The sequence below is a fragment of the Rhodothermales bacterium genome, assembly GCA_041391505.1.
GTDB lineage: Bacteria > Bacteroidota > Rhodothermia > Rhodothermales > JAHQVL01 > JAWKNW01.
Window position 1 is genome coordinate 1 of sequence record JAWKNW010000036.1, and the last position, 42627, is coordinate 42627.

General features: G+C 64.8%; 27 protein-coding genes. 17 read left to right on the forward strand and 10 right to left on the reverse strand.

Going from position 1 to position 42627, the window contains the following annotated elements:
- Nucleotides 1-2230 (reverse strand): triple tyrosine motif-containing protein (locus R2834_22385; GenBank protein MEZ4703092.1); only part of this gene is annotated, 2230 nt, incomplete at its 3' end.
- A 417-nt stretch (nucleotides 2231-2647) separates the two neighbouring features.
- Nucleotides 2648-3556 (reverse strand): DUF4097 family beta strand repeat-containing protein, encoded by a 909-nt coding sequence (locus R2834_22390; protein MEZ4703093.1) that lies wholly within the window; start codon nucleotides 3554-3556, stop codon nucleotides 2648-2650.
- 176 nt (nucleotides 3557-3732) lie between these two features.
- Here R2834_22390 and R2834_22395 point away from each other — a divergent pair, with 176 nt between their 5' ends.
- Together R2834_22395 and R2834_22400 are read left to right on the forward strand one after the other, a co-directional pair.
- Nucleotides 3733-4773, forward strand: a complete 1041-nt coding sequence (locus tag R2834_22395) for a DUF3500 domain-containing protein (GenBank protein MEZ4703094.1) — start codon at nucleotides 3733-3735, stop codon at nucleotides 4771-4773.
- Nucleotides 4774-4809: 36 nt separating this feature from the next.
- Nucleotides 4810-5664: an SDR family oxidoreductase gene (locus R2834_22400; protein MEZ4703095.1), complete on the forward strand. Its 855-nt coding sequence runs from the start codon at nucleotides 4810-4812 to the stop codon at nucleotides 5662-5664.
- A gap of 11 nt (nucleotides 5665-5675) precedes the next feature.
- Here R2834_22400 and R2834_22405 read toward each other — a convergent pair whose 3' ends face one another.
- From R2834_22405 to R2834_22415, 3 genes are all read right to left on the reverse strand, one after another.
- Complete coding sequence (locus R2834_22405) at nucleotides 5676-6533, reverse strand: SDR family oxidoreductase (protein ID MEZ4703096.1); 858 nt, start codon at nucleotides 6531-6533, stop codon at nucleotides 5676-5678.
- A gap of 5 nt (nucleotides 6534-6538) precedes the next feature.
- A complete protein-coding gene (locus R2834_22410) occupies nucleotides 6539-7459 on the reverse strand; it encodes a sugar phosphate isomerase/epimerase family protein (GenBank protein MEZ4703097.1) in 921 nt (306 codons plus the stop codon).
- Nucleotides 7460-7562: 103 nt separating this feature from the next.
- A complete protein-coding gene (locus R2834_22415) occupies nucleotides 7563-8708 on the reverse strand; it encodes a Gfo/Idh/MocA family oxidoreductase (GenBank protein ID MEZ4703098.1) in 1146 nt (381 codons plus the stop codon).
- A 545-nt stretch (nucleotides 8709-9253) separates the two neighbouring features.
- Between R2834_22415 and R2834_22420 the strand changes: the two genes are divergently transcribed.
- On the forward strand, nucleotides 9254-10525 hold the full coding sequence (locus R2834_22420) for a hypothetical protein (protein MEZ4703099.1): 1272 nt from the start codon (nucleotides 9254-9256) through the stop codon (nucleotides 10523-10525).
- Nucleotides 10526-10534: 9 nt separating this feature from the next.
- Here the strand turns inward: R2834_22420 and R2834_22425 are convergent, their stop codons facing one another.
- From R2834_22425 to R2834_22435, 3 genes are all read right to left on the reverse strand, one after another.
- Complete coding sequence (locus R2834_22425; protein MEZ4703100.1) at nucleotides 10535-11527, reverse strand: Gfo/Idh/MocA family oxidoreductase; 993 nt, start codon at nucleotides 11525-11527, stop codon at nucleotides 10535-10537.
- Nucleotides 11528-11862: 335 nt separating this feature from the next.
- The gene (locus tag R2834_22430; protein MEZ4703101.1) at nucleotides 11863-14064 is read right to left on the reverse strand and encodes a patatin-like phospholipase family protein; all 2202 of its coding nucleotides are present in this window, start codon (nucleotides 14062-14064) and stop codon (nucleotides 11863-11865) included.
- A complete protein-coding gene (locus R2834_22435) occupies nucleotides 14051-15451 on the reverse strand; it encodes an MBL fold metallo-hydrolase (protein MEZ4703102.1) in 1401 nt (466 codons plus the stop codon). The genes R2834_22430 and R2834_22435 overlap by 14 nt, the downstream gene beginning before the upstream one ends.
- Nucleotides 15452-16016: 565 nt before the next feature.
- Between R2834_22435 and R2834_22440 the strand changes: the two genes are divergently transcribed.
- The 7 genes from R2834_22440 to R2834_22470 all read left to right on the forward strand — a co-directional run bounded on the left by R2834_22440 (nucleotide 16017) and on the right by R2834_22470 (nucleotide 24361).
- Nucleotides 16017-16571 carry an SLBB domain-containing protein gene (locus R2834_22440; GenBank protein ID MEZ4703103.1) on the forward strand — a complete coding sequence of 185 codons (555 nt, stop codon included), beginning with the start codon at nucleotides 16017-16019 and terminating at the stop codon, nucleotides 16569-16571.
- Between the two features lie 37 nt (nucleotides 16572-16608).
- Nucleotides 16609-19218: a polysaccharide biosynthesis tyrosine autokinase gene (locus R2834_22445; GenBank protein ID MEZ4703104.1), complete on the forward strand. Its 2610-nt coding sequence runs from the start codon at nucleotides 16609-16611 to the stop codon at nucleotides 19216-19218.
- A 188-nt stretch (nucleotides 19219-19406) separates the two neighbouring features.
- Complete coding sequence (locus tag R2834_22450; GenBank protein ID MEZ4703105.1) at nucleotides 19407-20144, forward strand: sugar transferase; 738 nt, start codon at nucleotides 19407-19409, stop codon at nucleotides 20142-20144.
- 192 nt (nucleotides 20145-20336) lie between these two features.
- The gene (locus R2834_22455; GenBank protein MEZ4703106.1) at nucleotides 20337-21380 is read left to right on the forward strand and encodes a Gfo/Idh/MocA family oxidoreductase; all 1044 of its coding nucleotides are present in this window, start codon (nucleotides 20337-20339) and stop codon (nucleotides 21378-21380) included.
- A 13-nt stretch (nucleotides 21381-21393) separates the two neighbouring features.
- Nucleotides 21394-21864: a DapH/DapD/GlmU-related protein gene (locus R2834_22460; protein MEZ4703107.1), complete on the forward strand. Its 471-nt coding sequence runs from the start codon at nucleotides 21394-21396 to the stop codon at nucleotides 21862-21864.
- Nucleotides 21865-22031: 167 nt separating this feature from the next.
- Entirely contained in the window at nucleotides 22032-23216 is a 1185-nt protein-coding gene (locus tag R2834_22465; GenBank protein ID MEZ4703108.1) for a DegT/DnrJ/EryC1/StrS family aminotransferase, read from the forward strand.
- A gap of 188 nt (nucleotides 23217-23404) precedes the next feature.
- Nucleotides 23405-24361, forward strand: a complete 957-nt coding sequence (locus R2834_22470) for a hypothetical protein (GenBank protein MEZ4703109.1) — start codon at nucleotides 23405-23407, stop codon at nucleotides 24359-24361.
- On the opposite strand, the gene R2834_22475 is transcribed toward R2834_22470, so the two are convergent.
- Nucleotides 24342-25463, reverse strand: coding sequence for a hypothetical protein (locus R2834_22475; protein MEZ4703110.1), 1122 nt, complete (start codon nucleotides 25461-25463; stop codon nucleotides 24342-24344). The genes R2834_22470 and R2834_22475 overlap by 20 nt on opposite strands.
- A gap of 254 nt (nucleotides 25464-25717) precedes the next feature.
- Between R2834_22475 and R2834_22480 the strand changes: the two genes are divergently transcribed.
- From R2834_22480 to R2834_22510, 7 genes are all read left to right on the forward strand, one after another.
- Complete coding sequence (locus R2834_22480; protein MEZ4703111.1) at nucleotides 25718-27535, forward strand: carbamoyltransferase; 1818 nt, start codon at nucleotides 25718-25720, stop codon at nucleotides 27533-27535.
- Nucleotides 27536-27540: 5 nt separating this feature from the next.
- On the forward strand, nucleotides 27541-27939 hold the full coding sequence (locus tag R2834_22485) for an SxtJ family membrane protein (protein MEZ4703112.1): 399 nt from the start codon (nucleotides 27541-27543) through the stop codon (nucleotides 27937-27939).
- A 67-nt stretch (nucleotides 27940-28006) separates the two neighbouring features.
- Entirely contained in the window at nucleotides 28007-28165 is a 159-nt protein-coding gene (locus R2834_22490; GenBank protein MEZ4703113.1) for a DUF5989 family protein, read from the forward strand.
- A gap of 456 nt (nucleotides 28166-28621) precedes the next feature.
- On the forward strand, nucleotides 28622-30808 hold the full coding sequence (locus R2834_22495; protein ID MEZ4703114.1) for an HAD-IIIC family phosphatase: 2187 nt from the start codon (nucleotides 28622-28624) through the stop codon (nucleotides 30806-30808).
- Nucleotides 30805-33717 (forward strand): type I polyketide synthase, encoded by a 2913-nt coding sequence (locus tag R2834_22500; GenBank protein ID MEZ4703115.1) that lies wholly within the window; start codon nucleotides 30805-30807, stop codon nucleotides 33715-33717. The genes R2834_22495 and R2834_22500 overlap by 4 nt, the downstream gene beginning before the upstream one ends.
- A gap of 67 nt (nucleotides 33718-33784) precedes the next feature.
- Nucleotides 33785-39187, forward strand: coding sequence for an amino acid adenylation domain-containing protein (locus tag R2834_22505; protein ID MEZ4703116.1), 5403 nt, complete (start codon nucleotides 33785-33787; stop codon nucleotides 39185-39187).
- Nucleotides 39188-39324: 137 nt separating this feature from the next.
- Nucleotides 39325-42042 (forward strand): condensation domain-containing protein, encoded by a 2718-nt coding sequence (locus R2834_22510; protein ID MEZ4703117.1) that lies wholly within the window; start codon nucleotides 39325-39327, stop codon nucleotides 42040-42042.
- A gap of 396 nt (nucleotides 42043-42438) precedes the next feature.
- Here the strand turns inward: R2834_22510 and R2834_22515 are convergent.
- Nucleotides 42439-42627 (reverse strand): hypothetical protein (locus R2834_22515; protein ID MEZ4703118.1); only part of this gene is annotated, 189 nt, incomplete at its 5' end.

Here is a 42627-nt window from a genome sequence, read left to right on the forward strand (position 1 = left end):
GCGGCCGCACCGTGATGCGAGCCGATGCCACGTCGCTCACGACGCCGGCCTGATTTCGCGCCTGCACATGAAAGGTGTACGTCCCGTTGGACAAGCCGGTATATTCTTTCCGGGTCTCCGGGGTCCATTTGAGCCAACCGGCATCGAAGCCTTCGAGCCAGACACGATACCGGACCTTATCCGGTGCATCGTAGACTTGCGCGGCGTAATCAAACGCGAGCGTACCCCGTTCGTAGGGGATGTCAAGCACGGCTTGCCTCGATGCGGTGCCGTCGAACAGCAGGGAATCGACGGTGCTGCTCCTGATTTTCGAAATCAACACAGACGGCGCCGGTGGCGGGCCTTCAGACGGGGCCGTAACGACCCGCGCGATCCCACGCGCATGATTCAACCACAGCGCGCCGTCGGGGTCTTCGTACAGTTCCGCGCCGGGCAGCGTAGTGCTCCTGGCCGTAGTGCCTGTTACCGTCAGGGCAAAACCGCCCTCGGGGTCGCGCCTCATAAGGCGTGTGGTGTCCTCGACAACGATCCATGTTGCGCCGTCACGGGTTTGTCCGACAAAATCGACGGCACGAGCTCCGATGCGATCCTCCAGAACGAACGTCGGAGGGTCGGCCACCGGCGATTGAAGCCGGAACAGCCCCGCATCGGTCGCAATGCGCAGCGTGTCGTTGAAAAAAAAGATCTCTTCCGCCCGCGCCTTGAATTGCGTCTCCCCGTCGAAGCGCAGCACACGCCAGGGAGATCCATCGTGCGGAACGTCGATACGAACGAGTTGATCGGGGTGCGCCGTCGCCCAGAGGCGCGTCGTGGCGGAATCCGGCTGTTCGGGGTCTGCCCGTATATCGAAGAAAAGGGGAGATATCTCTTCGGTGTGAAGGACTTCGGCAGATCCCGCGTTCCAGCGCATTTGAGAAATCGTTCCTTCTCCGGTGAGATAAAACACTGACGGCTGTACGGGATCGACGAGCAGCCTGTCGTAGGTATCCTGATCCAGCACAGAGGAAACCGAGGCCCGTTTACCCGGCTCGGCAACAATCCGAGCGAGGCCACCGCTGCATGCCGCCAGCGCATAGGCTTCGGTGGTGATCAGGTCCATGCAGAACGGGAACTGTTCGCTACTGATTTTTTCGAATCGGGCCGGCACGGTGCCGTGCCCGGGTACCAGCTCATAGATCCCGAGCATCGTGGTCGCTAACAGCCGGCCTTTCCAACGCGCGACGTGCGTAATAATACTCGGAAGTCCTTCCGATCGGCTGAAAACGGTCCACGTCATGCGGGGCTCGACGCGCGCGAGGCCATCGTACAGGGCAAGCCAGAGCCCACCCTGGCTGTCGGGATAGATGCCCATGACCTCCAGATTCATGAGGCCATCCCGCTCGTCGACGAGCCGCGCTATCCGATACGTTGAATCCAGCAGCGCGAGGCCCCGGCCGTCGAAGCCGATGGCCAGATCACCATCGGGTAATCGTTTCAGGGTGTATGGACGGCCCTGTAGCAACAGGTCATCGATGTCGGTGGGTTGCCTGAGGCATGTAGACGTGGATTCGGTATCAATGGCACACCGGAATAGTCCGCTTCCCATGGTTACCACCAGCACATGATCCGGCCCATCGGAAGCAAGATCAAAATTGTCCCTGAGTGCATCGCCTTGCAAGGCCATAGGAACCAGTTGCTCCCCTTCGTCCAGCGTCCAGAGCCCGCCTCGCGACATGATGACGAGGCGGTTGCCCATGGCCTCCATGCTCTGGAAGGCCTCTTCGGCACGCCATACCTGCATGGTGTCGTTCGCCCAGCGAAACAGGTAGTGCAGCGTGAGGAAGTAAACGCTATCGCCAATCGGCACAACGTCTTTTACATAGGTAAAATCCCTGTTTTCGGGGGGGACGTTGTCGATCAGGGAGTAGAAAGCCGGCATGCCGGCGGAGTCGGCGGCCATGAAGCCGAACTGGCCGTAGCTGCCGACATACATCGTCCCGTCATCCCCCTGGGCCAGGCGATGGACAATGTTGCCCCCGGGAATAGAAATCAGTTCCCAGTTCACTCCGTCGTGGATCAGTAAGCCGCCCTGGGTGCCAACATAGAGAAGGCCCCGGTCGTCCATCGTCACCGAATAGGTCGCCGAAGACGCGCCAAATACCGTCGTGTCGAAATAACGTAGCGGGAGTCGCCCTGCTTCGGTCCAGTCTGCTCGCTGCTGCCCCATGAGCCGGGGCGCCCCGACGTGCATGACCAAGCCGATAATAAACAATACCCTTAGCCCAAAGCCGCTACGTCCTGGATAAGCTATCAAGACCATCCTCCGATCATCGGGGTGTTATTCACAGATGCGGGTGCTGGAATGCATGGTGCAGGATATGCCCTTAAAAATCATGTTCCTGACAGGTCATACCGTACCCTGCATCGTCTCATCGGTGCACCCTGGTGCGCACGGTCCGCATCTCCCTGCAGAGCAAGGATCCCGCCAAGCGCGGCTTCCTGCCCGACGCCGCTGGAGCGTGCCGAGGGCCGAATCCATGGAGTGGGGATTGACCTCGCGCGGAAACGCCCTGGCGCCGCCTCTCCCCCCGGTGTGCTTCATCTACACAAAAAAAGGGCTGCCCTCTATGAGAGCAGCCCTGGATATGCTACCGATAGAACAGGAAATCTACCGTCGCCGCAGCGACACATTGCCCACGCCGGCGCGCATGAAGAGGTCCGGGCCGCCGCCGTTGATCTCGCCTTCGAACGACTTCGTCATCCATTTGCCTTTCACCTCGAGCGAGAAATCGCAACTGGCCGAGCCCATGCTCGCGACGGCATCGACATACACGCCCGCGCCGTTGTCGAGATAAACCGTCACATTCCCCGCGCCCGTTTCGAGCCGCGAATCGTCTTCCGGCTGGCGAACGATGTAGGCCGTGATGTTGCCGGCCCCGGTGTTGGCGCGCACCGATCCTTCGACATCGCGCAATTCGACGTTGCCTGCACCCGTATTAACCTCAACCTGGCTGCTTCCACCCTCGATATTGATGTTTCCGGCACCCGTCGTGATGTCCACCGCACCCATCACCCGCTCCATGTCGATGTTGCCGGCGCCCGTCTTACCCGACACATCACCTTCGAGACGCGTCACGGCGACATTGCCGGCGCCCGACTCGAAATCGACGTTATAATCGAACGGCACCTCCACCTTGACGCGGATCTTGAGGTTATTCTTGTTGTTGCCGCCCCAGCGGGAGCCCCGCCCCTGATATTTAGAGACGACGGTCACATCGCCCCCATCCTGTTCGATCGAATACTCGTGATACCGCTCGAGCAGCTCACGCGCCTCGTCTTCATCGTTCACCCGCACCGTGCGCTCCAACTCCACAACGACGCGATCCCCCGAACTGGTCACAACCTCGATGTTGCCATAGTCCAGCTCGAGGTAGAGCGTACCGCCCGGGCGCACCTTGAAGGTCTCCTTGACGGTATCGGTGATGTCCTTTCCTTCACGGACAGACGCCGCGTCGCGGGGCGACAGCGGGCCGGCCACGAAAAGAAGACCGAGAACGAGGTATCCGATGATGGTCATGGCATTTCGGTTTTAACGGATTGAATGCTCCTGCCGGATACGCGGTATGCCGAGCGGTGGTTACGTACGGCGTCAAAATAATGCCGCGTGCAAAGCCAAACCGGCAGAATTCACAACACGACACGCCAGAATCACCGATTTTGGACCGTTTCGCTCACGACATCCCTCGAAAAACCGTGAAAATCTCCCTCGTACCGATAGCGGCGCTGGCCGCCGCCCTGTTCGTCGCGCCGGCCGGCTTCGGGCAGGCGCTGCCGGCATCCCCGGAAACCGCCCCGGCGATGCGCGAGGCCGCCGTGCAGCTGCTCGCGACGCTGGATGCGAGCCAGCGTGAGCGCGCATCGTTCCCCTTCGCCGATGCCGAACGGGAGAACTGGTTCTTCGTCCCCATCCCGGGGCAGCGCAAGGGGTTGCCCATCAAGGAGATGACCGCGGATCAGCGGAAAGCGGCGCAAGCGCTGCTGCGGAGCGCCCTGAGCCATCCCGGCTACCTCCGCGCCACCGGCGTGCGCGTCCTGGAGGGGATTCTCGGCCAGATCGAAAACAACCCGGTCTATCGCGATCCCGAGCTGTATTACGTCACCCTCTTCGGCGATCCCGCGGGGGCCGCGCCGTGGGGATGGCGTTTCGAGGGCCATCATCTGTCGCTCAACTTTTCCTCGGTATCCGGCGCCGTGGCGATCACGCCGGCCTTTTTCGGATCCAACCCCGCGCAGGTCCTCGAAGGCCCCTTCGCCGGCTTCCGGCTCCACGCCGATGAGGAAGACCTGGCGCGCGCCCTGCTCGAGTCGCTCGCGACCGACCAGCGCGCGCTGGCGATCATCGACGCCGTGGCGCCGCGCGACATCATTTCGGGCAACAAACGCGACGCCTCGCTCGAACGCTTCGAGGGCATCCCCCTCACCCGCCTGAACGCCGAGCAGCGCGCCATGCTCTGGCGGCTGATCGAGATCTACGCCGGCAACGCGCGCGCCGACGAGGCCGCACACACCATGGAACGCTTCCGGTCCGCCCCGGCCGACAGCCTGTTTTTCGCCTGGGCCGGCTCCGGCGCGGTCGGCGATCCGCATTATTACCGGATCCATACGCCGACCATGCTGATTGAATACGACAACACGCAGAACGACGGCAACCACGTGCACAGCGTGCTCCGCGACCTCACGAACGACTTCGCCGGCGACCTGCTGCGCCGGCATTACGAACAGGCCAACCACTGACCCGCCACCCCTGAACGCCAAGCCTTACCCCGTTACATGCCCGACCATCCCTACACCGTCCCCAACGAGATGCCTCCCGCCCCGATCCATCGGGTGCTGACCGGCCAGAATGCCCTCATCACCGGCGCCAGCAAGGGGCTGGGCGCGGCGATCGCCATAGGGTTCGCCCAGGCGGGGGCGAATGTCGTCGTCAACTACCACTCTGACGAGGCCGGCGCGCGCGAAGTGGCCAAGCAGATCGAGGCCGCCGGCCAGAAAGCCCTCGTCTTCAAAGCCGACGTGGGGAAAGAGGATCAGGTGATCGCCATGTTCGAGGCGATGCGGGAGACTTTCGGCCGCATCGACATCGTGGTCCCCAACTCGGGCTTCCAGCTCAACGCGCCGACGGACGAGATGACGCTCGACCAGTGGCAGCGGGTGATCGACACGAACCTGACTGGCCAGTTCCTCTGCGCCCGCGAAGCCATCCGGGCGTTCAAGCGCCAGGGCATCGACCGCAGCGTCTCGTACGCGATGGGCAAGATTATTCACATGAGTTCGGTGCACGACATCATACCGTGGGAAGGCCACGTCAACTACGCGGCCGCCAAAGGCGGGGTGATGCTGCTGATGAAAAGCATCGCGCAGGAAGTCGCCCACCTCCGGATCCGCGTGAACGCGATCTCGCCCGGCGCCATCCGCACCCCCATGAACGTCGAGAAGTTTACGTCACACGAGATCTACGAGGACCAGCTCCTGCGTCTGATCCCCTCCAAACGCATCGGAGAGCCCGAGGATATCGCCCGCGCGACGGTCTGGCTGGCCTCCGACGAGTCGGACTACGTGCACGGCACCACGCTCTACATCGACGGCGGGATGACGCTGTATCCGGGGTTTATCGGGGGAGGATAACAGGAGGGGGGTCAGATCGAGTACGAGGAGAACCCGCCGTCGATCGGGACGACGTTGCCGGTCACGAAGCGGGAGGCGTCGGAGAGGAGGTAGATGACGGTGCCGACGAGTTCTTCGGGTTCGCCGTAGCGGCCCATCGGGGTATGCGCGAGCACCTTTTGCGCGCGGGGCGTGTATTCGCCGGTCTCCTGGTCGATGTGGAGGAAGCGGAGCTGCTCGGTCATGAAGAACCCCGGCGCCAGGGCGTTGACGCGGACGCCCGTGTGGGCGAAGTGGACGGAGAGCCAGCGGGTGAAGTTGGCGACGGCGGCCTTGGCGGCGGAGTAGGCCGACACCTTGGTGAGCGGCGCGAGGGCGCTCATCGAGGAGATGTTCACGATGGAGCCCCGGCCGGCCTTCACCATGCTTTTCGCGAAGACCTTGGTGGGCAGGAACGTCCCCATAAAATTGAGCCCGAAAACGAACTGGAAGCCGGCGTATTCGAGATCGAAGAATCCGGTGATGCCCTCCTTGTCGATTTCATCCAGCTCCAGAAATTCCTCCGTCGTCGTTCCCCGCGGGTCGTTGCCGCCGGCGCCGTTGATCAGGATGTGGGGCGTTCCCCACAGCGTCTCGATGCGCTCGCGGCAGATATGCAGTTGCTCCTCGTTCATGACGTCGCAGGCGAACGGGGCCGCGTCGCCGCCGGCCCGCTCGATATCGTCCGATACCCGCCTCGCCTGATCGAGGTTGATGTCCAGCACGGCCACCTTGACCCCCACGGCCGCCAGCGACCGCGCCAGCGTGCCGCACAGCGCGCCGCCGGCCCCGGTGATGACCGCCACCTTGCCGTCGAGGTCGAACTGCTGCATGATGTGTTGTTTGTCCATCGCCCTCACCACTTCGGAATAAATTGACGCAGGTAGGCATGGCTCTGACGCAGCGCCGCCTTGCGGGCCTCGAGCGAACCCTCGAAGGCCCGGTCTTCGACCTCGACACACACGGCGCCGCGGTAGCCGGTATCGCCGAGGGTGGCGACGAATTGGCCCCAGTCGACGTCGCCGAGACCGGGCAGTTTCGGGGTATGAAACTGGTTCGGAAACGCAAAAACCCCCACATCGTCCAGCCGGTGGCGATCGATGCGGGCGTCCTTGGCATGGATGTGAAAGAGCTTGCCGGCAAACTCGCGCATGGGCTTCAGGTAGTCCATGTGCTGCAAGATCATGTGGGACGGGTCGTAGTTGAGCCCGAAGGAGTCGCTCGAAATATCGTCGAACATACGGCGCCAGATGGCCGGCGAGTGGGCCAGGTTTTTACCGCCGGGCCATTCGTCCCGGGTGAACGACATCGGGCAGTTTTCGATGGCGACGCGCACGCCCCGTTTTTCGGCGTGTTTGATGAGGGGCTTCCACACCTTCTTGAAACGCGGCCAGTTTTCGTCGACCGTCTTCGTCCAGTCCCGCCCGATGAACGTGTTCGCCACGCCGATCTCGAGACGGGCCGAAGCATCGATCACCTTCTTGATGTGTTCGGCATAGACGCTGCCTTCGTCCTCGTCCGGACACAGCGGATTCGGGTAATAGCCCAGTCCACTGATCGTCACGCCGGTGTCGGCGACGAGCTGCTGGACGGCTTTCGCCTCTTTTTTGCCGAACGCCGTGACGTCGATGTGCGTCACGCCGGCGTAGCGCCGCTCGGCCTTGCCGGCCGGCCAGCACATGACTTCCACGCAATCGTACCCTTCCTGCGCGGCAAACGTGAGGACGTCCTTGAGGCTGAGCTCCGGCAGGATGGCGCTGACGAATCCTAGTTTCATGGCTGAACGGGTTTAAAGTTCAAGGTTTATGGTTTAAGGTATGATGAACGTTTAGCAGGTCCGAAGATCATCTCGTTGAACCTTGAACGTCGAACCTTAAACCTCAGACGCTCACCCAACGCTGTTCGCGGTTGCTCTGTACGATGGCGTCGCAAATAACGATCTCCTTATGGCCGTCGGCAAAGGTGGGGTACAGGGCTTTTTCGGCGGGGATGCCGTCGCGGATGGCATCGTAGAAGGCCCGGAAGCACTGCTTGAAGGTGTCAGGAAAGCCCTCGTTGTGACCGCCGGGATAGTTGGCGAACGGACGGACGAGGTCGTTCATCAGGGCCGGGTCCTTGATGAGGGTTTCATTGGGCTGGTTGCGGTGGCCGACCCACAGTTCGTTCGGGGTTTCGCTGCTCCAGCCGAGGGCGCCTTTGGTCCCGGAAATTTCGTATCGGAGGCTGTTTTTCCGGCCGGCGGTCACCTGCGAGACCCACAACACGCCGCGCCCGCCCTGCTTGAACCGCAGCAGCACCGCGCCGCAGTCGTCGGTCGTGATCTCCACGGGCTCCGTTTCCATCTGGGCGCTCATCTTGCCCGTAAAGGTGGCGATCTCGCCTTTCGGCCGCTTGCGCACCGGATGCACGGTCTTCAGGTCGGCGAAGACGGCCTCGACCTCCAACCGGGCGACGGACGACACGAGGTCCATCCAGTGCGTCCCGATGTCCGACACCGCGCGAAGCGCCCCGCCCTGGTCGGCCAGGACCCGCCAGTTGTAGTCGGTGTCGTAGAGGAGCCAGTCCTGCACGTAGTGCCCCACCACGGAGATCACGTCCCCGCAGGCGCCGGACTCGATGCGTGCGCGGGCTTCGAGGTTCAGCGGGTAGAAGCGGATGTTGTAGCACACGCCGGCGGCCAGCCCCGAGGCGGCGGCCTGCTCGACGAGCTTCGCCGACTCCTTCGCCGTCATCGCCAGCGGCTTCTCGCACATGACGTGTTTGCCGGCGGCCAGCGCGCGGCTCGCCATGTCATAGTGGAGCACGTTGGGGACGGCGAGATGGATGGATTGCACCGCATCGTCGCGCAACACCTCCTCGAAAGAACCATACGCGGTTTTTAGCCCGAGCGCATCGCAGGCCGATCTGGATTTAGCCGGCGTGCTGCCCAGGATGCCCGTGACACGGACGCCAAGCCGCGTCAGGGCCTCGGCATGAACGGGCCCGATGAACCCCGTGCCGACGACGGCGACACCGATATCATACATGGCGGGTGGGAGTTGGTGAGGGATAACGCGAGGAACGTACTAAAAAAACCCCATCGGATCCAATACAGGGCCATCGCATTCTCTTCAAACGTGAGCATCTCCCGGTATGGAAGTGTGGGGGTATGGGAGGTTTTGCGGTAAAAAAGCCCCCATGCACCCAAACGCCCATACGCTTCTCACGGCCACGGCAAGCATGCGATGGCCCTGTCCTGCCGCCGCACCCGGTTGCATTCCGGACGGCTCCTGCACTATCTATGCTGGATGGGAGCTTGGGTTGGTTGCTCGGGATGCTAGAAGGTGGAGGGTAGCCTCGGTTGGTTGCGAGGGGATGCAGGATGCAAGATGCAGGATCCCCGGCATCCAACATCCTGCATCCAACATCCTGCATCCCGCACCCAACATCCCGCACCCAACATCCTGCATCCAACATCCTGCATCCCGCATCCAACATCCCGCATCCAACATCCCGCACCCAACACCCCGCACCCAACATCCTGCATCCAACATCCTGCATCCCACAACCCGCATCCCACAACCCGCATCCCATGCCCCGCATCGCGACGACCAACGCCAACTTCGAACGCGCCCCGCTGGCGCGCCCGTTCGGTTTTAAAGGAGGATACGTTTCCGAACTCTGGCAATCCGTCGTCCGGTTGACGGACGACGACGGGCGGTCCGGGGTGGGCCTGGGCACGCAGAGCGTGTTGTGGTCGGACGCCCGCGTGTTCGCCGCGCACTCGGAAGCCGGCGGCAACGCGCTGATGTTCGCGCTGACCGAAAGGGCCCTGGCGCTGGCCCGCGGCGAGGCGTTCACCGATCCGCTCGCCCTGCAGGACGCGCTGTTCGAGCCGGTGCTCGACTATGCGCGCCTCCTCACCGGGCGCGCCGACCTCCGCGCCACGTTCGCACTGAATGCGCTCGTCGCGGTCGATTTCGCCGCCTGGGCGCTGTATGCCCGCCAGCACGGCATCCGGCGGTTCGATGGCCTGGTGCCGGCGTTTGCCCGGCCGGCGCTGGCGGCGCACCATCCCCGCGTCGCCGTCGTCCCGATCGTCACCTACACGACGACGGACGCGGAAATCGAAAGCATGCTCGACGCGGGGTATTTCATCTTCAAGGTCAAGCTGGGCGCCCCCGGTACGCAGCGCGAGATGCTGGCGAGCGACCGGGAGCGGATGACGCAGCTGCACCGCCTGCTCGCCCACCGCGAAACCCCGCATACGCCCACGGGCCGCATCCCCTACTACCTCGACGCCAACGCCCGGTACGAAGACAAGGCCACGATGCACGCGCTGCTCGACCACATCGACGGACTCGGCGCGCTGGATCGGGTCATCCTCCTCGAAGAGCCGTTCCCGGAAGACAACGAATCCGACGTGAGCGACCTCGGCGTCTGCGTCGCGGCGGACGAAAGCGCGCACACCGATGCGGACGCGCGCCGGCGGATGGACCTGGGCTACGGCGCCATCGCGCTCAAGCCGATCGCCAAGACGCTGAGTATGACGCTGCGCATCGCCCGCTCGGCCCACGAGCGTGGCATTCCCTGCTTCTGCGCCGATCTCACGGTGAACCCGTCCCTGCTGGAATGGAACAAGGCCGTCGCCGCGCGACTTGCCCCCTTCCCCGGGCTCGGGTTGCCGCTCATCGAGACCAACGGCCACCAGAACTACCGCGACTGGCCGGCGATGCAGGCGCGCGTGCCACACGCCGGCGCGCCGTGGACGCGCATCGACCGGGGCCTGTTCACCCTGGACGCAGCGTACTACGAGACCGACGACCTCCTCGATGCCGGCCCGGCGTGGGAACAGCTCGTCTAGCGCGCGGGCCTACCGGCGCGCCTCGGCCTTCGCCCTGTCGTAGACCTCCGCCATCGTAACCGGGACGCCGCCGCGCCGCTTGCTCTCGTCGGCCGCTTCCATAAACGTGTAGATTTCGAGGGTCTCCTCGGCCGTCACGGGCGCGGCGCCGGTGCGGAAGAACCGCACGATCTCCACCACCAGCGGCCGGTAGCCGTCGTAGGGTCCCAGCTCCTGGATGCCCGTCTCGCCGAAGGCCGTGCCGCCATAGTTCTTGTGGCCGGCGCGGAGCCCCCTGAAGGTGCCGATGCGTCCGTCCGCCCAGGTGCCGACGACGACGTCCGTGTCCCGGGTCGAAACCCGCACCACGCGCTCGCACCCGACGCCCATGGCCGTAAAGAGGGTTTCGACGCCGTGGATGCCGTACCAGAACAGATCCGGATGCGTCGGCTCCAGGGTCGCCGGGCTGTACGCCTCCGCGCCCAGCACCTTCCCCACCGACCCGTTGCGCACCGCCTGCGCGTTGGCGCTGTAGCGCAGCGATGACGACGAGAACACCGGCACGCCGTACTGTTTCGCCGCATCGAAAATCCGGATGGCATCCGCCAGCGTGCCGGCCACGGGTTTATCGATAAACACCGGCTTGCCGGCTTTCAGCACGGGGAGCACCTGTTCGTAGTGCGGCCGGCCGTCGTTGGTCTCGAGCAGCACGACATCCACCATCGTCAGCAGCCGCTCGATCGAGTCGACGATCTCGACGCCCATGGCGCGCATCTCCTCCGTATATCCCGGCACCCGGCTGACGCTCGACTCGATATCCGGACTGCCCTTGGGATACGCCGCCACGACGCGGAAGCCGGCGACATCCGGCTCGGCCGCCTCATCGTTGAGCACTTTGGTGAACGCCGTGCTGTGCGACGTATCGAGTCCGATCATCCCGACACGAACAAACGAGGCGCCCGATTGCGCGTAGACGCCGGCGACGAAGCCGGCCAGGACGAAGAGCAGGAAAATCGTTTTCATGGAGGCCAGGGTGGTTAGGATGAAACGTTGTGCAGTTGGTTGGGGATTGGATGGAGGGGATTGGATGCAGGATGCGGGATGCAAGATGCGGTGGTCTGGATGCAGGATGCAAGATGCGGTGGTCTGGATGCAGGATGCAAGATGCAGGATGCTGGGGAATAGATGCAGGATGCGGGATGCAGGATGTCGGTCGCGGTTATGGGATGCAGGATACGCTTTCATCGCTGCAGATTCTGCATCTAACATCCCGCATCCTGCATCCTGCATCTAAAATCCCGCATCCTGCATCCTGCATCCCGCATCTAACATCCCGCATCCTGCTTCCCCCATCCCCCTCAAAACACATAACCAATATTCAGCTGCGTGGTGTAGGGACCGCTCAGGGTATGCCCCATGAAGGCCAGTTCGACGGGGCCTATGGGAGAGAGCAGACCGAGCGTCAGTCCGTAGCCGAAGCGGAAATCCGTCGCGACGACGCGCCAGGTCCATTCTTCGCGCAGCCGGGCGCCGTTCCAGTCGGCGGACAGGTACCAGTCGCGCGCGATATTGACCTGGGCGCCGACCGAGAAGGCGTGCATGCTCTGGCCGGTCAACTCCTGCAGGGCGAATCCGGCGAGCGGAAACTGGCGGGTATCCAGGTTGCGGAAGGCGCTGGCGCCTCCCATGTAAAACCGGTAATGCAGCGGCACCGTACGCCCCTTGACATGACCGAGCAGGATACGGGAGGTGAACGAGATGTGGTCGGAGAGCGGCCGGCGCGTCTGCCAGTCGAACAGGTAGTGCGTGAACGCCTGCCGCACGAGACCGGGCGGGGCGTATTCGGCGCGCAGATGGAACAGGAAGCCCGAACGCGGGAAGGCGGTGCGGTCGAAGGTCTCCAGAAAGTAGCGGGCGTTGCCGGTGAGGATGGCGCCATGATCCTGCAAAAAATCGCCGGCGCCCACATCCTGCCCGTAATCGTACAGCTCATACCGCACGCCGATCGATCCGAGGCTGTTTGTAAAGAGGATGCGGGAGAGATCGGCCGCGAGGTCGCCGACGCGCACCTTGATCGACGATTCGCGGACGCCGTTCTCGAACAGGGCAAGCGGCTCGCGCGTGAGCCGGCCCCAGATGTGCAGGTCGGATCGCGGCTTGGTCGCCAGCGGGATGCGGTAGTGCGAGGTGCCCTGGAGCGTCTCGCCGAACCGGAGGTCGCCCTGCAGCTCGGTGCCGGGCCCGCCGATGCGGCCGCGCGAGATGGCGCTCAGGAGCAGCGAGGCCTTGTATTCGGAATGGTAGCGCACGCCGATCCGCAGACGCTCCTGCGGGCGCACCCGGGTCCGGATCGAGATGATGTTGGCGTCGGGTTCGGTGCCCGGGATCAGGCGGTACCAGATAGTGTCGAAGAGGTCGGCGTAAAACGTGCGGTTGAGGGCCAGTTCGAGGTCGTCGTAATCGATCCACGCCGGCGTTTTGAGCCCCAGGTTCAGCTCGAGCTGGCGGAGATACGGCTGGACGAGGCCCTCGACTTCGATGTTCTCGATATAGATCGAATCGGGGATGGAGACGCTCGGGCGCACGCGGGCTTCGGTGGTCTGCGAGCCGGCCAGCGTTTGCAGCTGCGGCAGGATGGCCCGCGCCGCCGTCTCGCCGCGGGTGATGAGTTCGCGGGCCTCCCCGAAGCTCAGCGCCGAGAGCCCCGTCAGATCCGGCGTGATGAGGATGTCGGCCAGGGCCCGCTGCCGGTCGGTCGAGCTCACCTTGCGGAAGCTGGCCACCTGATCCATGACCTCGACCAGCGAGGTGAGGCTGTCCGCCGGCATCAGCCCGCTGCCCACGTCCACCCCGATGACGAAGGTGGCGCCGAGCGCGAAGGCATCCTCGACCGGCAGGTTGCGCGAGGCGTCGCCGTCGACGTAGTAGGCATCGCCGACGCGCGCCGGCAGCAGGACGCTCGGAACCGACATGCTCGCGCGGAGGGCTTCGGGGAGATAGCCGTGTTCGAAGCGCGTCGCCTCGCCCGTGGCGAGGTTGGTGGCGACGCAGGCGAACGGGATGGGGAAGCGCGTGAAGTCGGGCTGGTCGTGCACCGCGTGTGTCATGCGGTTGAGCATCACCACCACCCGGTGCCCGCTGATGAGCCCCGCCGGAAGCGCTACCCGCGCGCCGCGCAGGGGCAGCGAGACGAGGTAGCGATCCTGTTCGAGCCGGCGTTCGAACGAGATGGCGTTGCGCGGCGGCCGCTCGTCGAACAGGTCGGACCACGCCTGCGACACGGCCAGCGTGTCCAGCATGGCCGGCGTATACCCGATGGCGTACAGCGCCCCCACGATCGACCCCATGCTGGTGCCGGTGACGACATCCACGTGCACGCCGGCCTCCTCGAGCACCTTGAGCACGCCGATATGCGCCAGCCCCTTCGCCCCGCCCCCGCTCAGCGCGAGCCCTACTTTGAGCGTCTCGCGCGGCCCGAAAGACCCGGGCTGGGCCACCGCCGGGCCGGCGAAGGCCGCGAGCAGCGTCAGCAGCAGGACGGCGCGATCAACCGATTTCAAACGATTCGCCATGTTCTGGGATAACCACGTCCCGATATCCGTTGCGCTCCAGCGTCGCCTTGAACGCATCCTGCCGCTCGGGGGCCCCGTGGACGAGGAAGATCTTTCGGAGCTGGCTTTTGTCCAGCGTCCCGATCACGGACAGGAGCCCGGGTTCGTCGGCGTGCGCCGAGTAGCTGTTCATCACCACGACTTCGGCGCGCAGCGGATGCGTTTCGCCGAAGATGCGCACTTCGGGCAGCTTGTCGATCAGCTTTTTGCCCAGCGTGTGTTCGGCGCAGAAGCCGACCATGATCACCGTGGCCCGCGGGTCCTCGATGTTGTTGCGCAGATGGTGGAGCACGCGGCCGGCCTCGCACATGCCCGAGGCGGAGATGATGACCATCGGCATGCGGCTGTCGTTCAGCTTTTTCGAATCCTGGACATCGCGGATGTAGGTGAGTTTCTCAAAGCCGAAAGGGTTGGGGTCCGAGCGCATGTACTGGAGCAAATTCCTGTCGAAACACTCCGGATGCGCCATGAAGACGCCCGTCGCGTTGACGGCGAGGGGGCTGTCGACGTACATCGGAATCGGCGGGAGGCGATCCTCGTTCTGCAGCTGATCCAGCGCGTAGACGATCTCCTGCGTCCGCCCGACGGCGAAGGCCGGGATGATCACCTTGCCGCCGCGGGCGCTGGTGCGTTCGACGACTTCGGCCAGCCGGTTTTTGGCCTGGTCCGCCGGCTCGTGGACCTTGCCGCCGTAGGTCGACTCCGAGATGAGGTAGTCGCAGGCATCCATCGGCTGCGGATCGCGCAGGATGGGCCGGCCCGGGGACCCGACGTCGCCCGTGAACCCGAGGCGGATCGTCCGGCCGCGTTCCTGGATCGTCAGCACCATGGTGGCCGAGCCGAGGATATGGCCGGCGTCGCGGTAGACCACACTGACGCCTTCGACCGGGCTGAACGGGTCGCCGTAGCTGACGCTCACGAAGCGGTTGAGGATGCCCTCGACATCGTCATCGTCGTACAGCGCCTCGACGGGCTCCTTGTCCTTGCGTTTCCGGATGCGGTTGACGCACTCGACGTCCTTTTCCTGGATGTGGGCGCTGTCGTACAGGAGCAGGCTGGCCAGGTCGTAGGTGGCGTGGGTGGCGTAGACCCGTCCGCGGAAACCCTCCTTGTAGAGTTTGGGGAGGAGGCCGGCGTGATCGATGTGCGCGTGGGAGAGCAGCACGACGTCGATCGAGCTCGCCTCGAACCCGAAATTGCGGTTGATATGCTCCGCCTCCGCGCGCCGGCCCTGATACAGGCCGCAATCGAGCAGCAGGCGTTTGCCGTTTTCCAGTTCGAGCAGGTGTTTGGAGCCGGTCACGGTGCGCGCCGCGCCCCAGAAAGTCAATTTCATGCCGTAATCAGATCGAGTAGGAAGACCGTGAAGCGAGTGGGCCTGCAAAAACGCACACCAGTATAGGAAAACGATCCATGGGATTCGAGCATAAAAACATGCGCACTTGGGAGGTTTGGCGCATAGCTATGTAGACAAAAACCCCCTCTCCACCCCGGGCAGCGTGGCTATCTTGCCATTGACTACGCGCATCCGTCTGCATACGACGCTTTGCCATGCTCGTGTGCGCGCCGGACCCGGCCTGCGTGTAGTTCGCCGTCCGAGACAGATGGCTGTCCGCTTCGGCACCTGACCCACATCTCAGAAGACGCTACATCCTGGCGCAACGTAATTCGCTGCAGACCGCGACCGATCGGTGCGCACGGTATCCCCGGCGCGACGACTGCACGTCGCGATCTGTCGGCTTTGTGAACGACGCCTCCTGACAGGTCTCGCTGTTCGATGCGCTGCCCGCGTATCCCCCACTGAGATTCTGATACGAAAACCCGAAATGATCATGTATCGTGCGGTTGCTCTCCTTGTAGTTATGTTTTTGATGGCGGCCCCCCGGACCGCAAACGTAGTGATGGCCCAGGAAATGCGCCTCGGCGACGGCGTCCGCGTCACCATTTTCAACGTCGACGACGACGTCAGCGGGGATTATTTCGTGATGACGGACTGGACGATGCAGTTGCCCTACATCGGCATGGTGAGTGTGAACGAGCGGCCTTTCGACGCCGTCCGCAGCGAGATCATGGAACGCTACCGCCAGATCTATCGCGACCCCGAGCTGTCCGTCCAGCCGCTGTTTCGCGTCAGCGTGCTCGGCGAAGTGCGCGATCCGGGGATTTATTTCGTGACCGGTTACGAGCGGTTGACCGATCTGATGGCGATGGCCGGCGGCGAGACGCTCGACGCCGATCTGGACCAGCTCTACCTCCTGCGCGAGGGCGACAAGATCAACATCAACGCCAAGGAAATCCTCAAGCGGGGCGACACCCTCTCGGATTTCGGCCTCATGTCCGGCGACCAGCTGTACGTCTCGCGGGTCGGCCTCGTCAGTTACCGCAACGCCTCTTTGCTCATTTCCGGCGTGGGAGTGATCGCCACCGTCGCCGCCATCTTTATCGCTCGACGTTAACCGCGCACCACATCTTCCCCATCCAAACCATCCGACCATGGGCACTCCACTCCTAGAAAGCGGAAACAACTACAATCCCTTCACCCAGGGACCGAAAAAAGACCCGCTTCTGACGTTCGGCGACCTCATCCAGATCGTGTACCGGCACAAGCATGTGCTCATCATCACGACGATCCTCTTCGCCGCGCTCGCCGTCGCCTACACGATGGTCACCAAGCCCGTCTACCAGGCCAATGTGACGCTCAAAAAAGAGCAGAATACCGCCAAAGGAGGGCCCGTAGACGATTTCAGCCGCATCCTGTTCGCGCAGCAGGCGATGGACCAGATCGACACCGAGGCCCAGCTGCTCACGTCGCGCCAGGTGCTGGAGAGCGTCGTGCTCGAACTCGACCTGCTGGTGACGGTTGGCCAGTTCCAGGTGCCGGACTTGATCGATTACGCGTTCGACATGTCGCTGGCCGAATATCAGCACGAGCTGGATCAGCACCCCGAGAGCGGCGTGCCGCGCATCAAGATCGACGAATACAACGTCAAGCCCGGCTTTCGCACGGTCCCGGGCGGCTCGTACCGGCTGCGCGTCAACGAGCGCGGCCTGCTCGAATTGCACGACATGGAGGTGGACAGCCTGCTCGCGATGGCGTCGTCCACCCGCGAGGCCGTGTTTACGCTCCCGCACTTCACCATGCGGGTGGATTGGCCGAATCCGGTGGCTGGCAGCGAACTGCGGTTCGAGACGGGCACCCCGGAACGCGTCGTGGGCGACCTCGGGGACCAGATCGATGTCGAGAATCCGCCGAACACCACCCTGCTCCGCGCCACGGTGCGTTCGAACTCGCCGTACATGGCGCAGCTGATCGCCAACACCCTCGCGACGTCGTTTCAGGCCTCCCGCTTCGAGCACAAACGGGAAGCCATCCGCTATTCGTCCAAGTTTATCGACGACCAGCTGACCGAGATCACGACCAACCTGCGGCGTTCCGAGGACAGCCTGAGCACCTTCCGGGGGCGCAATCGGATCACGAGCATCGACGAAGGGACGCGCGAGACGATCGAGTTCATCACCCAGCTCGAGTCTGAAAAGGTGCAGACCGAACTCGAACTGGCGCAGTACGAAAGCCGGTACGAGACGCTCAAGGGGCAGTTCAGCGAAAAAGGGTTCTTCGACCAGACCTACCTCACGCCGCAAACCGATCAGAACAGCAACTATACGCCGTTCTCGACCCTGCTCGAACAGCTCACACGAGCCGAGCTGGAGCGCCTCGAACTGCTCCAGCGCCGCACGCCGAGCCATCCGGACGTGATCGCCATCGACGAGCGGATCGCGGAAATCAAATCCAACCTCGCCGAATTCAACGAGAACACGATCACGGCCTATGACGTGATCATCAAATCGCTCCGCAAGAAACGCGACAACCTGAACGGCCTGATCCGCTCCTACAACGCCCGGGTGGCGAACATCGCCAGCAACGAAGGACAGCTGATGGCGCTGCAGCGCGAGCGGGACCTGAACGAGAAGATGTACCTCATGCTGGCCGACAAGCGCGAAGAGATGCGTCTGGCCGAGCTGTCGAACGTGCAGGACATCATCATCGTCGAGAGCGCGGTGCTCCCGATCGAGCCGATCCTGCCGCGCCGGACGATCACCGTCCTGATCGGCACCGTGCTGGGCCTGCTCGCCGGCCTCACGCTCGTCTTCCTGATCGAATTCCAGGGCAAGACGATCATGAGCATCCGGGAGGTGGAGGAAGGATTGATGCTGCCGGTGCTGGCCATCATGCCTACCTTCCCCGCCGAGTTCCGCGAGAAGATCCGCCGCGGCTATCACCTGCGCAATCACCTCGACCTGCTCACCGACACCCGCTACGGATTCAAGGAATCCTACCGCATGCTGCGCACGAAGCTGAGCTTCACGCTCTCCACCAAGCGGAGCCCCACCAAAAACAACATCCTGTTTACGAGCTGCGAGGAGGACACGGGCAAGACGACCATCGTCACCAACTTCTCGCTGCTCCTGGCCCTGGCCGGCAAGCGCATTCTCGTCATCGACTGCGACCTCAAAAACCCGAGCGTGGGCCGGTTCTTCGGGATCCCGTTCAACGCGCCGGGCCTCATCGACTTCATCCTGCACGACTACATCACCGTGCCCGACATCTACCGGCCGCTCGAAGACGACACCTACCGCGACGCCCCGTTTTTTAACCCGACGATCCGGATGGTCGACCAGGAGCTGAGCCTCACGAGTCCGTCGCTGCATCTCGACGTCATCCCCGCCGGCGGATCCGTCGAGCATTCGAGCGAGCTGCTCGACTCCGAGAAATTCAAGGACTTCCTGTTCGAGATTTCGGGGTCGTACGACTACGTGCTCATCGATACGCCGCCCGTGACGCGAACGGTCGACGCCATGACCATCGGCAGCTTCATCAAAAACGCCGTCGTGATCGTCCGCCCCGGCCATACACGCAAGGACAACCTCAGCCGCGCGATCCAGGACTTTCGGCAGTTCAACGTGCACCTGCTGGGCAGCGTGATCAATGCGTGCGACATCAAGCGCTTCGCCAACGATTACGGCTACGGATATGGCTACGGCTACAACTACCGGTACGAATCGGACGTCCCGCGGCTGCCGGCGGCGGAAGCCGCCAGCTGATCCCGCCGCGCTGGAAGAGCACGACTGGAATACGCCAATGGCGCTATCGTGCTGCTCCACAAGGACCTGCCCGGGGCCCGCGTAATTAAGTATTCTGATGTAACTGATTCGACCCTCATTGATCCACGCACCCCCCTGTTTCCTCCCCCCGCTTCTCCAATGACGTCGACATTTCTGTAGTACACGCCATGAGTTTGCAAGAGTTGAGCGGGATCTCCGAGGAACGTCCATTCGATCCTCTGCCTGTCCTCATCCAACAGATCCGGTTGGAAGAACAGTCGCGCATCGTTTACCGGGTCACCAAACGGATATTCGATTTTACCGTATCGCTGGCGCTCATCCTGCTGGCGATGCCGTTGATGATCGTCATCGGCCTGGCCGTCAAGCTGACGTCCGCCGGCCCGATCCTCTTCCGCCAGGAGCGGGTGGGCAAGGGAGGCGAACCCTTTACGTTCGTCAAATTCCGTTCGATGACCCACAAGGCCGACACGGCGATCCACGAAGCCTACATGCGAAAACTGATCCGGGGCGAGGTCGGCAACGGCGAGGACGGCGAAGGGACCGACGGGTCGATGTATAAATTGAATAATGATCCCCGGGTCACCGAATTCGGCCGTTTTCTGCGCAAGACCAGCCTCGACGAACTCCCGCAGCTGTTCAATGTGCTTTCCGGTTCGATGAGCCTGGTCGGGCCTCGACCGCCCATCCCCTACGAAGTCAGCGCCTACAAAAGCTGGCACATGCAGCGTCTCCGCGTGAAACCCGGCGTCACCGGCCTGTGGCAGGTGAGCGGGCGCAGCGCGACGACATTCGATGAGATGGTTCGGCTGGACATCGACTACATCCAGCGACGGTCGCTCGCGCTCGATGTCCGCATCCTGCTCAAGACGATCCCGGCTGCACTGAATACCAAAACCGCCGCCTGAACGGCAGCCGGCCGCCCCCGCTCGCGCCGGCATCGCTCTTTACCGTCCGTAAAGGATTTACGGCGCTTTCGCTCGACCCATTGCTACGCCAACAGAACGCGGCATCGCCCACCCGGTGCGAGGCGGCGGCCTGCGCGCGCAAGCGAATAGCCCTGCTCACTGCCTATTCGCTCTGTACATACATCCATTCTCATGATTAAGCTAGGAGTCATCGGATGCGGATACTGGGGCCCCAACCTCATCCGCAACTTCAAAAAAACATCCGGCTGCGATGTAGCCATCTGCTGCGACCGCGACGAAAGCCGGCTGCAGCGCGTCGAGCACCTGTTCCCGGGCATGCCGACGACGACGGACTACCAGGAGCTGCTCGAATCCGACCTCGACGCCGTGGCGATCGCCACGCCGGTCTGGACCCATTATCCGCTCGCGAAGGCGTTTCTCGAACGGGGCAAACACGTGTTTGTCGAAAAACCGCTGACGCCCTCGAGCGACGAGTGCGTCGCGCTGATCGAGCTGGCCGAATCGCGCCGGCTTGCGCTCATGGTGGGCCACACGTTCGAGTACACCGCGGCGGTGAACAAGATCAAGGAAATCGTCCAGAGCGGCGAAATCGGCGAGGTGCTCTACATCAACAGCACCCGCGTGAACCTGGGGCTCTTCCAGAAGGACATCAACGTCATCTGGGACCTCGCGCCGCACGACATCTCGATCATCACGTATGTCCTGGGTAAGGAGCCCGTCTCCGTCAACGCCCAGGGCCGCAGCCACTTCGCCGACGGCATCGAGGATGTCGCGATGACGACGCTGCACTTCGAGGCCGGCCCGATCGCCTTCATCCGCAACAGCTGGATCGACCCGAACAAGGTGCGTTCGATGATCTTCGTCGGTTCGAAGAAGATGCTGGTTTACGACGACATCAGCCCGAACGAAAAGATCAAGATTTACGACAAGGGCGTCGAAAAACCGGATTATTACGACGATTTCGGCTCGTTCCAGTTCTCGTACCGGTACGGGGACATCTACATCCCGCGCATCGACGAGCACGAGGCGCTCGGCGCCGAGACGGCTCACTTCATCGAGAGCATTACGACCGGCCGGACGCCCCGAAGCGATGGATACAGCGGGTTGCGCGTGATCCGCACGATCGAGGCCGCCTGTCAATCCCTCAAGGCCGACGGCGCGGCCGTGCCGATCGCCGCGACGCGGGAAACGGTGCTGCAATCTGCCTCCTCCTAATCCCGGATCTCTCATGAATAACTCCCGCATCGCCGACGACGTCGTGCTCGGCGAAGATGTCAAGATTTACGGATTTGTAAACCTCTACGGATGCCAGATCGGGGCGCATTCGAAGATCGGTACGTTTGTCGAAGTTCAGAAGGGCGCGCGCATCGGCCGCAATTGCAAGATCTCGAGCCACAGCTTCGTCTGCGAGGGCGTGGCCATCGAGGACGGCGTGTTTGTGGGCCACGGCGTGATGTTCATCAACGACCTCTTCCCCCGCGCCACGGCGGCCGACGGCACGCTGCAGACGGAGGCCGACTGGACCTGCATCACGACGCACGTCATGGAGGGCGCCTCCATCGGGTCGAACGCCACCATTCTGTGCGGCGTGACGATCGGTGAGGGCGCGCTCGTGGGCGCCGGCAGCGTCGTGACGAAAGATGTCCCCGCGCGAACGGTCGTCGCCGGCAACCCCGCCCGGGTCATCCGAACCCTGTAGGACCGCGCGAAGCGCCGTCACCGGCCGGTGACGGTCCTCGGCGAGCGGTCTCCCGATCCCCTTTCGAGGTTCGAGGCCGCCCGCCCGCGAACCGCTTATTTGAAACCTGGAACGGCAAACGCAGCCACCCATCGGCACGGACGCGTTTGCACTTGGAGTGTCAACACATGGAAGTACCTTTCTTGAATCTCAAAGCGCAGTATCTGGCCATCCAGGAGGAAGTCCAGGAAGCCATCCAGCGCGTCATCGACAAGACGGCCTTCGCCGGCGGTCCGTTCGTGCAGCAGTTCGAGGAGGCCTATGCGGCCTATTGCCAGACCAAACACGCCATCGGAGTCGGCAGCGGCACCTCGGCGCTCTGGCTCGCGCTCGAAGGGCTGGGCATCGGCGAGGGCGACGAGGTCATCACCACCCCGAACACCTTCATCGCGACGGCCGAAGCCATCAGCTACGCCGGCGCCACGCCCGTCTTCGTCGACATCGACGAAAAGACCTACAACATCGACCCGTCGCTGATCGAGGAGAAAATCACGGCGCGCACCCGCGCCATCATCCCGGTCCACCTCTTCGGCCAGACGGCCGACCTGGCGCCGATCCTCGACATCGCGCGCAAGCACGGGCTGCACGTCATCGAAGACGCGAGCCAGGCGCACGGCGCGCTCTACCAGGGCCAGCCGGCCGGCTCCATCGGCGACGTGGGCTGCTTCAGCTTCTATCCCGGCAAAAACCTGGGCGCCTATGGCGAGGCCGGCGGCATCGTGACCAGCAACAGCGACCTGGCCCGGTACATCCAGATGGTGAAGGACCACGGGCAGTCGCAGAAATACTATCACGACATCGTGGGCTGGAACGACCGCATGGACGGCATCCAGGGCGCGGTGCTTTCCGTCAAGCTCAAATACATCGACCGGTGGAACGAGCTGCGCCGGCAGCATGCGCAGACCTACTCCAACCTCCTGTCCGACGTGGACGGCGTCGTACTGCCGCATGTGGCGGAATACGGCACGCACGTCTATCACATCTACGCCATCCGCGTGGATCGGCGCGATCAGGTCAAGGCCGAGATGGAAAAGCGCGGCGTCTACTGCGGCATCCACTACCCGCTGCCGCTGCACCTCCAGAAAGCGTATGAGGACCTGGGCCACGTGCGGGGCGATTTCCCGGTCACCGAGCGGTGCAGCGACACCTACCTCTCCCTGCCGATGTACCCGGAGCTGACGCACGAGCAGATCATGCAGGTGGTGTCGGTGCTCAAGGCGAGCCTGGCCGCGGTCGACGGACTCGACATCGAGGGCGACGGCCACGCGTCCGCCGCGGCGCCGGCCTACAAGAAGACGGCCATCATTTCCTGACGGATGCCGGCGCGGGTTCGGGGGTTTCGCCCCGAGCCCGCCCGGAGCTCGACCTGCGCGGCACGATTTACCACCGCCAATCCTCCGTAGATCCTTGCGGCCGGACTGATACTACTTGTAGCGGGCCCGCCGCCGCCATTGTCCTATTTTTCGTCTCGCCATGGCGCGTGCCGCGCCGTGATCCGACCATGCTCAGGGAGGTCTTTTACCGGCTCAAGCCGCTCATACCGCGCACGATGCAGATCGCGATGCGCCGGCGGCTGATTGAGTGGCAGCGCCGCCAGGTAGAGCCGATATGGCCGATCGACCCGGCCTCGGCCACGCCGCCGGCGGGATGGACCGGCTGGCCCGACGGCGCCCAGTTCGCGCTGGTTCTCACGCACGACGTCGAGAAATCCATCGGCCAGTCGCGCAGCATCCAGCTCGCCGAGATGGAGCGCGACCGCGGCTTCCGATCCTCCTTCAACTTTGTCCCGGAGCGGTATCCGGACAACCCCTCCATCCGCCGGCAGCTCGGCGACATGGGCTTCGAGGTGGGCGTCCACGGCCTCAACCACGACGGCAAGCTCTACAGCTCGCGCGAGGAATTCATGCGCCGGGCGGTGCGCATCAACGGCTACATCGCCTCCTGGGGCGCCCACGGCTTCCGGTCGCCGGCCATGCACCACAACCTGGAGTGGCTCGGCAGCCTCGACTGCGACTACGACGCCTCCACCTTCGACACCGACCCGTTCGAGCCCCAGCCCGACGGGGCCGGCACCATCTTCCCGTACATGGTGCCCCGCGCCGACGGACGCCCGCCCTATGTCGAACTCCCCTATACGCTGCCGCAGGATTTTACCCTGTTCGTGCTGATGGGCGAGACGGCGCCCGTGACCTGGAAGCGCAAGCTCGACTGGATCGCGGCGCGCGGTGGCATGGCCCTGCTGAACGTGCATCCCGACTATATGCATTTCGGATCGGGTCGCGCGCGCGTCGAGGAGTACGAGGCGTCGATCTATGCCGAGTTCCTGGACTACGTAACCGCGTCGTATAGCGGCCGCTTCTGGCACGCACTGCCGCACGAAGTCGCCGCGTTCTGGCGCGCCGACCGCGCCGGCATGACGCCCGAAGCGACCAGGGCGGTCAGCCAAACGTCGCCGTGACGCCCCGGTCCGGCTGAATCCCGCCCGAGAGGGCATACAGCAGCCAGCCGAGATGCTCGGGCCGGCATTCCTCGATGACGGCGGCCCGAGCCGCCGCAGCCCCTCCCCGACTGAACAGCCGGCCCGGCGCCAGCTGCCGCACGTACGAGGTATACCGCGTCCGCTGGAGCCCATCCCAGACCACCTTGCGTTTGGTGTCCACCAGATCCACCTTCCGCTCGTTGCCGAAACGAACCCACGCGAGGCTCGCGATCAGCGCGTCCGCGTAATCCTCACCCGTCAGCAAACTGACTTCCACCAGCGCCATCGGCGCGATGGCGTACTGGTGGACGGACAGGACCGGGTACTGATCCACCACGCGGCCGTCCGTCGTGTCGTACCGCCACCACCACTGGCCGATGGGCCCCTGGTTCATGACGAGGCGGTCCGCCACCTGCCGCGCGACGTGCAGCGACGCCTCGTCACCGAAGGCGCGCGCGTAGCGCGAAAACGCGTAGGCCGAAAAGGCCTGATCCGGGAAGATGCCACGCCGGCGTCCGAGCATCCCCTTGCCCTGCCGCGCGAAAACGCCCTGGCCGCCGTAGTTCACGAAAAGCAGCTGACGCGTGAGATGCGTCACATCCTCCAGCGCCTCGGCGTCCGGGCCGACGGCCAGGCGCGCCTCGGACAACCCGGTGAGCAGCCAGGCGAGGGCGCCCGTCTCTGCCGCGCGGCCATCCGGGTAGGCATCGAGCGCCAGCCGCAGGTCGAAGGCGTCGAAGACGCGATCGAGCAGCTGCGGCGCCACGCGCGCCGTCATCCACACCAGGAGTCCCAGTTCGGCCGTCGACTTCACCGACGCGCTGCGTTCCACCAGCTCGGCGGCGAGGCTCTGGGTGGCGAACGCCGTCCAGTAGCCCCGGCGGGCAATCTCGTTGAGCCCCATCGTGGCGACCAGGCTGCCGGCGTAGGAGGTCCCGACCCGCCGCAGCCCCTGGCTGCTGGGTGAGACACGCTTGCAAAAGGCCGACTTGCGCTCGTCGTACATCGACCGGAGCCCGTCGGCAGCGAGACCCACCAGCTGCGCGACGTCGTGTTGTTTGACCAGAATGTGCTCAGTCACGAGTTCCTGCCTCGTTGCATGCAAGAGAAACGATGCGCGGGCGTGGGAAGGGAGGCGCGCACCACTACGACTGCGGGAGGCTCGGATCGACGGCGCGGCGGAGGGAATGGGCGTGGGCGTGCGCGCGGCGTCGATTCGCGGTTGATGAATCATCGTCACAGTGCAACCGGCTGCTCGGAAAACACGGGATCCGCCGGCTGGAACAACGATCCGGCCCCTGCATCGAAGTGCGACGCCAAGCCAGCGCTCGACCGATGACGCACACCACGATCCTGGGTATTTCCGCTTTTTACCACGATTCGGCGGCCTGTATTGTGCAGGATGGCCGGATCGTCGCCGCGGCGCAGGAGGAACGCTTCACCCGCAAGAAGCACGACCACGCCTTCCCCGAACACGCCATCGCCTACTGCCTCGACGCCGCCGGCGTGACGGCCGGCGAGGTGGACCACGTCGCCTTCTACGATAAGCCCTGGCTGAAATTCGAACGCCTGCTCGAGACGTACCTCGCGTTCGCCCCCTCGGGCATCCGGTCGTTCCAGCGCGCAATGCCGCTGTGGCTCAAGGAGAAGCTGTGGATGGGCGAACTGATCCAGGATCGCCTCGAGTTCGACGGCCCGCTCTGGTACCCCGAACACCACCAGTCGCACGCCGCCTCCGCGTTTTATCCCTCCCCGTTCGAACGCGCCGCGATCCTGACGCTGGACGGCGTCGGCGAGTGGGCGACCACGTCGTGGGGGACCGGCGATGGGCGCCGGCTTTCGCTTTCGCACGAGATCCGCTTCCCCCACAGCCTCGGCCTGCTGTATTCGGCGTTCACCTACTACACCGGCTTTCGGGTGAACTCGGGCGAATACAAACTGATGGGCCTGGCGCCCTATGGCGAGCCGCGGTTCGCGCAGACGATACGGGATCACCTCATCGACCTGAAGGACGACGGCTCGTTTCACATGGACATGGCCTATTTCAACTACTGCCAGGGCCTGACCATGACCTCGGAGCGGTTTCACCGCCTCTTCGGCGGGCCGCCCCGCAAACCGGAGAGCCCGATCGGCCAGCGGGAGATGGACCTCGCGGCCTCCGTGCAGGTGGTGATTGAAGAGGCCATACTCCGCATCGCCCGCCACATTCGGAAAGAGACCGGCGAGCGGAATTTATGCCTCGCCGGCGGCGTCGCGCTGAACTGCGTGGCCAACGGCCGGCTTCTCCGCGAAGGGATCTTCGACGATATATGGATCCAGCCCGCCGCCGGCGACGCCGGCGGGGCGCTCGGGGCCGCCCTGTTTGTCTGGCATCAGGCACTGGAACAGCCGCGCGAGACCACGCCGGGCCGCGATACGATGCGCGGCGCCCTGCTCGGGCCGGCCTTTGCGCCGGACACCATCGCGGCCTGGCTGGATGCCGAAGACGCGCCGTACCGGCGGCTGCCCCGGGAAGACCTCGGCGCGGCGGTGGCGAAGCTGCTGGCCGAGGGACAGGTCGTGGGCTGGGTGTCCGGCCCGATGGAGTTTGGCCCCCGGGCGCTGGGCGCGCGTAGCATCCTGGGCGACCCGCGGCAGCCGGCCATGCAATCCACCCTCAACCTCAAGATCAAATTCCGGGAGTCGTTCCGGCCCTTCGCGCCGGCGTGCCTGGCCTCGGAGGCGCCCCGGTACTTCGAACTGGACCGCCCCTCCCCGTACATGCTGCTCGTCGCACCCGTCCATCCGGATCGCCGCGTCGCCGCGGACGCCGGCGGCGCCGGGTTCGACCGGCTCAAGACGCTCCGCAGCGACATCCAGGCCGTGACGCACGTCGACTACTCGGCGCGCGTCCAGACGGTCGATGCCGACACGAACCCCGCGTTTTATGGCGTGATCGATGCATTTTATCAGCTGACGGGCTGCCCGGTGCTCGTCAACACCTCGTTCAACGTGCGCGGCGAGCCCATTGTGTGCACGCCCCAGGATGCCTACCGGTGCTTCCTCCGCACCAACATGGACGCCCTCGTGCTCGAGGACTGCCTCCTGCTGAAGCACGAGCAGCCGGCCGACCGCGCGATCGCCATGCCCCCGCCCGACGACACCCTCGACTGAGCCCGATGAACCCCGCACCCAAAACACGCCGCGAGTTGCGCACCTTCGGATGGGTCATGGCCGGCCCGTTCGCCCTCCTGGCCGGTATTTCATTCTGGAAGGGCGGCCCCGCCGCGCCGTACCTGGCCGGCGTCGCCGCGTTTTTCCTCGTCAGCGCCGGCCTGGCCCCCGGCATCCTGCGGCCGGTCGAACGCTACTGGATGAAACTCGCGCACTACCTGTCGATCGTCTCGACCTTCCTCATCCTCTCCGTCGTGTTTTTTGCCGTCCTCACGCCCCTCAATCTTGTGCTCAGGCTGCTGGGGAAAGATCTGCTGCACCTCAAACGCTCTCCGACCGCCGCGTCGTACTGGATCGCGACGGAGACCGACGGGCCGGCGTCGCGCCCCGACAAACCCTACTGAGCGCCACGAACCATCCCCGCAAACCCGCGTTTATTCCCCTCCATCCCACCATTCCCCGCCTCGCGCCATGGCACGCGCCTCCAAATTAGCCCTCATCTGGGAATTCCTCCGCGTCCGCAAAAAGTGGTGGCTCGCGCCGATCATCGTGCTGCTGCTCCTGCTGAGCCTGCTCATCGTGCTCACCCAGGGGTCCGCCCTGCTGCCGTTCGTCTACACGATCTTCTGAGCGACCGTTGACCGCCCGGCTGCACGGACTGCGCCGGCAACCCAACGTTTCCGCCCCGCCACGGCCCCGCCATAGCCCCTCGGCTCGGTGGGTAAGCCATGCCTTTCCCAACCCCGGCCCGCCAACCGCCCCCGGCCGCGCGAGCGCCCCTGTCGCCTAAGATCGGAAGTGCGACGATCCATTAGGTCATTTCGTATGCGCCAAAAGTGCTAGCCAGACCCCGCCTCATTGGGCGACCTTTCAACGCTGTAACTCTAGCACGCATAACCTCCGACTGGCACGCACTTCCCACAGCTCCAGGAACCTCGCCGCCGACCGAATCCATTCCGGTCCCCGCTGCACTTCGAGGTTCTTGCCCATTCCTGACGAGCCCGTGCGACCCACGCTGTCTGCCTGCCAGTCTGACTAATGCCGTTGCACCCGTCAACATCGACTTCGGGATAGACGACACCAGGTATGAACGCTGATTCTGCGCAGACGGCCGGCTCCACCATCGCGATCGCGGCTACGTTTACGGCCGAACCCCTCGAGCGCCCCCTCCGTTTCTGGATGGATGAACTCGGGGCGACGGGCCGTGTCGTGTTTGCGCCGTACAACCAGATCCTGCAGCAGCTGTATGCGCAAGGCGGCCCCCTCATGTCGGGCGACGCGGCGTTGAATGCGCTGCTCGTCCGCCTCGAAGACTGGATGCCGGACGACGCGCCCCTGCACGCCGGCGGCGCGCACGACCTCCCGCTGCCGGCCCGCCTCCTCCAGAACATCGACGAGTTCATCGCCGCCGTCCGCGAGGCGACGACACGGACGAACACCCCCTTTCTGATCGTTTTGTGCCCGCCCAGCCTCGAAACCCTCGCCGCGCCGTCCCTGGCCCAGGCGATCCGGCTTGCCGAGGCATCCATCGCCGAACAGCTCGACCCGCTGCCGCGCGTACACGTCGTCATCTCGGAGACCTGGACCGCGCGCTATAGCCTGGGCGACTACCACCATCGCTTCGCGGACCACACGGCGCACATTCCGTACACCGACGCCGCCTACACGGCCCTCGCCACGACGATCGCGCGGCGATTCAGCGGGTTGAATCGGAAGCCCTATAAAGTCATCGTCGCCGACTGCGACAACACCCTCTGGCAGGGGGTCTGCGGAGAGGTCGGCCCGAGCGGGGTTTCGGTCGACGGCCCGTTCGCCGCGTTCCAGGATTTCCTCATCCGGCAGCAGGCCGAGGGGATGCTGCTCTGTCTGTGCAGCAAGAACAGCGAAGCGGACGTCTGGGCCGTATTCGACGCCCAGCCGGCGATGCGGCTACAGCGCGAACAGCTCGTTTCGTGGCGGATCAACTGGCAGCCCAAGTCGGAAAACCTCAAGGCGCTCGCCGCGGAGCTGGATCTCGGGCTCGACAGCTTCATCTTCATCGACGACAACCCGGTCGAGTGCGCCGAAGTCAGCGCGCAGTGCCCGGACGTGCTCACCATCCAGGTGCCGGCCGACCCCGCGGCGCTGCCGGCGCTGCTCGACAACCTCTGGGTGCTGGACCGCTATCAGGTGACCGACGAGGATCGCCGCCGCGCCGACCACTACAAGTCGAACGTACAGCGCGCCCAGCTCCAGGAAGCCGCGCCCAGCTTTTCCGGCTTCCTCGAGCGGCTGGACCTGCGGGTCCGCATCGAGACGCCGGGAGACAGCCAGTACGCCCGCATCGCGCAGTTGACGCAGCGGACGAACCAGTTCAACGCGTCGGGCATCCGGCGCTCGATGGAACAGATCGCCGGCCTGCTCCTCTCCGGAAAACGCGACGCCTTCGTCGTGGATGTCAGCGACCGTTTCGGCGACTACGGCCTCGTCGGCGCCGTCATCTTCACGGCCAACGCGGAGGCGCTCCTCGTGGACACGCTGCTCCTCAGCTGCCGCGCCCTCGGCCGGAGCGTCGAACAGCGGATCGCCATCCATCTCGGACAGACGGCGCGCCGGCGCGGACTCCGGTTCGTCGACGTCGCCTACATCGAGACGCCGCGCAACCTGCCGGTGCGTCAGTTCCTCGACACGACGCGGCCGGAAGCGCGGATGGACCACGGCGACCACGTCATCTACCGCTACGACGCGGAGCGCCTCGCCGGCCTCGATCCGATCGCCGCGGCCGCCGCCTCGGTCTCGGGGCCCGCGCCGCGCGAAACGGACGGCGCGGCGCTTTCCGCCGGCCCGGGCCGGCCCGCCGAGGCCCAGCGATGGCTCCGCATCGCGACGGAATGGACCGACATGGAGGCGCTCGTCGCGATGCTGCACCGGGTTCGCGTCGCACGGCCCGAGCTCCAGACCCCGTTCGCTCCGCTGCAGACGCCGATCGAGCGGCAGATCGCCGCGATCTGGGCCGACGTGTTCGGCATCGACGGCATCGGCGCGACCGACGGCTTCGCCGAACTGGGCGGCTCGTCGCTCCAGCTCGTTCAGATCCACGCGCGGATCCAGGAGGAGCTCAGCCGGAGCCTGCCGCTGACCCAACTCTTCGCCCTGCCCACGATCCGGGCGCAGGCCGGCTTTTTTGCGCCGGCCGCCACGCCGTCAGACGCCCTCTCAACGATCCAGACCCGGGCGCAGCGGCAGAAAGCAGCTATCCATAGACAAAGAATCCTGCAATACAAACAGAAATGATCGATTCTTCCGATAAAACGCCGCTCGAAGGCATCGCCATCGTCGGGATGGCGGGCCGTTTTCCCGGGGCGACCGACCTGGACACCTTCTGGGAAAACCTGAAGCACGGGGTGAGCAGCATCGTCGAATTGTCCGACGACGAGCTCAACCTCAGCCCCGCCGAGCGGGAAAAGCTCGTCGGCAACCCGCATTTCGTCCGCCGCGCCGCCTCGGTGGCCGACGCCGACAAGTTCGACGCCGCCTTTTTCGGCATCTATCCGAAGGAGGCGCACGTCATGGATCCGCAGCAGCGGCTCTTCCTCGAATGCTGCTGGGACGCGTTCGAAAACAGCGGCTACGAGCCGACCACCTATCCGGGGTCGGTCGGCGTGTTCGCCGGCTGCTACATGAATACGTACCTCCTGAACAGCCTGGAGGACCATCCGCAGTTCATCGGCGCGCTCGCCGACTCGTTCCACGGCGGCGAGCTCAAGAACGAACTCGGCAACGACAAGGACTACATGGCAACGCGTGTGGCGTTCAAGCTGAACCTGCGCGGGCCGAGCATGACGATTCAGACGGCCTGCTCGTCGTCGCTCGTCGCGGTGACGCAGGCGTGCATGAACCTCACGACGTACCAGTGCGACATGGCGCTCGCCGGCGGCGCCACGATTCGCTTTCCCCAGAACCGCGGCTACCTCTACGAACCCGACGGCATGGTGTCGCCGGTGGGGAAATGCTGCACGTTCGACGCCGGCGCCGCCGGGACGATCTTCGGCGACGGCATCGCCGTGGTGCTCCTGAAGCGCCTCGAGGACGCCGTGGCGGACGGCGACACCGTCTATGCCGTCATCAAGGGCTGGGGCATCAACAACGACGGCGCCTCGAAGGTGGGGTATACCGCTCCGAGCGTCGAGGGGCAGATGGAAGCCGTCGCGCTGGCGCAGGCCGTCGCCGGCGTCGACCCGCGCACGATCACCTATATCGAGGCGCACGGCACCGGCACACCCCTCGGCGATCCGATCGAGATCGACGCGCTCTCGCGCGCCTTCCGCATGGGCACTGACGACCGCCAGTTCTGCGCCATCGGATCGCTCAAGACCAACATCGGGCACCTCGACGTGGCCGCCGGCGTCGCCGGCATGATCAAGACGTCGCTCGCGCTGACGAACAAACAGATCCCGCCGAGCCTCAACTTCGAGACGCCGAACCCGAATATCGACTTCGAGAATTCGCCGTTTTACGTCAACACGGCGCTGTCCGACTGGCAGCCGGTAGACGGCGCGCCGCGCCGCGCCGGCCTCAGCTCGTTCGGCGTCGGCGGCACCAACGCCCACGTGGTGCTCGAGGAAGGCCCGGCCCCGCGTCGCGAGGCCTCCCGCCAGCCGCAGCATCTGATCACCCTCTCCGCCCGGAGCCAGCCGGCGCTCGACGCCATGACCGCCAACCTGGCGCGGTATCTGAAACACCATCCGGAGCTCGACCTGGCAGACGTGGCCTACACGCTGCAGCGGGGCCGGCAGGTGTTCAACTACAGCCGCACGCTGGTCGCGGCGACGCGGGAGGACGCGATCGCGCAGCTCGAGAATCCCGACCCGCAGCGCGTCTACACCGTGCACCAGATTCGCCGGCAGGTGCCGGTGTCCTTCATGTTTCCCGGCCAGGGCTCGCAGCACGTGGGCATGGGACAGGATCTCTACCGGACCGCCCCGGTCTTCCGCGACGCGATGGACCGCTGCGCCGAGTTGCTGCGGCCGCATCTGGGCCTCGACCTCCGCGAGTTCCTCTACCCGTCGCCCGAGCACGAAGATGCGGCGCGGGCGCGTATCAACGACACGATGATCGCCCAGACGGGCATCTTCTCGGTCAGCTACGCGATGGCGCAGTACTGGATGTCGTACGGCATCCAGCCCGAATCGATGATCGGCCACAGCGTGGGCGAGTTCGTGGCGGCCTGCCTCGCCGGCGTGTTTTCGCTGGAGGATGCGCTCGCCCTCGTGGCCGCGCGGGGCAAGCTGATGCAGGACCTGCCGTCCGGCTCGATGCTGGCCGTGCGCCTGCCGGTCGACGAAGTGCGGGCCCTGCTGCCCGACGACCTCGAGATCGCGGCCATCAACAGTCCGGCGCTCTGCGTCGTATCCGGCCCGACGCTGTCGATCGGCGCGTTCGAGAAGGCGCTGGAGGAGCGCGAGATCTCCGTGCGTCCGCTGCACACCTCGCATGCCTTCCATTCGGCCATGATGGAGCCGGCGGTGCCGGCCTTCCGGGCGGCGCTGAGCGGCATGACGCTCCACGCGCCGCAGATCCCCGTTATCTCGACCGTGACCGGGGAGCGGCTGACGCCCGAGCTGGCCACCGACGTCGAATACTGGGCCACGCACCTGCGGCGGACGGTCGACTTCGCCGGCGGCGTCCGCGCCCTCGTCGGGGATGCCAACCGCGTGCTCCTCGAAGTAGGCCCCGGCCAGACGCTCAGCACGCTGGCGCGCCAGCACCCGGAGCGGAAGGAAAAACAGGTCATCCTGTCGTCGCTCCCGCACGTTCAGCAGGAGGTTTCGGCTGCCGCGTTCGCGCTCGGCGTCGTGGGCCGGCTGTGGCAGGGCGGCGTGGATATCGACTGGAAAGCCTGCTACCCCGACGAGTTCAGACTCCGCGTGCCGCTTCCCTCCTACCCCTTCGAACGCAAGCGATTCTGGTACGACCAGGTTTCTTCTTCGGCGGAGGACGAGGACGTGACGAATACTGAAACAACCCCCGCACATCTCGCTGCCGCACCGGCCCCCGCTTCGTCGCTCTCGAACGGGTACGCGCCGGATGCACACGCCGGCGACGGCTCCCCCCATGCCGTGCCCGACGAGATGATCCGGCGCATCGTCGCCCAACAGATCGAGGTCATGGCCCGGCAGCTGCAGGCCTGGCATTCGCAGTAGTAGTGTATCGGACCCACGCATCCCGCATCGTTATTCGACTCTTTCACTAGTAGTTATAGGAACGTAGATGTCTACTTCACCCATGTCCGACCGCCAGACCCGCGTACAGGGCAAGCTTCGCTCGGTTCTGATGGATCTCTCCGGGTTCGATCTCAGCGAGCTCGACAACGCCTCGACCTTTCTGGAACTGGGATTCGATTCGCTTTTCCTCATCCAGTTCAGCCAGGCCATCAAAAAACATTTCGGCGTAAAGATTTCGTTTCGCCAGCTGATCGAAGACGTGTCGACGCCGGTGGCGCTGATCGCTTTCCTCGATCAGAAGGTGTCGGACGATGTGCTGCCGGCCGCCGCGGCCCCCGCGCCCGCGGCGACGCCTGAAGCCGGCGACGGCGCCTCCAGCGCCCTGCCCGCGCCCGCGCCGGCTCCCGTCCCGGCCCCGATGCCCGCCATGGCGGCGCCCGCGCCCATGCCGGTCGCGATGCCCGTCGCGCCGATCGCCTTCGCAGCCCCCGTGCAGGGCGGCGCCTCGGCGGACGGCCTGAAGAATATCATGCAGCAGCAGCTGCAGCTGATGTCGATGCAGCTCGCGATGCTCACCGGGGCGACGGTGCCCATGGCGATGCCGGCGCCCCAGGCCCCGGCCGCCCTGCCGGCTGCCGAACCCGCCATCCCCGCGGCGCCCGCGACGCCTGCCGAAGCCGCGAAGCCGGCCGTAAAAAAAGGCAAGGCGGAAAAGAAAGAGACGATCGAAGAACAGCTGATGCGCAAGCGGTTCGGCCCGTATAAGCCGATCCAGAAAGCGAAGGACGGCGGCCTCACCCCGCGGCAGCAGCAGCACCTCGACGCGCTCGTCGAGCGACTCACGAAAAAGACGGCGGAGTCCAAGCGCCTCGCCCAGCAGTACCGTAATTGCTTCGCCGACCCGCGCGGCATCGCCGGCTTCCGCCTCATGTGGAAAGAGATGGTGTACCAGATCACCACGGTCCGCTCGAAAGGATCGAAGGTGTGGGACATCGACGGCAACGAGTATGTCGACATCGCGATGGGCTTCGGCCTGAACCTGTTCGGGCACTCGCCGGACTTCATCACCGACGCCGTCGCCGAGCAGCTGCAGCTGGGCGTGGAGCTGGGGCCGCAGTCGCCGATGGCCGGCGAAGTCGCCCAGATGCTCTGCGAACTGACCGGCTTCGAGCGTGCCACCTTCTGCAACACCGGCTCCGAAGCCGTCATGGCCGCCATTCGCCTGGCGCGCCTCTACAGCGGCAAAACCAAGTTCATCTTCTTCTCGGGCGCCTACCACGGCAACTTCGAGCAGGTGCTCGCCCGCCCGAATCCCAGCGGCAAGGAAGGCGCCATCCCCGCGGCCCCCGGCGTGCCCTGGAGCATCGCGGAAGATTGCATCGTGATGGACTACAGCGATCCCCGCGCACTCGAAGTGATCCGCGAGCGCGAGGACGAGATCGCGATGGTCCTGGTCGAGCCCGTCCAGAGCTCGAAGCCCGACCTCCAGCCGCGCGAATTCCTGCACAAGCTGCGCGACCTGACCAGCGAGCTGGACATCGCCCTGGTGTTCGACGAAGTCATCTCCGGCTTCCGCGCCAGCATCGGCGGCGCCCAGCAGTGGTTCGGCGTCAAGGGCGACATGGCCACCTACGGCAAGATCATCGGCGGCGGGATGCCCATGGGCGCCCTCGCCGGCGTCGCGAAATACATGGACGGCCTCGACAGCGGCACGTGGCAGTACGGCGACGACTCGGTGCCCGAAGCCGACATGACGTTTTTCGCCGGCACGTTCGTCCGCCACCCGCTGGCTCTCGCCGCCGCAAAGGCGGTGCTGCTCAAGGTGAAGGAAGAAGGACCCTCGCTCCAAGAGAACCTGACGATGCGGACCAAGCGCCTCGTCGACAACGTCAACGCGTTCCTCGACGAACGCGGCGTGCCGGTGCGGCTGCTCCAGTATACCTCCCTGTTCCGGTTCGCCTATGCGCACGACATGGAGTACATCGACATGCTGTACTTCCACCTGCTCGACAAAGGCATCTTCACCCGCGGCTTCCTCGACAACTGCTTCCTGTCGACCGCGCACACCGAGGAAGATGAGGAGCGCATCATCACGGCGATCAAGGAGAGCATCATCGAGCTGCAGGAAGGAGGATTCCTCCCGGAGCCGGGGTCGATCGAACTGAAGGTGGGCATAGCCGAGGAATCGCCAAAAAAGTCGGTAGCGCCGTCCGCTGATGCGGCCGGCGCGGACGCCGCCTTCGCCCTCACCGAATCCCAGACGGAGATCTGGCTCGCCACCCAGATCAGCGCCGAAGCCTCGTGCGCCTTCAACGAACCGTTTTACGTCCGCCTCAAGGGCGCGCTCGATATCGAGAAGCTGCGCGACGCCGTGAACGCGACGTTCCGCCGGCATGAAGCGCTGCACCTCCGGTTCGACCGCGACGGCCAGTTCCAGTCGATCGCCGCGCCCGAAGCCATCGAGATCCCGCTCAACGACGTGAGCGGCCTGCGGGCGGAAGAGCGCGAGGCCGCGTTCCAGTCGATGCTGAAACGCTACGCCACCACGCCGTTCGACCTCGAACGCGGCCCGCTGATGCGGGTCGAGGTGCTGCGCCTCGGCGACCAGGAGCACGTGATGATGTGCGCCGCCCACCACATCGTGTGCGACGGCTGGTCGTGGTCGGTGCTGCTGCAGGAGATCGGCAAGCGATACAGCGCCGCAAGCCGCGGCGAAGGGTATGTGCCGGCCGAAGCCGGCTCGTTCGGCGCCTACGTCCGCGAAGAAATCGAACAGCAGACGAGCGAGGACATCGAGGAGAGCTACGCGTACTGGGTGGAGCAATTCGCCAACGCGCCCCAGCCGCTCCAGCTGCCGACGGACCGCCCGCGTCCGGCGTTCAAATCGTCCCGCGGGGCGACGGTGCACTACCTCTTCGACCCGTCCGTCTATGTGGCGGCCAAGAAGATCGCCTCGGAACTCCAGGTGAGCCTCTTCAGCCTCACGATGGGGGTCTTCAACATCCTCCTGTCCCGCCTCGCAGGCCAGGAAGACATCGTGGTGGCGATGCCGACCGCCGGCCAGCTGAACTACGGGGAAGACTATCTGGTCGGACACTGCGTGAACCTGCTTCCGCTGCGCACCCGCCTCTCGGGCGAGACGACGGCGCGGCAGTTTCTCAAGCAGATGACCACGTCGGTGCTCGATGCGTTCGAGCACAACGGATGCACCCTGGGCGGCATCCTGCAGCGCCTCACGCTGCCGCGCCACCCGGGCCGGATTCCGCTCGCCGAGGTCCAGTTCAACCTGGATCACGACGACCGCGGCGTCGCCTTCCACAACCTGGCCGTGGAGATCCGGCAGGCGCCCCGCCACGCCGTCACGTTCGACCTCTTCTTCAACCTCAACGAGATGAAGAGCGGCTTCGTGGTCGACCTCGACTACAACGCCGACCTGTTCGACGAGTCGACGATGCGGCGCTGGATCAGCTACTTCGAGAGCCTGATCCTCAGCATCGGCAAAAACGCCGAGACGCCGATCGCCCAGCTGCGGATGGCCTCGGAGGACGAACAGAGCCTGCTCGAGGCCCAGCGCAACGCCTCGATGGCGGCGCTCCCGACGGCCACGGCGTTTCACGAGCTGTTCGAGGCCCAGGCCGTCGTCACGCCGGACAAGGTGGCGGTGCGTTTCGAGGAGACCGCGCTGACCTACCTGGAGTTGGACGAATACGCCAACCAGTTTGCGCGCTTTCTGCAGGGCATGAACGTGGGTCCGGAAGTCGTCGTGGGCGTGCACATGGAACGCTCCGCCGGCATGCTCGTCGCGCTCCTCGGCATCCTGAAAGCCGGCGGCGTCTACGTGCCGATGGATCCGGCGTACCCGCAGGCGCGCATCATGCACATGATCGAGGACTCGGGGATGGCGACCCTCCTGACGGAGAATGCCCTGCTCGAACAGCTGGACACCCGCCAGTTCGCCCCGAGCCTGAACGTGGTGAGCATGGACGCCGAGTGGAGCAAGATCAACAAGCGGTCGAAAAACAAGCCGAAAGTCGATCTCACCGGCGAGAACCTCGCGTACATCATCTACACCTCGGGCTCGACGGGCAAGCCGAAGGGCGTCGAGATCCCGCACCGGGCGCTGGTCAACCTGCTCAGCTCCATGCAGGATGAGCCGGGCATCGTCGACGGCGACGTCATGCTCAACGTGACGACCCTGAGCTTCGATATCGCCGGCCTCGAACTGTATCTGCCGCTGATCGCCGGCGCGACGCTGGTCATCCTCTCGAAGGAACAGAGCATGGACGGCCGCCAGCTCGCCGAAGCCATCGACCGGCACCGCGTCACGATCATGCAGGCCACGCCGGCTACCTGGCGCATGCTGATCGAGGCCGGATGGCAGGGCAAGGCCAGCCTGAAGGCGCTCTGCGGCGGCGAGGCCATGGCGCCGGCGCTGGCGCGCGACCTGCTTTCCCGCTGCGGCTCGCTCTGGAACATGTACGGACCGACGGAAACGACCATCTGGTCGTCCGTCCACCGCATCGCGCCGAAGGACCAGGTCATCTCGATCGGTCTGCCCATCGCCAACACCCAGTTTTATGTGCTGGACGAACACCTGCAGGCCGCTCCTCTGGGCGCCACCGGCGAACTCTACATCGGGGGCGCCGGCCTCGCCCGGGGCTACCACAACCGCCCCGACCTGACGGCGGAGCGCTTCGTGGACCATCCGTTTGCGGAGGGCGAGAAGCTCTATCGCACCGGCGACCTCGCCCGGATGCTGCCCGACGGCACCTTCGAGTGCCTCGGCCGCACCGACGCCCAGGTGAAGATCCGCGGCTTCCGGATCGAGCTCGGGGAGATCGAGGCGAACCTCGACGAACACGAGGCGATCGCGGAGTCCGCAGTGATCGTGCACGATCCGAGCGGCAGCGATCCCGTCCTGGCGGCCTACTACGCCGTGTCCGACCAGCGCGAACTCGACGCGCAGGACCTCCGCCTCTTCCTGCAGCAGCGGCTGCCGGCGTACATGGTGCCCGCGCACCTCATCCGCCTCGCCGCGCTGCCCAAGACGCCCAATGGCAAGCTGGATCGCAAGGCGCTGCCGGCCCCCGACGAGGCGCCGACGCCCCGCGCTACGGTCTTCATGGCCCCGCAAACGCCGGCGGAAACCACCATCGCCGAAATCTGGAGCCAGGTTTTGAACATGGAACACATCGGGACGGCGGACAACTTCTTCGACCTCGGAGGCCACTCCCTCCAGGCGACGCGCGTCATCGCGCGCTACCGGAAGGCGTTCGAGGTCGATTTCCCGCTGCGAACCTTCTTCGAGCGACCGACCATCGCCGAACAGGCCCTCGCGGTCCTCGAACTGCAGTCGGGCGGCGAAGAAGACGATATCCTCAGCATGATCGAGGAACTGGAAGGGCTCACTGCTGCAGAAATCGCGGCACAGCTCAAGAAAGACGAATAACTGGCCTGAAGTTGGTACGGTTCAAGGTTTGAGGTTCGAGGTTCAAGGCTATCCTGGCGTCAGGCGACCTTGAACCTTAAACCTCAAACCCTGAACCGTACCGCCCTGCCCCCTTTACAATCGGTACCTGACTAACCATGAGCAAGCTCGAAGACGCCCTCAAACGGCTCTCGCCTGAGCAGCGGGCGTTGTTGGAACGCAAGCTGCAGGAGAAACGCCAGACCACTTCGAGAACGGGCGCTACCATCAACCGGCGTGAAAATCCGGCTGCCTTCCCCCTCTCGCCAGGCCAGCAGCGCCTGCTGATGCAGGAGCGCCTGATACCGGGCACCTCGATGTTCAACATCATCGAGAGCATGGAATTTAGCGGCGCGCTCGATATCGGCGCGTTTGAACGGGTTATCGATCACATCCTCCGCCGGCATGGCGTGCTGCGCGCGCGCTTCGCGTGGGAAAAGAACAAGCCGATCCAGTGGATCGAAGCGGAGAGCGCCTACACCCTCCCCTACATCGACCTCAGCGACGCCCCGGAGCAGGAGGCGTTCGACGAGGCGATCGAGCTGGCGCGTCGCGATTACGGGCAGCCGTTCGACCTGGAAAACACGGCGCCGATCCGCTGCCGACTCATGAAGGTCGCGACCGGCCGGTACGTCTTCACCGTGACCATGCACCACGTGGTGAGCGACGGCTGGTCGTTCAACGTGTTCTTCAACGAGCTTCAAGCCGGCTACAACGCCCTCCTCGCCGACGAGCCCATCGAGGCGGAGCCGCTCGTCATCGACTACGCGGATTTCGCCCTCTGGCATACGGAATGGCTGCAGAGTGAGGAGGCGGACCTGCACCGCGACTGGTGGGCCTCCTACCTGGCCGGCAAGCCGCAGCCGCTGACCCTGCCGACCGGCCGGCCTACCGCGCAGGCCTCCGGATCGACGAGCGCCGCAAGCCGCAACTGGACGGTGCCGGCGCCCCTGACCGAATCGCTACGCGCGCTCAGCCTGAAGGAAGAAGTGACGCCGTTCGTGCTCTTCCTGACCGCGCTCAATCTCACCTTCTTCCGCTTCACGGGCCAGCGCGACCTCATCGTCTGCGCGCCGCTGTCGGGCCGGCGCCGCGAGGAGCTGGAGCCGATCATCGGGTATTTCAACAACGTCCTCCCGTTCCGGACGCGCATCGAGGAGGCCGACACGCTCAAGGAGATAGCCGGCCGCATCGCCCGGAGCGTGGTGGAAATCAGCGATCACCAGGATGTGCCGTTTCAGCAGCTGGTCGAGATCCCGTCCGTCAAGCGGGTGCCGCTGACCCGGGCCTTCTTTACGTTCCAGGATGGGCTCTCCAGGGGCTTTTCCCTGCCGGGCGTCGCGACGCAGATCCTCGACATTCCGGCGGACAGCGCCAACTTCGATCTCGCCCTCTACGTGGAGATCAAGGACGCCGACGTCGTGCTTCAGGTCGACTACCGCATCGACCAGTTCAGCGGCGAGTCGGTCCACCGGCTGCTGGAGGGCATGCGGAGCATTCTGGAGGAAATGGCGCGCGACTTCAGCCAGCCGGCGGGCCGGCTCCCCTGGCTCGGCCTGCCGGAGCCCGATGCCGACGAGCCGGCGTCCGACGACACGGCGCCCGTTTCACACGTCGAGCTCGTCCCGGGATCGCTCACGCAATCCCTCACGAGCGGCGACTCCATCCCGCGCCACGTCGACGCCCGCCGCCCCATCGAACGGCGCACCGCGCCCGTCGACGAGGTCGAAATCGTGCTTACCCAGATCTGGGAAAAAGCGCTGGGCATCTCCCACATCGGATCCCACGAGAACTTCTTCGAACTCGGCGGTCACTCGCTGCTCGCCGTCTCGATCTTCGAGGAGATCCAGAACCGCTATCCCGACGTGCACCTCCCGCTCGCCGTCATGCTCCAGTCGCCGACCATCGCGAGCCTCGCGGACCGGATCCGGGGCAAGCATGTCGACGGCTGGTCCCCGCTCGTGGTGATCCAGGCCGGGCGGGGCACGGCGCCGATATTCTGCATCCATGGCGCCGGCGGCAACGTGCTGTTTTATCGCGACCTGGCCGTCCACATGGGGCCGGACCAGACGGTCTACGGTCTCCAGTCGCAGGGGCTCGACGGCGAGATGCCCGTGCTCGGCACGGTCGAAGAGATGGCCGAACGCTACGTACAGGAAATCCTGCGCGTCCAGCCAAAGGGTCCGTTTTATCTGGTCGGCTACTGCCTCGGCGGCACGATCGCGCTCGAAGTCGCCCAGCAGCTGCGGGCGCGCGGGCTGGAGGCGGACATCGTCGCCATGCTCGAAACGTACAACTGGATCAACGAAAAGCCGGCGACGCTCTGGTCGAGGCTGCACTACAACTACCAGAAGATCGAATTCCACCTGCGCAACTTCCTCCAGCTCTCCGGACCGGAGCGACGCATGTTCCTCGACGAGAAGTTCGCCGAGCTGAAGCGACGCCGCCGCGTCTGGTTCGGCTCGCTGTTCGGCTGGCTGCGGCCCGGCAAGCGCAAGAAAGCCGGCGTCGTGGACAACAGCGTGCTCGCCCGCGTGTGGGCCGCCAACGATCGCGCCGCCGAAACCTACCGTCCGAGCGCATACCCCGGTCGCATCATGCACTTCCGCGCCTGCAAGGAATACAGCGTGAACCGCCCCAGCGAGATGCTCTGGTATTCGATTGCGAAGGAAGTGGACACCCACATCATGCCGATCTATCCGGCCGGCATGCTGATCCCGCCGTTCGTCAAACAGCTCGCCCAGATCCTCCGGGCCGAGATCCACAAGCAGCGCCAGGACCGCACCCGCCCCGCCATCGCCCGAGGCGAACTCAGCAGCAACACGTCGAGGAACTAGCCCCGAGTCTGAAATCCTTTCAGACTCGGGGCGTGTCCTGAATTGCGTTCAGGATCCATCCTGAACGCGATGAAGGATCTCCCGAGCGGCTCATAACTGGATGACGATGGGGTTCTGCCGGCCCCGCACTGAAGTACGGGGGCAATATGGGGCTGCGTGGGGTGGGGCGTTGAAGGATCTCCCGATCGGCTCATAACTGGATGGCGATGGGGTTCTGCCGGCCCCGCACTGAAGTACGGGGGCCATATGGGGCTGCGTGGTGTGGGGCGTTGAAGGAGATCTCCCATCATGCGATCGAGCGGCTCAATGCAGGATGGCTATGCAGGGCTGCGTGGTCGGGATACCGGGTTGGGATGCCAGGCGGGTAATGACGAAAGCTCGTGCTGGTGCCTGCGTTTAGCGATCCAACGACGCGTACACGGCCCGCGTCTGTTCGCCGATGTCCTTCCAGGCATACCGCGTGGCGCTGATGTGCCGCGCCCGGGCGCCCATCATGTGCAGGTGATCCGGGTCGGCGATCGCATCGAGGATGCCGGACGCCAGCGCGGCCGGCGAGCCGCCCTCCACCAGCAACCCCGTCTCCCC

Bases quoted from the DNA above. Each gene is read 5' to 3' on its own strand.
- R2834_22390 (MEZ4703093.1), bottom strand. From the start codon at position 3,556: ATGACCATCATCGGATACCTCGTTCTCGGTCTTCTTTTCGTGGCCGGC.
- R2834_22400 (MEZ4703095.1), top strand. From the start codon at position 4,810: ATGCCCGACCATCCCTACACCGTCCCCAACGAGATGCCTCCCGCCCCG.
- R2834_22405 (MEZ4703096.1), bottom strand. From the start codon at position 6,533: ATGGACAAACAACACATCATGCAGCAGTTCGACCTCGACGGCAAGGTG.
- R2834_22410 (MEZ4703097.1), bottom strand. From the start codon at position 7,459: ATGAAACTAGGATTCGTCAGCGCCATCCTGCCGGAGCTCAGCCTCAAG.
- R2834_22415 (MEZ4703098.1), bottom strand. From the start codon at position 8,708: ATGTATGATATCGGTGTCGCCGTCGTCGGCACGGGGTTCATCGGGCCC.
- R2834_22420 (MEZ4703099.1), top strand. From the start codon at position 9,254: ATGCCCCGCATCGCGACGACCAACGCCAACTTCGAACGCGCCCCGCTG.
- R2834_22425 (MEZ4703100.1), bottom strand. From the start codon at position 11,527: ATGAAAACGATTTTCCTGCTCTTCGTCCTGGCCGGCTTCGTCGCCGGC.
- R2834_22435 (MEZ4703102.1), bottom strand. From the start codon at position 15,451: ATGAAATTGACTTTCTGGGGCGCGGCGCGCACCGTGACCGGCTCCAAA.
- R2834_22440 (MEZ4703103.1), top strand. From the start codon at position 16,017: ATGGCCCAGGAAATGCGCCTCGGCGACGGCGTCCGCGTCACCATTTTC.
- R2834_22445 (MEZ4703104.1), top strand. From the start codon at position 16,609: ATGGGCACTCCACTCCTAGAAAGCGGAAACAACTACAATCCCTTCACC.
- R2834_22450 (MEZ4703105.1), top strand. From the start codon at position 19,407: ATGAGTTTGCAAGAGTTGAGCGGGATCTCCGAGGAACGTCCATTCGAT.
- R2834_22455 (MEZ4703106.1), top strand. From the start codon at position 20,337: ATGATTAAGCTAGGAGTCATCGGATGCGGATACTGGGGCCCCAACCTC.
- R2834_22460 (MEZ4703107.1), top strand. From the start codon at position 21,394: ATGAATAACTCCCGCATCGCCGACGACGTCGTGCTCGGCGAAGATGTC.
- R2834_22465 (MEZ4703108.1), top strand. From the start codon at position 22,032: ATGGAAGTACCTTTCTTGAATCTCAAAGCGCAGTATCTGGCCATCCAG.
- R2834_22470 (MEZ4703109.1), top strand. From the start codon at position 23,405: ATGCTCAGGGAGGTCTTTTACCGGCTCAAGCCGCTCATACCGCGCACG.
- R2834_22480 (MEZ4703111.1), top strand. From the start codon at position 25,718: ATGACGCACACCACGATCCTGGGTATTTCCGCTTTTTACCACGATTCG.
- R2834_22485 (MEZ4703112.1), top strand. From the start codon at position 27,541: ATGAACCCCGCACCCAAAACACGCCGCGAGTTGCGCACCTTCGGATGG.
- R2834_22490 (MEZ4703113.1), top strand. From the start codon at position 28,007: ATGGCACGCGCCTCCAAATTAGCCCTCATCTGGGAATTCCTCCGCGTC.
- R2834_22495 (MEZ4703114.1), top strand. From the start codon at position 28,622: ATGAACGCTGATTCTGCGCAGACGGCCGGCTCCACCATCGCGATCGCG.
- R2834_22500 (MEZ4703115.1), top strand. From the start codon at position 30,805: ATGATCGATTCTTCCGATAAAACGCCGCTCGAAGGCATCGCCATCGTC.
- R2834_22505 (MEZ4703116.1), top strand. From the start codon at position 33,785: ATGTCTACTTCACCCATGTCCGACCGCCAGACCCGCGTACAGGGCAAG.
- R2834_22510 (MEZ4703117.1), top strand. From the start codon at position 39,325: ATGAGCAAGCTCGAAGACGCCCTCAAACGGCTCTCGCCTGAGCAGCGG.